Origin of the sequence: Pseudomonas sp. W22_MBD1_FP4 (genome assembly GCF_052113765.1) — a bacterium.
Lineage (GTDB): Bacteria > Pseudomonadota > Gammaproteobacteria > Pseudomonadales > Pseudomonadaceae > Aquipseudomonas > Aquipseudomonas sivasensis.
In genome coordinates this window covers 1-57,671 of sequence record NZ_JBGQOI010000020.1, presented here as the reverse complement: position 1 = coordinate 57,671, position 57,671 = coordinate 1, and the positions used below count along the sequence as shown (strand labels likewise).

The following is a 57,671-nucleotide window of genomic DNA, read 5'->3' as shown; positions in this document are numbered from 1 at the left end:
AGTTCGGCATCTGCCCGGACACCGGTCGTATGGTCGTGATCGAGATGAACCCGCGTGTTTCCCGTTCGTCGGCCCTTGCCTCTAAAGCTACCGGCTTCCCGATTGCGAAGGTCGCGGCCAAGCTGGCTGTGGGTTACACCCTGGACGAGTTGTCGAACGACATCACCGGCGGCAAGACCCCTGCGTCCTTTGAACCGTCCATCGACTACGTAGTGACCAAGCTTCCACGTTTTGCCTTTGAGAAATTCGCCAAGGCTGACGCGCGTCTGACCACTCAGATGAAGTCGGTCGGCGAAGTTATGGCCATCGGCCGTACGTTCCAGGAGTCCTTGCAGAAAGCTCTGCGTGGTCTGGAAGTGGGGGTTTGCGGCCTCGACGAGAAGCTCGACCTGAGCAACCCGGAAAGCATGAGCGTGCTCAAGCGTGAGCTGACTGTGCCGGGCGCCGAGCGTATCTGGTACGTCGCTGACGCCTTCCGTGCCGGTATGACTGTCGAAGACATCTTCGGCATGAACATGATCGACCCATGGTTCTTGGTACAGATCGAAGATCTGATCAAGGAAGAAGAGAAGGTCAAGACCCTGGGGCTGGCTAGCATCGACCGCGACATGATGTTCCGCCTCAAGCGCAAAGGCTTCTCCGATCAACGCCTGGCCAAACTGCTGGGTGTGACCGAGAAGAACCTGCGCACGCATCGCCATAAGTTGGACATCTTCCCGGTCTACAAGCGCGTTGATACCTGTGCGGCCGAGTTCTCCACCGATACCGCGTACCTTTACTCCACCTACGAGGAAGAGTGCGAGGCTGCGCCGTCGGGTCGTGACAAGATCATGATCCTGGGCGGTGGTCCTAACCGTATCGGCCAAGGCATCGAGTTCGACTACTGCTGTGTGCACGCCGCGCTCGCTCTGCGCGCCGACGGGTACGAGACCATCATGGTCAACTGCAACCCGGAAACTGTTTCCACCGACTACGACACCTCTGATCGCCTGTACTTCGAGCCAGTGACACTGGAAGACGTGCTGGAAATCGTGCGCGTTGAGAAGCCGAAAGGCGTGATCGTGCAGTATGGCGGCCAAACCCCGCTTAAACTGGCGCGTGCGCTTGAGGCTGCTGGAGTGCCGATTATCGGTACCAGCCCGGACGCTATCGACCGCGCTGAAGATCGTGAACGCTTCCAGCAAATGGTTGAGCGCCTTAACCTGCGTCAGCCGCCAAACGCTACCGTTCGCAGCGAAGATGAAGCCATCCGTGCAGCCAGCAAGATCGGCTATCCGCTGGTGGTGCGTCCTTCCTATGTGCTGGGCGGTCGGGCGATGGAAATCGTCTACGAAGAGGACGAGCTCAAGCGTTACTTGCGTGATGCGGTGAAAGTGTCCAATGACAGCCCGGTGCTGCTGGACCACTTCCTCAACTGCGCCATCGAAATGGACGTCGATGCGGTTTGCGACGGCACCGACGTGGTGATCGGCGCGATCATGCAGCACATCGAGCAGGCAGGCGTTCACTCCGGTGACTCCGCATGCTCGCTGCCGCCATATTCGTTGCCGCTGCACATCCAAGATGAGATGCGCGAGCAGGTCAAAAAAATGGCCCTTGAGTTGGGTGTTGTCGGCCTGATGAACGTTCAGTTGGCGCTGCAAGGCGAAGACATCTACGTCATTGAGGTTAACCCACGTGCTTCGCGTACCGTACCGTTTGTATCCAAGTGCATCGGTGTGTCCCTGGCCATGATCGCTGCCCGTGTGATGGCTGGTAAGACCCTGAAGGAAATCGGCTTCACCAAGGAAATCATTCCGAACTTCTACAGCGTGAAAGAGGCGGTGTTCCCATTCGCCAAATTCCCTGGTGTGGACCCAATCCTGGGCCCAGAGATGAAGTCCACCGGTGAAGTGATGGGCGTGGGCGATACCTTCGGTGAAGCATTTGCCAAAGCTCAGATGGGCGCCAGCGAAGTGCTACCGACCGGCGGAACTGCGTTTATCAGTGTGCGTGATGACGACAAACCACTAGTTGCGGGCGTTGCCCGTGATCTGATCAGCTTGGGCTTTGAAGTAGTTGCCACAGCAGGTACCGCCAAGCTGATCGAAGCGGCAGGCCTGAAGGTGCGACGCGTAAACAAGGTGACGGAAGGCCGTCCGCACGTGGTCGACATGATCAAGAATGACGAAGTTACTCTGATCATCAACACCACCGAAGGTCGTCAGTCGATCGCGGATTCCTACTCTATTCGCCGTAATGCCTTGCAGCACAAGATCTACTGCACCACCACCATTGCTGCTGGCGAAGCTATCTGTGAAGCGCTCAAGTTCGGTCCAGAAAAGACCGTGCGCCGCTTGCAGGATCTACACGCAGGATTGAAGGCATGATCAAATACCCAATGACCGTCCAGGGCGCAAAGGCCCTGGAAGAGGAGCACGCCCATCTGACCAAGGTCGTACGTCCTAAGTTGAGCCAGGACATCGGTACGGCCCGCGAGCTGGGTGACTTGAAGGAAAACGCTGAATACCACGCTGCTCGCGAGCAGCAAGGTATGGTCGAGGCGCGGATCCGTGACATCGAAGGGCGCATGCAGAATGCGGTCATCATCGATGTCACGACCATTCCGAAAACCGGCAAGGTGATTTTCGGCACGACCGTGGAAATCGCTAACGTCGAGACGGACGAAAGCGTGGTCTATCACATCGTTGGCGAAGACGAAGCTGACTTCAAACTCGGCAAGATCTCTGTCGGTTCGCCGCTCGCCCGCGCCTTGATTGCCAAGGAAGAGGGTGATGTGGTCGCTGTAAAAACACCTGGTGGCGTGATCGAGTACGAGATTGTTGAAGTTCGTCACGTCTGAAAGGCGGCGCCCGCTTCGTGCGGGCGCCATGCTTTGGCAGCTCTCCCAGATGCTTTGGGTGGGTGGCCTGTGGTTGCTGCACATTGGTGTACTCCCGGTGCTGGGCCTTATTGGCCTGGCTCCGCTGTTGATCGATGAGATCGATGGATTGCTGAGCGCGTTGCTGGTGGGGTTTGCAGCGGCGTGCGTGACCCTTCAGGCATTGGTGCTGGTCAAGGCTGAGGGTTTTGTGAGTTTGTGGCGGGATATTCGCGGCCAACTGCTGTTGATGGCGCTGTATGCGTGTGCAATGTATTGCATCGTGCATGTTTGGCTGCCGGAAGCGTTGCGCTGGCAGCTATTCAGCTATCTTGTGCTAGGGTTTTCCGGCTTGGTGTTGGTAGTACAGCCCGCGCCAGGATGGAGTGGCAGGGCGCGCAAAGCACGCCCGTGACCCTTGTGTCATTTGAAGCGATGAACGTTCGACAGTTGCTTGTTGACGCTGAAGTTCTTGCGATACAGCAGCGCCATCTTGCCGATGACCTGAACCAGGTCCGCTTTGCCAACCTTGCACAGTTCTGCAATGGCGGCCAGGCGCGCTTCGCGGTCAAGGATGTTGACCTTAATCTTGATCAGTTCGTGATCGCCCAATGCGCGTTCAAGTTCGGCTAACACACCCTCAGTCAAACCGTTGTCTGCCACAATCAGAACTGGTTTCAGATGGTGGCCAATGGATTTGTACTGTTTCTTCTGCTCTTGAGTGAGCGGCATAATCTGACCCCTGCGTCTGATCTTGTAAAAAGCGGCGGCCAGTTTACCCGAGCGAGTCCGGGACCGCCCAGTTAATCACGACCCGTTTTATTTTCGAGGTGGCCCGTGGCCCGTTCCAAAACTAGCCTTAAGTGGCTGCAAGAGCATTTCAACGATCCTTACGTCAAAAAGGCGCAGAAGGACGGCTACCGTTCGCGGGCCAGTTACAAGCTCCTGGAGATCCAAGACAAGGACAAATTGATTCGTCCGGGCATGAGCGTGATTGATCTTGGCGCGGCGCCGGGTGGCTGGTCTCAAGTGACCAGTCGTCTGATTGGTGGCCAGGGAAGATTGATCGCGTCCGACATCCTTGAGATGGACAGCATCCCGGATGTGACCTTTGTGCACGGCGACTTCACCCAGGACTCGGTATTGGCCGAGATTCTGGAGGCCGTGGGAAATTCGCAGGTAGACCTTGTGATTTCCGACATGGCCCCCAATATGAGTGGATTACCGGCCGTCGATATGCCGCGGGCCATGTTCCTCTGTGAATTGGCACTGGATTTGGCGGGCCGGGTGTTGCGTCCGGGCGGTGATTTCCTTGTGAAAGTCTTCCAGGGCGAAGGTTTTGACGAGTATCACAAGAACATTCGCAAGCTGTTCGACAAGGTGCAGACGCGAAAGCCGGACTCTTCCCGGGACCGGTCTCGCGAGCAATATCTGCTGTGCCGCGGGTTCCGCGGGGTTGAAGGCGCGGCGAGTGAAGAGCGTTTTTGATTTATTCGAGGAGGGCGATAGGTTTTTTTATGTCGCTTTCGTCACGAAGCTTTACGAATATTATGTAGTCAAAGTTTCACAAAGGGTTACAGACGGCGCCTGCCAGAGTTGTAGGTAATGTAGTAAGTTAGGCCGGTGAATATCATGCGAAGCGCGCGCCAGTAGCGGAGCTTGCTTCAGAGGGTAGTTAATTGAACGATATGGCAAAGAATCTGATCCTGTGGTTGATCATCGCGGCTGTCCTCGTGACGGTGATGAACAACTTCTCCAGTCCTAACGAGCCGCAGACCCTCAACTATTCCGACTTCATCCAGCAAGTTAAGGATGGCAAGGTCGAGCGCGTAGCGGTTGATGGCTACGTGATCACCGGCAAACGCAACGATGGCGATAGCTTTAAGACCATTCGTCCGGCAATCCAGGACAACGGTCTGATCGGTGACCTGGTGGATAACCACGTGGTTGTCGAAGGCAAGCAGCCTGAGCAGCAGAGCATTTGGACTCAACTCCTGGTGGCAAGCTTCCCGATCCTGGTGATCATTGCCGTGTTCATGTTCTTCATGCGCCAGATGCAGGGCGGTGCGGGGGGCAAGGGCGGGCCGATGAGCTTCGGCAAGAGCAAGGCGCGCCTGCTCTCTGAGGATCAGGTGAAGACCACACTGGCTGACGTAGCAGGTTGCGATGAGGCGAAGGAAGAAGTCGGCGAGTTGGTGGAGTTCTTGCGCGATCCAGGCAAATTTCAGCGCCTGGGTGGTCGTATTCCTCGCGGCGTGCTGATGGTCGGCCCTCCAGGTACCGGTAAAACCTTGCTGGCCAAGGCGATTGCTGGCGAAGCCAAGGTGCCGTTCTTCACGATTTCCGGTTCTGACTTCGTTGAAATGTTCGTTGGTGTCGGCGCCAGCCGCGTTCGCGATATGTTTGAACAGGCCAAGAAGCACGCGCCATGCATCATCTTTATCGATGAAATCGACGCCGTTGGTCGCCATCGTGGGGCCGGCATGGGTGGTGGCCACGATGAGCGTGAGCAGACTCTCAACCAGCTGCTGGTCGAGATGGATGGTTTTGAGATGAATGACGGCATCATCGTGATAGCCGCAACCAACCGTCCAGACGTGCTTGACCCTGCACTGCTTCGTCCGGGCCGCTTCGACCGTCAGGTTGTGGTTGGTCTGCCGGACATTCGTGGTCGTGAACAGATTCTGAAAGTGCACATGCGCAAAGTCCCAATGGGTGACGACGTAGCTCCGGCTGTGATTGCCCGTGGTACTCCAGGCTTCTCCGGTGCTGACTTGGCCAACCTGGTGAACGAGGCTTCGCTGTTTGCAGCCCGTACCGGCAAGCGCATTGTTGAAATGAAAGAGTTCGAACTGGCGAAAGATAAGATCATGATGGGCGCTGAGCGCAAATCCATGGTCATGTCCGAAAAAGAGAAGCAGAACACTGCTTATCACGAAGCGGGTCACGCCATTGTGGGGCGTGTCGTGCCTGAGCATGATCCAGTCTACAAAGTGTCGATCATTCCTCGTGGTCGCGCCTTGGGTGTCACCATGTTCCTGCCGGAAGAGGATCGTTACAGTCTCTCCAAGCGTGCGTTGATCAGTCAGATCTGCTCTCTGTACGGCGGTCGAATCGCTGAAGAGATGACATTGGGCTTCGACGGCGTGACCACTGGGGCTTCCAACGACATCATGCGCGCCAGTCAGATTGCGCGAAACATGGTGACCAAGTGGGGTTTGTCGGAAAAGCTCGGTCCTTTGATGTACGCCGAGGAAGAAGGTGAAGTATTCCTGGGTCGTGGCGGCGGTGGTCAAAACGCCAGTTTCTCCGGTGAGACAGCCAAGCTGATTGACTCCGAGGTGCGCAGTATCATTGACCAGTGCTATGGCACGGCCAAACAAATCCTGACCGATAATCGCGACAAGCTCGATGCAATGGCTGATGCATTGATGAAGTACGAGACCATCGATGCAGACCAGATCGACGACATTATGGCCGGTCGTGCACCTCGTGAGCCTCGTGATTGGGAAGGTGGTTCGGGTACTTCGGGCACCCCGCCTGTGGTTCAGAACGAGCGCCCTGAAACCCCAATCGGTGGCCCGGCAGCTGACCACTAAGGTTTGAAATGACTTTTGCTTCGTCCTCCCCCCGGTTGCCTTGCGGCAACCGGGTTCTTGATTTGGCCCATACACATGTTATGGGCATTCTTAATGTAACCCCTGACTCCTTTTCCGATGGTGGCCGCTTCAGCCAACTTGATGCTGCACTGCGTCACGCAGAAGCCATGGTGGCGGCCGGCGCGACCTTGATTGATGTCGGTGGTGAATCAACTCGGCCTGGTGCTCGCGTTGTTTCTCCTCTGGAAGAGTTGGAGCGCGTGGCGCCGATTGTCGAGCGCATCGCTCGAGAGTTGGATGTGATTATTTCGGTTGATACTTCCACCCCGGCCGTGATGCGTGAGACTGCGCGATTAGGTGCCGGCTTGATCAACGATGTGCGGTCCCTGCAGCGCGACGGCGCTCTGGATGCAGCTGCGGCTACCGGTTTGCCGGTGTGTTTGATGCATATGCTGGGTGAGCCCGGCAATATGCAGGACAGTCCGCACTATGATGACCTGGTTGGTGAGGTGAGTGGTTTTCTCTCAGAACGCGTTGCCCAATGCGCTGCGGTAGGTATTGCGCCTGAAAGGATCATCCTTGATCCGGGGTTTGGTTTCGCCAAGACCCTGCAACACAATTTAAGTTTGTTCAAACACATGGAGTCCTTGCATGCCCTTGGTCGGCCCCTGTTGGTCGGTGTATCGCGCAAAAGCATGATAGGGCTGGCATTGAGCCGTCCGGTGGGTGAGCGGTTGTATGGTGGCCTCGCACTGGCGGCACTTGCAGTGACCAAAGGCGCACGCATCTTGCGTGTGCATGACGTTGCAGAAACCGTGGATGTGGTGCGCATGATTGCCGCTGTAGAATCTGCCGAATAAGAATGATGGAGCACTTATGACAAAAAAATACTTTGGCACCGACGGGATCCGTGGTCGGGTCGGCGAGTTTCCGATTACTCCAGATTTCATGCTCAAGCTGGGTTGGGCGGCAGGCATGGCGTTCCGCAGCATGGGCGCATGCCGCATCCTGGTGGGCAAGGACACCCGGATTTCCGGGTACATGTTTGAGTCTGCGCTAGAGGCTGGCTTGTCCGCCGCAGGTGCTGATGTGATGTTGCTGGGCCCGATGCCGACTCCGGCGATCGCTTACCTGACGCGTACGTTTCACGCTGAAGCAGGTATTGTGATCAGCGCCTCGCACAACCCTCATGACGACAATGGCATCAAGTTTTTCTCGGGGCAGGGCACCAAATTGCCGGACGAGATTGAGTTGATGATCGAAGAGCTGTTGGATGCGCCGATGACCGTGGTCGAGTCCAGCAAGCTGGGCAAGGTGTCGCGGATCAATGACGCATCCGGTCGTTATATCGAGTTCTGCAAGAGCAGTGTGCCAACCAGTACCAACTTTGCCGGCCTGAAGGTTGTCGTCGACTGCGCCCATGGTGCGACCTACAAAGTCGCGCCAAGCGTATTTAAGGAGCTGGGCGCAGACGTGACTGTGCTGTCGGCTCAGCCCAACGGACTGAACATCAACGAGAACTGCGGCTCGACCCATATGGAGCAGCTGCAAGCTGCTGTCCTGGCCGAGCATGCCGACCTCGGTATTGCCTTCGACGGTGACGGCGACCGCGTGCTGATGGTTGACCACACGGGTGCCGTGGTCGATGGCGATGATCTGTTGTTTATCATTGCCCGCGACCTGCATGAGCGCAACAAGCTGCAAGGCGGTGTCGTCGGTACGCTGATGAGCAATCTTGGGCTTGAGCTTGCGTTGGCAGACCTGGGTATTCCTTTTGTTCGCGCCAATGTCGGTGACCGATATGTGATCGCCGAGCTGCTGGAGCGTAACTGGCAGGTAGGTGGTGAGAACTCCGGGCACGTGGTGTGCTTCCAGCACACCACCACCGGTGACGCGATTATTGCTGCGTTGCAGGTGCTATTGGCTTTGCGTCGCCGCGAAGAGAGCCTGGCTCAGGCTCGTCAGGCTTTGCGCAAATGCCCGCAAGTATTGCTTAACGTGCGTTTCGCAGGTGGAGAAAACCCGATCGACCACCCTGCTGTCAAAGAGGCTTGCGAGCGCGCGACCCTGGCAATGGCTGGTCGTGGACGGGTATTGCTACGTAAGTCCGGCACAGAGCCTTTGGTGCGCGTTATGGTCGAAGGTGACGATGAAATACAGGTTCGCGGCCACGCCGAAGACCTGGCAAAACTGGTAACTGAAGTTTGCGCCTGAATTCGGCTTGCCAGTGATGATGTGGTTGGGTAACATCTGCGCCCACTTTGACCGACGAGGTACAGCATGCGTCGCACTATGGTAGCTGGTAACTGGAAGATGCACGGTACCCGCGCCAGTGTCGCTGAGCTGATCAATGGCCTTCGTCACTTGGCCTTGCCTAGCGGTGTTGACATCGCGGTGTTCCCGCCTTACTTGCATATCACCCAAGTGGTTGATGGCTTGAAAGGTAAGTCGATTCAGGTCGGCTCGCAGAATTCTGCGGTGGAAGCCATGCAAGGTGCGTTGACCGGTGAGATTGCACCGAGTCAGCTGGTTGATGCGGGTTGTTCCTATGTGCTTGTTGGGCACTCCGAGCGCCGTCAGGTGATGGGCGAGCGTGATGGAACGCTCAATCGCAAGTTCGCAGCTGCACAGGCTTGTGGCTTGATTCCGGTGCTGTGTATTGGGGAGACCCTTGAGCAGCGTGAATCTGGCAAGACTCTTGAGGTTGTCTCGCGTCAGCTTGGCAGCATCATCGAGGAGCTGGGTGTTGGTGCTTTCGCAAAGGCGGTAATTGCTTACGAGCCGGTCTGGGCCATTGGCACCGGGCTGACTGCTACACCGCAACAGGCGCAGGATGTGCACGCAGCCATCCGTGCGCAGTTAGCGGCAGAGAATTCTGAAATCGCACAAGGTGTGCGGCTTCTATACGGCGGCAGCGTGAAGGCGGCCAATGCGGTCGAACTGTTCGGCATGCCGGATATCGATGGGGGGCTCATTGGTGGAGCTTCCCTGAATGCAGATGAGTTCGGTGCGATTTGTCGCGCCGCGGGAAACTGAAAAAATGCTGGAAACAGTCGTAGTCGTTTTTCATCTGTTGGCAGCCCTGGGCGTAGTTGCCCTGGTTTTGTTGCAACAGGGTAAAGGTGCGGATGCTGGTGCGTCTTTTGGTGCAGGTGCTTCAAATACTGTATTCGGAAGCCAAGGTTCCTCTACCTTTCTTAGTAAGTTTACTGCTATACTTGCCGCCGGTTTCTTCATAACCAGCTTAGGGTTAGGTTACTTTGCTAAAGAGAAAGCTCATGTGCTGACTCAAGTAGGTTTGCCAAACCCAGCAGTGTTGGAAGTACCAAAAGCAAAACCGGCTTCTGATGATGTCCCGGTGCTTCAAGAGCAAAAGTCGGCTACTCCAGCGACTGACGTACCTCCAGCTCAAGAGCAGAAGTAAGAAGGGTTGTAAGCGCTGTATTGCCGAGGTGGTGGAATTGGTAGACACGCAACCTTGAGGTGGTTGTGCCCATAGGGTGTAGGGGTTCGAGTCCCCTTCTCGGTACCAATTATCAGGAGAGCCCGCTGTTGCGGGCTTTCTTGTAGGTGGAAGGTTACATTGACCCTTTAAGGGATCGGTCGTATACTTCCGCCCCAGCTTTGTCGCGGGGTGGAGCAGTCTGGTAGCTCGTCGGGCTCATAACCCGAAGGTCGTCGGTTCAAATCCGGCCCCCGCAACCAGTTTTAGCGGAGCCCCTTTAAAGGGGCTTTTTGTTAGCTGGACACTTTCAACGCCGCTGTTCGACGGCGTTTCAAGGATGGGCGTTTCGCCCATTTTTTTATTTTGCACAGCATGCACATACATGCACGAGGGGGTTCAGGTGTCGAGCAAGCTAGAAGAGTTGCAGGCCTTGTTGGCCCCGGTGGTCGTGGCCCTAGGCTATGAATGCTGGGGTGTTGAGTTTTCGGCTCAAGGTCGCCACTCAATGTTGCGCGTTTATATCGATAAAGAGGGCGGTGTGCTGGTGGACGATTGTGCCATTGTCAGCCGTCAGATCAGCGGTGTGCTGGATGTTGAAGATCCAATTTCCGTTGAATACACCCTCGAAGTTTCCTCGCCAGGCATGGAACGCCCACTGTTCACTATTGATCAGTTTGCAAAATTTGCCGGTGAACAAGTGAAGATCAAGCTGCGATCTCCTTTTGAAGGACGACGCAACTTTCAGGGCCTTCTGCGCGGTGTAGAAGAACAGGATGTCGTGGTGCAGGTAGAAGACCATGAGTTCCTGTTGCCGATCGATATGATCGACAAGGCCAACATTATTCCCAGTTTTGACTGAGACGCGGATCCCGCGGATCCAATGGCTTGCGAAAGGCGAGGCGTACGATGAGCAAAGAAGTACTGCTGGTTGTTGAGTCGGTATCCAATGAAAAGGGCGTACCGGCAAACGTGATTTTTGAAGCGCTGGAGTTGGCTCTGGCCACTGCTACCAAAAAGCGTTTTGAAGACGAAGTTGATCTGCGTGTGGAAATTAACCGCCACACCGGTGCCTATGAGACTTTCCGTCGCTGGACGGTCGTCGAAGAAGCTGATCTTGATGATCCGGCCATCGAAACCTGGCCAAGCAAGGTTGCCGAAACGCACCCAGGCGCCCAGGTCGGTGATGTCGTCGAAGAAAAGATCGAGTCCATCGAGTTCGGCCGCATTGCTGCACAGACCGCCAAGCAGGTCATCGTGCAGAAGGTTCGTGAAGCCGAGCGCGCTCAAGTCGTTGACGCCTATCGCGAGCGGCTGGGAGAAATTATCTCCGGCACTGTGAAAAAAGTTACCCGCGACAATGTGATCGTCGATCTGGGCAACAACGCCGAAGCGTTGCTGGCCCGCGAAGACATCATCTCTCGCGAAACCTTCCGTGTCGGCGTGCGTTTGCGTGCGCTGCTCAAGGAAATCCGCACCGAGAACCGTGGCCCTCAGTTGATCCTGTCGCGTACCGCGCCGGAAATGCTGATCGAGCTGTTCCGTATCGAAGTGCCGGAAATCGCCGAAGGCCTGATCGAAGTCATGGCTGCGTCCCGCGACCCGGGTTCGCGCGCCAAGATCGCGGTCCGTTCCAAGGACAAACGCATCGACCCGCAAGGCGCTTGCATCGGTATGCGCGGTTCGCGCGTCCAGGCAGTGTCGGGCGAATTGGGCGGTGAGCGTGTGGACATCGTCCTGTGGGACGATAACCCGGCGCAGTTCGTGATCAACGCCATGTCGCCTGCTGAAGTGGCGGCAATTATCGTTGACGAAGATGCCCATGCAATGGACATCGCCGTTGGCGCAGACAATCTGGCTCAGGCCATTGGTCGTGGTGGTCAGAACGTGCGTCTGGCCAGCCAATTGACCGGCTGGACCCTGAACGTGATGACCGAATCGGACATCCAGGCTAAGCAGCAAGCTGAAACCGGTGACATCCTGCGCAACTTCATTGACGAGTTGGAAGTCGACGAAGACCTGGCACAGGTGCTGGTAGATGAAGGCTTCACCAGCCTGGAAGAGATTGCCTACGTACCGTTGGAAGAAATGCTCAACATCGACGGCTTTGACGAAGACACCGTCAACGAGCTTCGCGCTCGGGCCAAGGATCGTTTGTTGACTAAAGCCATCGCTACTGAGGAAAAGCTGGCAGACGCCCATCCGGCCGAAGACCTACTCTCGCTTGAGGGTATGGACAAGGATTTGGCGATGGAACTGGCGGTGCGCGGCGTAATTACCCGCGAAGACCTGGCCGAGCAGTCTATTGACGATCTGCTCGACATCGACGGCATTGACGATGATCGTGCCGGCAAGTTGATCATGGCCGCCCGAGCCCATTGGTTCGAGTAATTAGGCGCGGCCTGAGGAGAGAAGTGCATGACGCAAGTCACGGTGAAACAACTGGCCGATGAGGTCAAAACACCGGTAGAGCGCCTGTTGCAGCAGATGCGTGAGGCAGGTCTGCCGCACACCGCCGCCGATGAAGGTGTGAGCGATAGTGAGAAGCAGTCTTTGCTGACTCACTTGAAGAGCAGCCACAAGGCGAAAGTGGAAGAACCGCGCAAGATTACATTGCAGCGCAAAACCACCAGCACCCTGCGTGTTGCTGGTAGCAAGAGCATCAGCGTTGAAGTACGCAAGAAGAAAGTCTTCGTACAGCGCAGCCCGGAAGAAATTGAAGCCGAGCGCAAGCGTGAACTGGATGAACGTCGCGCAGTAGATAATGCTGCTCGTCAGAAGGCTGAAGAAGAATCCAAGCGTCGCGCCGAAGAAGAAGCGCGTCGCCAGCCTGCTGCTGCGCAAACTGCTTCGGCTGATGCGGTCGCCGCGCCTAGCGCTCCTGTGGAAGCTGTGCGCGAGGCCGCTCCGGTTGCCGCTGCACCAGCACCTGCTGCTGATGCCCGTAAGCGTGAGGAACCTCGTCGTCCGGACAAACCACGTGCCGACGATAACAATCGTCGCGGTGGTGGTGGCGATGGCGAGCGCAAAAACGCTCCGCATCGTGCTTCGGTCAAAGAGAAAGCGCCTGCTCCACGCGTTGCTCCACGTACTACCGACGAAGAAAGCGATGGCTTCCGTCGCGGTGGTCGCGGCAAGGCCAAGCTGAAGAAGCGCAACGCCCACGGTTTCCAGAGCCCAACCGGTCCTGTCGTGCGTGATGTGCAGATTGGCGAGACCATCACTGTTGGCGATCTTGCCAATCAGATGTCGGTCAAGGCTGCTGAAATCATCAAGTTCATGTTCAAACTGGGTACTCCAGCGACCATCAACCAGGTGCTTGATCAGGAAACTGCTCAACTGGTAGCCGAAGAACTGGGCCACAAAGTGACCCTGGTCAGCGACACCGCCTTGGAAGATTCCCTGGCAGAATCCCTGAAGTTTGAAGGTGAGACGTTCTCCCGTGCGCCAGTCGTGACCGTAATGGGTCACGTTGACCATGGTAAGACTTCGCTACTCGACTACATTCGTCGTGCCAAGGTAGCTGCTGGCGAAGCCGGTGGTATCACTCAGCACATCGGTGCGTACCACGTTGAAACCGAGCGCGGCATGGTCACCTTCCTCGACACCCCAGGTCACGCCGCGTTTACCGCAATGCGTGCCCGTGGTGCTAAGGCGACTGACATCGTGATCCTGGTTGTTGCAGCGGACGACGGCGTGATGCCGCAGACCATTGAAGCTGTCCAGCACGCAAAAGCCGCTGGTGTTCCTCTGGTTGTTGCCGTGAACAAGATCGACAAGCCGGGCGCCGATCTCGATCGCATCCGCAGCGAACTGTCGGTTCACGGCGTGACCTCTGAAGAGTGGGGCGGTGATACGCCATTCGTTTCGGTTTCGGCGAAAGTCGGTACTGGCGTGGACGAACTGCTCGAAGCGGTCCTGCTGCAAGCTGAAGTACTCGAACTGAAAGCAACTCCATCGGCCCCAGGTCGTGGCGTTGTGGTTGAATCGCGTCTCGACAAAGGTCGTGGCCCGGTTGCGACCGTGCTGGTTCAAGACGGTACCCTGCGCCAAGGCGATATGGTGCTGGTCGGTTCGAACTATGGCCGTGTACGTGCCATGCTCGACGAGAACGGCAAGCCAATCAAAGAAGCGGGTCCTTCCATCCCTGTCGAGATCCTCGGCCTGGATGGTACCCCGGACGCTGGCGACGAGATGAGCGTGCTGTCCGACGAGAAGAAAGCCCGTGAAGTGGCTCTGTTCCGTCAAGGCAAGTTCCGTGAAGTCAAACTGGCTCGCGCTCACGCTGGCAAGCTGGAAAACATCTTCGAGAACATGGGCCAGGCAGAGAAGAAGACGCTTAATATTGTCCTTAAATCTGACGTTCGTGGTTCTCTCGAAGCGTTGAACGGCGCCTTGAATGGCCTGGGTAACGATGAAGTGCAAGTGCGTGTTGTCGGTGGCGGTGTCGGTGGTATCACCGAATCCGACGCCAACCTGGCACTGGCTTCCAACGCTGTACTGTTCGGTTTCAACGTGCGTGCTGATGCTGGCGCACGGAAGATCGTCGAGCAGGAAGGCCTGGACATGCGTTACTACAACGTCATCTACGACATCATCGAAGACGTCAAGAAAGCCCTTACCGGCATGCTTGGCAGTGACGTTCGGGAGAATATCCTGGGTATCGCCGAGGTACGTGACGTGTTCCGTTCGCCGAAATTCGGCGCGATCGCCGGTTGCATGGTTGTCGAAGGCACTGTGTACCGTAACCGTCCAATCCGTGTACTGCGTGAAGACATCGTTATCTTCGAAGGCGAGCTGGAATCCCTGCGCCGCTTCAAGGATGACGCTTCTGAAGTACGTGCCGGCATGGAATGCGGTATTGGCGTCAAGAGCTACAACGACGTCAAGGCTGGCGACAAGATCGAAGTCTACGAGAAGGTTCAGGTTGCTCGCAGCCTCTAACTCGCGCACTTCCGGAGCCACGCCGCGTGTGGGCATGCAAATGCCTCGCGCAGCGTACGGACTCTAAACGCAACGCCCGGTCTGGCTTTTGTCAGGCCGGGCGTTTGCCGCTTTCAGACCCCATGGGTTTCACCGTGTGGCAGTAACAGGTAACAAGACATGGCAAAAGAATACAGCCGTACCCAACGTATCGGCGATCAAATGCAGCGCGAGCTGGCCCAACTGATCCGTCGCGAAGTCAAAGACCCACGCGTTGGCCTGGTCACCATCACCGCTGTTGAAGTGAGCCGTGACGTGGGTCACGCCAAGATTTTCATCACCGTGATGGGCCAGGACACCAGCGAAGAAATCGCACAAAGCATCAAAGTGCTCAACTCGGCTGCCGGCTTCCTGCGCATGCAGTTGGCCCGCGAAATGAAGCTGCGCAGTGTTCCGCAGTTGCACTTCCACTACGACGAAAGCGTCGTGCGTGGCGCGCACTTGTCTGCATTGATCGAGCGCGCCGTGGCTGAAGACCGCCAGCATCCGTCCACACCTGAAGACGCCAAGGAGTAAGCGGTGGCTCAGGTCAAACGTATCCGTCGCAACGTCAGCGGCATCATTCTGCTTGATAAGCCCATTGGCTTTACGTCCAATGCGGCGTTGCAGAAGGTCCGCTGGCTGCTCAATGCCGAGAAGGCCGGGCATACCGGTAGCCTCGACCCACTGGCCACCGGCGTACTGCCGCTGTGCTTTGGCGAAGCGACCAAGTTCTCGCAATACCTGCTTGATTCCGATAAGGGTTACGAAACCCTGATGCAACTGGGCAAGACCACCACCACGGCGGATGCTGAAGGTGATGTTTTACAGGTTCGCGACGTGACCGTTGGTCGTGCTGATATCGAAGCCGCTTTGCCCGCTTTTCGTGGGCAAATCAGTCAGATACCGCCGATGTACTCGGCTCTCAAGCGTGACGGGCAGCCACTTTACAAGCTGGCACGTGCCGGCGAAGTAGTGGAGCGTGAACCGCGTTCTGTTACTATTGCGCGCTTGGAATTGCTCGCTTGTGAGGGTGAAACCGCACGACTGGCCGTGGACTGCAGCAAAGGCACCTATATCCGTACCCTGGTGGAAGATATTGGTGAACAGCTCGGTTGCGGCGCGTACGTAGCAGAACTGCGACGCACTCAGGCCGGACCTTTCAGCCTGGCCCAGACGGTTACGCTGGAAGAGTTGGAAGCGGTACACGCCGAAGGCGGCAATGAAGCGGTTGATCGCTTCCTGATGCCATCGGACAGTGGTTTGCTGGATTGGCCATTGCTGCACTTCTCGGAGCACAGCGCGTTCTACTGGCTTAACGGCCAGCCGGTACGTGCCCCGGATGCCCCTAAGTTCGGCATGGTGCGAGTACAGGATCATAACGGTCGCTTTATCGGTATCGGTGAAGTGAGCGAAGACGGGCGCATCGCGCCACGTAGACTGATTCGGTCAGAATGACCGAACGAGTGTGGCTGTTAACAGGCACGGTCAACACTCATTTTTAGATACAGGGATTTGTCCCTGGCCTGTTGAGACTGCCCTTTGGGTGGTTTCCTGAAAAAAGGATTGCCTCATGGCTCTCGACGTTCAAGAAAAAGCACAAATCGTTGCTGACTATCAGCAAGCTGTTGGTGACACTGGTTCGCCAGAAGTGCAAGTTGCACTGCTGACCCACAACATCAACAAGCTGCAAGGTCACTTCAAGGCCAACGGTAAAGATCACCACTCCCGTCGTGGTCTGATCCGCATGGTAAACCAGCGTCGTAAGCTGCTGGATTACCTGAAAGGCAAGGATCTGGGTCGTTATCAGACTCTGATCGGTCGCCTGGGTCTGCGTCGCTAATAAGCGATTGCGCTAGAGGTTGGTTGTCTGCCGTGTGTCAGTGGGATTCCCGCTGGCCCATGGTAGGCTCCCAGCCTCAAGTTTTATCTGGATACACGTTTTACCCCCTGGACAAGGGTTGGGCCGATTCCCGACATTGCCCAAGAATTTCGTAAGAAAACAAGTTCCCCAAGAGCCACAAAGAAGGTAGGACACCGTGAACCCGGTTATCAAAAAATTCCAGTTCGGTCAGTCGACCGTTACCCTTGAGACAGGCCGTATCGCCCGTCAAGCCTCCGGCGCAGTGCTGGTTACCGTTGATGACGACGTCACCGTATTGGTGACCGTTGTTGGCGCCAAGACCGCTGACCCGAGCAAAGGCTTCTTCCCTCTTTCTGTTCACTACCAGGAAAAGACTTACGCTGCCGGTAAGATCCCTGGCGGTTTCTTCAAGCGTGAAGGCCGTCCTTCCGAGAAAGAAACCCTGACTTCCCGACTGATCGACCGTCCGATCCGTCCGCTGTTCCCAGAAGGCTTCATGAACGAAGTGCAGGTTGTCTGCACCGTCGTTTCCACCAGCAAGAAAACCGATCCGGACGTCGCTGCGATGATCGGTACTTCGGCTGCCCTGGCTATCTCCGGCATTCCTTTCGATGGCCCTATCGGCGCTGCCCGCGTTGCTTTCCACGAGAGCACCGGCTACCTGCTCAACCCAACTTACGAGCAACTGAAAGCATCGAGCCTGGACATGGTCGTTGCCGGTACTTCGGAAGCCGTATTGATGGTTGAATCGGAAGCTAAAGAGCTGACCGAAGACCAGATGCTGGGTGCTGTACTGTTTGCTCACGACGAATTCCAGGTTGTGATCAACGCCGTTAAAGAACTGGCTGCTGAAGCCGCCAAGCCTACTTGGGCCTGGGCTCCGCAAGCCGAAGCCACCGAACTGCTGGGCGCTATCCGCTCCGAGTTCGGCGCTGCCATTTCCGACGCCTACACCATCACCGTCAAGGCCGACCGTTACGCTCGCCTGGGCGAGCTGAAGGACCAGGTTGTTGCCAAGCTTTCGGGCGAAGAAGGTCAGCCATCTTCCAGCGAAGTCAAAGCTGCATTCGGTGAAATCGAATACCGCACCGTTCGCGAGAACATCGTTAACGGCAAGCCACGTATCGACGGTCGCGACACTCGCACTGTGCGCCCGCTGAATATCGAAGTTGGTGTTCTGCCGAAAACTCACGGTTCGGCACTGTTCACCCGTGGTGAAACTCAGGCTCTGGTAGTCGCGACCCTGGGTACTGCCCGTGACGCACAACTGCTGGACACCCTGGAAGGCGAGAAAAAAGACCCGTTCATGCTGCACTACAACTTCCCTCCGTTCTCGGTGGGCGAGTGTGGTCGTATGGGCGGCGCTGGTCGTCGCGAAATCGGTCACGGCCGTTTGGCGCGTCGTTCGGTTCAGGCCATGCTGCCTGCTGCTGACGTGTTCCCTTACACCATCCGTGTTGTGTCGGAAATCACCGAGTCCAACGGTTCCAGCTCCATGGCTTCCGTTTGTGGTGCTTCCCTGGCACTGATGGACGCTGGTGTGCCGATGAAGGCACCGGTTGCCGGTATCGCCATGGGTCTGGTTAAAGAAGGCGAGAAGTTCGCCATCCTGACCGACATCCTGGGTGACGAAGACCACCTGGGCGACATGGACTTCAAAGTAGCCGGTACCGCTAAAGGTGTTACCGCGCTGCAGATGGACATCAAGATCAAAGGCATCACCGAAGAAATCATGGAGATCGCTCTGGGCCAAGCCCTGGAAGCGCGCCTGAACATCCTCGGCCAGATGAACCAGATCATTGGTCAGTCTCGCACCGAGCTGTCGGAAAATGCTCCGACCATGATCGCGATGAAAATCGACACCGACAAAATCCGTGATGTTATCGGTAAAGGTGGCGCGACCATCCGTGCGATCTGCGAAGAAACCAAGGCTTCGATCGATATCGAAGACGACGGTTCGATCAAGATCTTCGGCGAAACCAAGGAAGCGGCTGAGGCAGCACGTCAGCGCGTTCTGGGTATCACAGCTGAGGCCGAGATCGGCAAGATCTACGTCGGTAAGGTTGAGCGCATCGTCGACTTCGGCGCATTCGTCAACATCCTGCCGGGCAAAGACGGTCTGGTTCACATCTCCATGTTGAGCGACGCTCGTGTTGAGAAAGTGACCGACATTCTGAAAGAAGGTCAGGAAGTGGAAGTGCTGGTGCTGGACGTGGACAACCGCGGCCGCATCAAGCTGTCCATCAAGGACGTAGCAGCAGCCAAGGCTTCGGGCGTTTAATTACCCCTGGCTTATGCTGAAAGAAAGGACCCTTCGGGGTCCTTTTTTTATGGGCGAGGGAAAGTGAAGTGAAATCAGCCGTTTAGCCCACTGCAAAAGCCGCAACTTGCATGCAGGCATGATGGGCTTCATGCAAGTTGCACGATTCCGGAAATTAGCATTATTGTTAAGTTGTTGTTTTATAAGGATTTAATTTATGGCTTCGACTTGGCACACTGCCTGCAATATCCCTGTTAACGCTGCAGCATCAAGGTTTACGTACTGCAGACTTTTAATAAAACAGGAGTTACTCGTATGAAGAAGTTCGCTCTCGCTACTGCTACCGCTCTGACTCTGGCCATGGGTGCTAACGTAGCCTTTGCTCAGACTTCCCAAGCCCCTATGACGTTGGCGGCTGGCGAAGCTACCAAGGCTAAGGAAAGCGTTTCGGATACTTGGATCACCACCAAAGTTAAATCCGACCTGCTGACCGAGAAGGGCATTCCTGGTTCGGACATCAAGGTTGAAACCAACAAAGGCGTGGTTTCCCTGTCCTCGACAGTCGCTATCTCTGACGCACAGAAAGCTACTGCTGTCTCGATCACCAAAAAGATCAAAGGCGTGACCGCTGTTTCCGCTGATGGCCTGATGGCTGGCGGTGCTACCAAAGCAGACGGTATCGATAAAACCAAAGGCGCCGCTCATGACGCCAAAGAAACCACCAGCGACACTTGGATCACCACCAAGGTAAAAGCTGACCTGGTTACCGAGAAAGGTATTCCTGGCACCGACATCAAAGTCGAAACCAACAAAGGCGTTGTTTCCCTGTCGTCGACTGTAGCTGTTACCGACGCACAGAAAGCCACCGCCGTAGCAATCACCAAGAAAATCAAAGGCGTTAAAGCTGTATCGGCCGATGGCCTGAAAGCAGAGTAACGCTCGACAGTTCGTTTGAATTAAGCGGCGGCCACGAGTGAGTTAGATATCCACTCAAATGCACCTCTAAGGTTCATGCGACTGACCATATGGATGTGGTCATTACAGGCCCCGGCACTTGTGTCGGGGCCTGTTCTATTTCTGGTGCCGGTGGTTATTCAGCATCCAGATGCATAGGCGTTACAACGCGACCATCTTTCTCCGCCTGTCCCAGGTGGGCATCAATGAAGTACACGCGGTCGTCTTCCAACTGGCCCTTATCCACCAAGTAGTCCTTGATGGTGCTTGCGCGGTCCTGACCGAGTTGGCGCAGTAGCACGTCGCTGTTGCTCCAGAACTTGATCACGCCGTCACGCAGCTTGGCCGTGCGGTCATCGCGGCTCAGGTCTTTCCACTCCGCCGGTGGCTGTTGTTTCACGCGGATGCGGTAGATGCCTTCGAGCAATGGCGCTTTTTCGCTTTCCGGGACTTCCAGCAAGGACGCCTGGGCCGGAACCTTGTCGCCACGGCGCTGCAGGATTTTGTAATAGTTGTACTGGTATTCACGTTCCAGACGTTGCGCTGCGAGGAAGGGGCCATCGCTGCTGGCAGCGGCCGTGCCTTCAATTTCCAGGCGTAGGGCAGGGCGTTCCTTCAGCGCTTTAGCCAGGGTGTTTAGCGCGCTTTCGGCGTCTTTGTTCAACTCACTTGAGCCGGCAGCGAAGGACACGTTGCTCAGATCTTCCGCTCCGCCGCCGGTGACCAGCCCGCCGATGAACTTGAACGGTGCGGTCGCTGCACGCACCACCAGGTTACGCAGGGTCTGCCAAACAATCGGCATCACGCTGAATTGCGGGTTATTCAGGTCACCGGTCACCGGCAGTTCGATGGAGATCTTGCCGTCAGTGTCTTTAAGCAGGGCGATTGCCAAGCGAATCGGCAAGTCCACGGCATCGGCGCTGTCGACTTTCTCACCCAGTTGCAGTTGCTCGACCACCACTTTGTTCTCGGCCTTCAGCTGGCCCTTGGTGATCACATAGTGCAGGTCGAGGTTGAGGCGTCCCTTGCGGATACGGAAACCCGCGAACTTGCCTGAGTAGGGCGTCAGGGTCGTCAGCTCGACACGCTTGAAGCTGGTGGCGATATCCAGCGCCGCCATCGGATCGAACGGGTTCACGCTGCCTTTGATTGTCACTGGCGCGTAACGGTCCACCTTGCCCTTGATGTCGACGCTGGCTGGTTTGGCCTGACGGCTGTCAATCGTGCCGATCTGGCCGTTGAGCTGTTGGATGGCAGTGGCGAAGTTGGGTGTCAGGCTGAAGTCGGCAAAGTTGGCCGAGCCATCGTTGATCGCAATCTGCCCGATACGAATGCCCAGGGGTTTATCTTTGCTCGCCGCAGGCTTGGGGGCCGACTTGGCGCCACTGTCGGCCGGCTGCGGGATCAGCAGGTCATCGACGTTGGTGGTGCGGTCATCGTTGATCATGAACCGCGCATATGGCTGCAGCAGGTTGACCTTGTCGATCGACAGGCTGTCGCCGTGCTGGTAGTTCAGGCCCTCGACGACCAGACGCTGCCATTTCAGGAAGTCACGTGTCTTGAGGGTGTCCAGGGTATGCAACTGGTCGACCTGCGCTCGGCCGGTAATCTGCAGCGCCAGGGGCTCGGTGCTCTTCAGGTTCACGTCGAGGTCACTGCCGAGCATGCCGCTACGCAGCTCCAAACGGATAAATGGGCTGATATAGGACTGGGCAACCCGTAGGTCAATATCTTTGGTGGTGACCTTCAGCTTGGCGCTGACTGGGTTGAGGTTGACCACGCCCGTTGCCTGAATCTTGCCTTGCTTGCCCAAGCCGCTGTCGACCTTGAGGTTAAAGGGGCTCTGGTTGAGGCTGTCGAAATTCTGTACATCCACATTCAACGGGCCCAGCTCCAGCGCTACCGCAGGTTTGGCCTGACGGTCGGCCAGATGTACTTGATAGTTGCGCAGTTGCACGTCTTTGAGCAGCACTTGCCAAGGCTTGCTTGGCGCAGTCGGGGCAGGCTTTGGAGAGTCGGCTGTAGCTGGCGCAGTGGCAGGCTCCGGCGCCTTGGCTGGTTTGCTCGGTTGGCTGGCGAACAGTTTCTGCCAGTCCAATTGCCCATCGGCCTCACGAGCAGCCCAGGTCTCCAGCTTATTACTGCGGATCTTGCCGACCACCACTTGCTGCTTGGCGAGGTCCACCGTGGTCTCGCTGACGTCCAGGCGTTCCAGGCGCACCAGCGGGCGGCCATCCGGTGCCTTTAGAGCGAACGGCGCGATGCTGGCGGCGGTGTTGGTCAAGTTCAGTTCGGTTTCTTTGGCTAGGCTGAATTTGTAGTCGGTGCTGAAGTTGAGCACACCGTCTTCGAGTACCAGGGGGAGCGCGTCACGCACATATGGCCACCAGGCTTTCATCTTGCCGTCAGTGACCTTTAGCGTACCTTCGGACGTGATCGGCACCAGGCTGAAGTTGCCTTTCCAATCAATTTGACCACCTTCAGGGCCTGCCGCGACCAGAGTCATATCGGCGTTGTCTTCAGGCAAGGTGCTGAGGTTTTTCAGCTCGAAGTCGAGTTTGTTGTAGAGAAATTCGATAGGTTCGCTGGGGCGCAGATCTTGAAAGTGCACATAGCCGCCTGCCAGCTTGATGCTGTCGATACGCAGTGGGAACGGCTTGGCATTGGGGTCGGCAGGGGAGGGTTCGCTTGCAGGGAGCTTGAACAACTGCGCCAGGTTCAATTGGCCAGACTTGTCGAACAGCAGCTCCGTCTTGGGCTGATCCATTTGCACATCGGCCAAATGCAGTGCCCGGGTCCACAGGCTGTCAATCTGCAGATTGGCGTAAAGGCGCTCGAAACCCACCTGTTCCTTGCCGGGTTCGCCAATCTTCAAGCCCCATGCGGTGACTTCCAGGCTGAAGGGATTGAGTTCAATGCGCTCAAGCCGCGCCGGCACCGTGGCGTAATGGGCCAATTGTTGGTTGGCAACGCGAAGGGCGATGCCCGGCAGAATCAAAAAGCCCAGCAAACTGTACAGGGCAAGGGCGGTCAACAAGGCGCCAGTGGCGCGAATCAATCCTTTGGGCATGGGGCGGCGCCATCTATATCGAACAGGAGTGCCTTGGAGTATGGCACGGGTTTTCGGTTCCGAAGAGCCGGGGCGTTGGGACGCTTCCTACAGCTGGAGTATCAGCGTTTTCAAGGGGGGCTGCTGATCCTGTGAGGGAAAATCCGCACCCGGCGTCATGATTTGCCAGTCGCGCACTGGGCGACCGGCTTTCTCCGCGCATCGCAGGACCTGCTCGCGCCAATCCTCCATGCTGACCTTTGCCAGGTTGTTGCAGCAGATCAGCACACCGTTGTCGGCAGTCGCGAGAAGTGCGGGCTTGAGCAGGCTCTGGTAGTCGCGCAACAGGTCGACGGTGCCGAACGCGCTCTTGGCCCAGGCCGGAGGATCGAGCAGCACCAAGTCATATTGGCGCTGTTCAAGACGCGGGTAGCTCGGCAGTTTCTGCCCGCGCCGCTGGGTGATCGGCAGGCCGGCCAGTTGGCGAATCGCCGGAAAGTAGTCCGACTGCACGAACTCCATGCTCGGCAACTGTGGGTTGAGCTGGCCGTTTTCACGCCCGACCGCCAGGTTGCCTTCCGCGAAGTCCAAATTGCACACCTCACGCGCGCCGCCAGCGGCGGCGCTCAGGCCCACGCCGCAGGTGTAGGCAAACAGGTTCAGTACGCTTTTACCGGCGCTGTGATCTTTGACCCAGCCGCGGGTATTGCGCAGATCGAGGAACAGCAACGGATCCTGCCCGGCATGGCGCCCGCGAACACGGTAATTGAGGCCCCATTCGTGCCCGACCATGTCTTCCAGTGCTGCGGGTTCGGCTCGGTATACCGTGTCTTCGCGGTCGATCCGCGAGTTGCCGCGGGAGCGGTCGTTGTACACGAGCAGCAACTCCAGGCCCAGGTACTGGTTGATCAGTTGATGCAGGTCCAGCAGGTCTGTGGTTTCCAGCGACTGGTGGAAGCTTTGCACCAGCAACTGTGGGCCATAACGGTCAATGGTCAGGCCGCCGGCGCCCTCCTGGCTGCCGTGGAACAGGCGATAGCAATCGGTGCCCTGGGCATGCAGCTCGTTGATCAGGTCTTGGCGATGATCGAGGGCGGCGCGCAGCGCCTGATTCAAGGGAGACATGGAGCGCGCCTGGCTGTAAATGAGGGCGCGAAGTTTAACAGCTATGGCGCCTTGCCTACACCAACCCCATCCGCCTGTGTGCCCGTTGCACCGAGCCATTGCGCATCGCCCAGCGCAATAACGGCGCGCTACGCTTGACCCCTGCACGGATCATCTGGCGTTGCAGCGGGTTCTGATGCTGATCGAGCATGGTGCTGGCCCAGTCTGGCAGCAGATCGATCCCGGCCTGCATCATCAAGACGCCAAACGGCTTGGCTAAAGTACTGGGCGAGGGGGCGTTCAGCAGCAGGCGCAGTACTTCGCGGCTGCGTTCGTCACACAGCAATTGCGGACGGATACGCTCCAGATAATCGGAAATTTCCTGCCGCGAGCGCGGTACATGCCGCGCCCCCAAGCGCTCCGCCACCAGAGCGATTTCGCTGTAGTAACGATCTTGATCGCGGCTCGACAGAGTCGGGTTGCGATAGCGCAAGTGAGCGGCCATAAAGTTGCTCACCTCGGCTACATGCACCCAAGTCAGTAGTTCGGGGTCGCTCGCCGAATAAGGCCGTCCATCCGGCGCATGCCCGACCACCTGCAGGTGGATGGTGCGCACTTTTTCGATCAGCCAGTCGGCGTCTTTGCGCGAACCAAAGGTAGTACCTGAAATGAACTGCGAGGTACGCCGCAGGCGCCCGAGCATGTCCTGGCGAAAGTTCGAATGGTCCCAAACGCCGGCCAGGGCCAGTGGGTGCAAGGCTTGCAGCATCAATGCGCTGATGCCGCCGATCAGCATGCTGCTGAAGTCACCATGGACTTGCCAACTGACCGAGTCTGGCCCGAACAGGCCGGGATCGCCCTTGGGGTTTTCCAGGTCCAGTTGCCCCAGTGACAAGCCGGTGAGGCTCATCAGCTGGGTTTCGATACGGCTGCGGATAAATTCCATGGCGGCTCAGGTTTTCCTAGCGGTTCAGGCGTTTGTCGATCAGGCCGTCCACGACGCTGGGGTCGGCCAGGGTCGAGGTATCACCAAGACTGTCGAGTTCGTTGCAGGCGATCTTGCGCAAGATCCGGCGCATGATCTTGCCTGAGCGGGTTTTCGGCAGGGCCGGTGCCCATTGGATCAGTTCCGGCTTGGCAAAGCTGCCGATTTCCTTGCTGACCAGCTCAAGCAGGTGTTTTTTCAGCGCATCGCTGGGTTCCACACCGTTCATGGGCGTGACGAAGGCGTAGATGCCCTGGCCCTTGACGTCGTGGGGGTAGCCCACCACAGCGGCCTCGGCCACTTGGTCATGCAACACCAGCGCACTTTCCACCTCGGCGGTACCGATACGGTGGCCGGACACGTTGATCACATCGTCGATACGCCCGGTGATCCAGTAGTCGCCGTCTTCATCGCGGCGCGCGCCATCTCCGGTGAAGTAGTAACCGGGGTAGGGTTTGAAATAGGTGTCAATCATGCGCTGCGGGTCGCCGTACACGCTGCGGATCTGTCCCGGCCAGCTTGATTTAATGGCGAGTACGCCGCTGCCGGCACCGGTGATGACCTTGCCTTGCTCATCCAGCAACACCGGTTGCACACCAAACATCGGTTGGGTCGCGCAGCCCGGCTTGATCCGCTGGGAGCTGACTAACGGGCTGAGCATGATGCCGCCGGTCTCGGTCTGCCACCAGGTATCCACAATCGGGCAGCGTTGTTCGCCCACGGCGTTGAAGTACCAGTCCCAGGCTTCCGGATTGATCGGCTCGCCCACGCTGCCCAATAAACGCAGGCTGGCGCGGGAGGTGCTTTCCAGTGGTCCGTGGCCCTCACGCATCAACGCGCGCAGGGCTGTCGGCGCGGTGTAGAAAATATTCACCTGGTGTTTATCGATCACCTGCCAGAACCGCGAGCTGTCCGGGTAGCTCGGCACGCCCTCGAACATCAGTGAGGTCGCGCCATTGGCCAGCGGGCCATACACGATATAACTATGGCCGGTGACCCAGCCCACATCGGCGGTGCACCAGAACACCTCGCCGTCACGGTAGTCGAGTACGTACTTGAAGGTCATCGCTGCCTGCAGCAGATAACCGCCGGTGGTGTGCAACACGCCCTTGGGTTTACCGGTGCTACCGGAGGTGTAGAGGATGAACAGCGGGTCTTCGGCGTCCATCGGCTCTGGCGGGCAATCGTCGATCGCAGCGTCAACGGCCTGCTGGTATTTGAGGTCGCGGCCTTCGCTCCAGTTCACGTCGGCACCGGTGCGTTGCACCACCAAGACGGTGCTGACATTCGGGCAACTGGCCAGGGCCTTGTCGACATTCTGTTTCAAAGCGACGGGCTTGCCGCCGCGCACGCCCTCATCGGCGGTGATCACGGTACGGCAGTCGGCGTCGAGAATGCGGTCGCGCATGGCGTCCGGCGAAAAACCACCAAACACGACCGAGTGCACCGCGCCAATCCGCGTGCAGGCCAGCATGGCGTAGGCCGCTTCCGGGATCATCGGCATGTAGATGCACACCCGGTCACCTTTCTTCACGCCACGGCTTTTCAGCACGTTGGCCAGGCGGCAGACGTTTTGATGGAGTTGGCGGTAAGTGATGTTGGAAGACTTTGTCGGATCATCGCCCTCCCAGATGAAGGCCGGCTGATCGGCGCGTTGCACCAGGTGACGATCAATGCAGTTGTAGCTGACGTTCAGTTGGCCACCGGCAAACCATTGGGCGGCGCCAGTGTTGATGTCCGAGTGTTGAACGGTGTGCCATGGGGTCATCCAGTCGAGAAAGCTCTTGGCCTGTTCAGCCCAGAAGGTGTCCGGCTGTTCGATGGATTGGCGATAGAGGCGGTGATAGTCCTCTTGACTGAGTTGCGCAGCCCGGCGGACGGCATCGGCGATGGGAAACGTGCTGATATCGAACATGAGCGATCCTTATTCTTGTTTTTGCGACAAGTCATAAAGATGCACCCTGTGTGGAGAGGGTTCAAGGCCAACGTCCAAAAGGACGTTGGCCTTGCTATACCTGCATCAGCCGCGGTGACGGCCGCGGAAGTAGTTGATCAGACCCTGGGTCGAAGCGTCCTCAGCCAAGGTTTCTTCGGCACCGGTCAGACGGTTGTAGACGCCTTTGCCGAGCTCTTTACCCAGTTCAACGCCCCATTGGTCGAACGCGTTGATGCCCCAGATCACGCTTTGTACGAACACTTTGTGCTCATACATGGCAACCAGCGCGCCGAGGCGACGCGGGCTGATGCGCTCCACCACCAGGGTGTTGCTCGGACGGTTGCCCGGGATCACCTTGTGCGGGGCCAGCTTCTGCACTTCGTCTTCCGGGATGCCCTTGTCGCGCAGCTCGGATTCAGCTTCGCTGCGGGTCTTGCCGAGCATCAGTGCCTGGCTTTGGGACAGGCAGTTGGCGTACAGCCACTGATGGTGGTCGGACACCGGGTTGAAGCTGACGATCGGCACGATGAAGTCGGCCGGGATCAGTTGGGTGCCTTGGTGCAGCAACTGGTGGTAAGCATGCTGACCGTTGCAACCGACGCCACCCCAGATCACTGGGCCGGTGTCGGTGGACACCGGTTTGCCGTCCTGGCGCACGCTCTTGCCGTTGGATTCCATGTCCAGCTGTTGCAAGTGCTTGGTGATGTTACGCAGATAGTGGTCGTACGGCAGGATCGCATGGCTCTGCGCACCCCAGAAGTTGCCGTACCACACGCCCAGCAGGCCAAGCAGCACTGGCATGTTTTGTTCGAATGGCGCGTTCTGGAAATGCTGGTCCATGGTGTAGGCACCGGACAGCAGTTCCTTGAAGTTGGACATGCCGATGGCCAGTGCGATTGGCAAGCCGATGGCAGACCACAACGAGTAACGGCCGCCGACCCAGTCCCACATCGGGAAGATGTTTTCTTCGCGAATACCGAAGGCCACGGCTGCCGCGTTGTTGCTCGACACGGCGATGAAGTGGCGATACAGCTCAGCTTCCGAGCCACCTTGGGCCAAGTACCAGGCACGAGCGGCCTGGGCGTTTTTCAGGGTTTCGAGGGTGTTGAAGGACTTCGACGAAACGATGAATAGCGTGGTTTCGGCGCGCAGCTTCATGGTCAGCTCGTGGAACTCGCTGCCATCGATGTTCGCCAGGTAATGGCAGCGCACGCCTTTGTGGGCGTAGGACAACAGCGCTTCGGAGACCAGCTCCGGGCCGAGGAACGAGCCACCGATGCCGATGTTCACCACGTCGGTGATCGGCTTTTCGGTGTAGCCGCGCCACAGGCCGTCGTGGATGCGGCCGACCAGGTCGGTGATCTGGTTCAGCACCTTGTGCACGTCCGGCATGATGTTCACGCCATTGACCGACAGCTTGTCACCCACTGGGCGGCGCAAGGCGGTGTGCAGGGCCGGGCGGCCTTCTGACGAGTTGACCGGTTCGCCAGCGTAGAGCGAGTTGATCGCGTCCTTGAGGCCGACTTCCTCCGCCAGCCCTACCAGCAGGTCGCGGGTTTCGCTGGTGATCAGGTTTTTCGAGTAATCGAGGAAAAGTCCGCAGCTGCTCAAGGTGAATTGGGAAAAACGCTGAGGATCGGCATTGAACGCTTCACGCATGCTGAAATCCTGCATGGCTTGGCGATGTTGATTGAGCGCTTGCCAGGCGGGCAGAGCGGTAACGTCATGAGGGGTGCGGTAGTACGCCATCGCTGCGGGTTTCCTTTTATTACGGGGACTGCCTTTAGGACACTTCATAGCCCGGAACATCCAGTCTTATCTCAAGCATTGGGTTCCAGACAGCGCTAACTATAGCGCCGGGCGATTACATTAAACCTAGCGTGTCGATATGTCTTGGCTTTGTCTGCGCTGTGGCCGGTACTTTTTTATACCGGCACAGCGAGCAGGGCAACAGGCGGGGTGTTCAGCGAGGTTTAATTGAGGCTCAGATGCAGGTTGTCGATCAACCGAGTCGTGCCCAGGAAGGCTGCCACCAGGATCACGATGTCCTTGTCCTCAGGGGTTGCCGGGCGCAGATGCACGCCCTGGCGCACTTCGAGGTAATCCACGCGCAGCCCGGCAGCTTCGATCTGCTTGACCTGTTCGGCGCGCAGCGTGGCGAAGTCGTGGTCACCGTCCTTGATGGCTGCGGCAATCTGGCTGAGGCTGCGATACAGCACCGGCGCGATCCCGCGTTCCTCTTCGCTGAGAAAACCGTTGCGCGACGACAGCGCCAGGCCATCTTCGGCGCGTACGGTGGGCTCACCGATGATCTGAATCGGCATGTTCAGGTCATGGACCATGGCGCGAATCACGGCCAGTTGCTGGTAATCCTTTTGACCGAACACGGCCATGTCCGGCTGGACCATGTTGAACAGCTTGCTGACCACGGTCGCCACGCCTTCGAAATGCCCGGGACGGCTGGTGCCGCACAAGCCTTCGGACAGTTGCGGGACGCTGACGCGGGTCTGGCCGGTCATGCCGCCGGGGTACATTTCCTCGACGGTCGGTGCGAACAGCAGGTTGCAGCCGGCTTGCAGTAGCTTTTCCTGGTCGGCGGCGAGGGTGCGGGGATACTTGTCCAGGTCTTCACCCGCGCCAAATTGCAGCGGGTTGACGAAGATACTCGCGACGACAAAGTCCGCTTGCTGAACAGCCTTCGTCACCAGGGTTGCATGGCCGCTGTGCAGGTTGCCCATGGTGGGTACGAAGCCAATGCGTTTACCCGCCTTGCGGGCGTGTGCGACGGCGGCGCGTAGTTCGCGTACGGTTCTTACGGTGTTCATGCAGAGAATCCGTGTTCGGCGCCTGGGAAGGTCACGCCTTTGACTTCGGTAACGTACGCGCTCAATGCCGCGTGGATGCTGTCCTGGCCGGTCATGAAGTTCTTCACGAACTTCGGTACGCGACCCGTGATCGACAGGCCGAGCATGTCGTGCAGCACCAGCACCTGGCCATCAGTGGCCGAGCCCGCGCCAATGCCGATTACCGGCACTTTTACGGCTTGGGTGATTTCTGCGGCGAGTTCGCTGGGCACGCACTCAAGCAGGATCATTGCAACGCCGGCCTGTTCCAGGGCGATGGCATCGGCACGCATCTGGCGTGCCTGGGCTTCGTTGCGACCTTGTACCTTGTAGCCGCCGAGAAGGTTTACCGACTGTGGCGTCAGGCCCATATGTGCGCACACCGGCACGCCGCGTTCAGCCAGCAAGCGAATCGACTCGGCGAGCCACAGTGCGCCCTCCACTTTGACCATGTGTGCGCCGGCGCGCATCAGTTTGCCTGCGTTGAGGAAGGTCTGCTCAGTGGTGGCGTAATCCATGAACGGCAGGTCGGCGATGATGAAGGCGCCGTCGTTACCGCGCTTGACGCTGGCAGTGTGGTAAGCCAGTTCATCGGTGGTAACGGGCAGGGTGCTGTCATTCCCTTGAAGAACCATGCCCAGGGAGTCGCCTACCAGCAACACTTCAACCCCGGCTTGGCAGCTGGCGTGGGCGAAGGTGGCGTCATAGCAGGTCAGCATGGTGATTTTTTCACCTTTGAGCTTGAGGCTCTGCAAGGTGGTCAGGGTAATGTCTGGCATGAAAAGGGTCCTCGTTCAGGCGCTTGGAAACAGCGAGTTACGCGCGTGAGTCTTCGTTTATACAGGCGCACTGTCTTGAGAGCAGTGCTTATAAGGCCTGGATTGCGCCCTTTAGCGCCGGGTTGGCGGCAGCGGGACGCCTATAGTCGTGAGGAGGACACGGGAAGTCAATTGGATGTGTTACCGCATTGTTACGCGTGGGGTGTTACCGCTGTTACTGACGCGTTTCAGCTGTGTGAGCTGGCTTAAACAATGCGTTCCAGGCCGACGAATGGGCAGGCTTCGAGCAAATCGCGCAGTGCCCTGCCATCGGGTAGCTGCAGGGCCTCAGGTGCCAATTCGGACAAGGGGTAGAGCACAAATGCGCGCAGGTGCATCTGGTAGTGCGGCACCTTCAACCGCGGCTCGTCGATCAGGCGATCGCCAAACAGCAAGATATCCAGGTCAAGCGTACGCGGACCCCACCGTTCAAGGCGTTCGCGGCCCTGGTCATTCTCGATGGCTTGCAGCGCATCCAGCAGGTCCAGGGGCGCCAGGCTGCTGTCCAGGGCGGCGACCGCATTGGTGTAGCGCGGTTGGCCCGGGAGCAGGGAGTCACTTTGATAGAAGGCAGAGACGCCGAAGACGGTGGTGTCTGGCAAACGCGCGAGCGCTTCGACAGCGCTGCGCAATTGTTGCTCCGGGGCAGCGAGGTTGCTGCCCATGCCTATGTAGATACGTTCCACGTTTATTCGCCAGCGGCGCCCGAGGCATCGGCGCTGCGTTTGCGCTTGCTGCCGCTGCGACGACGCTTTTTGGGCCCTTCGCTGGCTCCATCACCTTTGCTGCCGAGGTCGCGGATCATGTCGCGGCGCTGGCTGTCGTTGGCGTCCTGGTAGTCGGTCCACCATTCGCCCAGGCCGTCAGTCTGCTCGCCGGCACTCTCGCGCAGCAGCAGGAAGTCATAGCCTGCACGGAAACGCGGGTTGTCCAGCAGCAGGTCGGCGCGTTTGCCGCTGCGGCGGGGCAGGCGTTCCTGCATGTCCCAGATTTCGCGGATCGGCATGGTGAAGCGCTTCGGAATAGCGATGCGCTGGCACTGTTCGGTGATCAGTTCGTGCGCGGCTTCCTGCATTGCCGGAATCGGCGGCATGCCACGGTCCTGCAGGCGCAGTACGCGTTTTGGCAGGGCTGGCCACAACAGGGCGGCAAACAGGAACGCCGGGGTGACTGGTTTGTTCTGCTTGATGCGCAGGTCGGTGTTGATCAACGCTTCGCTGATCAGCGTGTGCGTATAGGTAGGGTTGTACTCCAGTGCTTCGGCGCTGGCCGGGAACAGTGGGTCGAACAGCTCCAAGTCCACGAGCATCTCGAAGGTGTCGGCGGCGTAGCCCGAGAGGAACAGCTTGAGCACTTCTTCGAACAGACGTGCCGAAGGGATTTCCCGCAGCATTGGTGCCAGTTCCCGAATCGGCGCGGCGGTGTGTTTTTCGATGCCAAAGTTGAGCTTGGCGGCAAAACGCACGGCCCGCAGCATGCGCACCGGGTCTTCCTGATAGCGCTGTGTTGGGTCGCCGATGAGGCGAATCAGGTTGTTGCGGATGTCGTGTACGCCGTTGGCGTAATCGAGGATGCGCTCGCTGACCGGGTCGTAATAGAGGGCATTGATGGTGAAGTCGCGGCGTTGCGCGTCTTCTTCAAGAGTGCCATAGACGTTGTCGCGCAGAATGCGCCCGCTCTCGTTGCGGGAAGACTGATTGGTATCTTCCTCTTCATCGTTTTGCGGATGACCGGCGCGGAATGTCGCGACTTCAATGATTTCGCGACCAAAGTGGATGTGCACCAACTTGAAACGCCGACCGATGATGCGCGCATTGCGAAACTCGGCGCGGACCTGCTCGGGCGTGGCGCTGGTGGCGACGTCGAAGTCCTTGGGCGTGATATTGAGCAGCATGTCGCGTACGCACCCACCCACCAGATAAGCCTGGTAGCCGGCGTTCTGCAAACGTTCGACGATGTTCACCGCATAACGGCTGAACTGAGCGCGCTGCAATGAATGCTGATTGCTGTTAAGCACTTCAGGCGTGCTGCGAATGTGTTGCGTACGACGCAAGGGAGAACGGAATGACTGGAACAACTTCTTCAGCATGGGATGCACTGTTTGAAGGAATGTTCGGCCATAACGAAGAATGACCGCATGATGGGTCGGGATTCTAGCATTTAGTCAGGGGATGGTGTAGGAACAAGCTACAGGCATTGCGCCACAAGCCTTTGAGCACCAAATCCCAGAAACTACAAGGGGAGCCGAAGCTCCCCCAGAAGTAGTTGCGTGCTCTATTTTTATTATTGGTTGCGGGCTTCTTGTTTTTGTTGATCGCCCTCGCCACGAAGCTTCACCTTCATGACACTCCCAATCGGGAGTCAAGAGCAAACGGATTGCTTTGGTCGCTGTGTTGCTGATCTATGATCCAACCAGTTCAGGCTCTGCCTTAGGGCAGTTTTTGTTGTTCTCGGCCTGGTTGCGGGGCAAGCCCCAAATGCAACGCCTCTCCAAAAGAATCAGTTAGCTGCGCCTCCGCCGTGTTGTTTTTATTATGCGTGAGTCGATTCGTCTTATTTTTATTGTCTTGTACAAAGCTTGTTATTGTTTTTGTACTAAGCATATAGCAGGGTGCGTGCCAACTTTTGCAGTGCCTAGTAAAACCGGGGGGTTGAGGGGTTTTCGGGTTTTTGACGGACCAAAAAAAGCCGGGGCTTCGTTACCGTAAGCCCCGGCTTTTGTTACGCAAAAAATCAGCGGTAACAGTTTTTTCACATCATTGGGTGTTACCTAAGGGGGCGCACCCTCAGCTTTCGCTGGCCACACCGGTCTTGCGTCGTGGAATACCCAGGCGCTGGCGCCGTTCCCACAGGCATTTACGGCTCACGCCCAGTTTGCGTGCCAGTTCGGTCTCGGTCATGTGGTCCTGATGCTCAAGGACGAAATGCTGGAAGTAGTCTTCCAGTGACAAATCTTCCGTCGGCTCATGGCTGGTATTGCTACCGCCGCCCGGTGTCGGGGCGAGGCCGATGAAGTCGTCATCCTCCAAGTCACTGAGTTCAATATCGATACCCAGCAGCTCGGCGGAAATTTCTGGGCTCTCCGACAGGATCACCGCGCGCTCCACCGCATTCTCCAGCTCCCGCACGTTACCCGGCCACGAGTAATGCCGAATCGCTTGCTCGGCGTCCGGCGCGAACTTCAGGTCGGTACGGTTGATGCGCGCACTCTGGCGCAGCAGGAACGCACTGGCTATCTCATTGACGTCGGCGCCGCGCTCACGCAGGGCCGGCAATTTGAGCGCGATCACATGCAGGCGATAGTACAAGTCTTCACGAAACTGACCGATCTTGGCCAGGCTCTTCAGGTCTCGGTGCGTGGCCGCGATCAGACGCACATCGACCTTCTGCGATTGCACCGAACCTACCCGGCGAATCTCGCCTTCCTGCAACACGCGCAGTAATCGCGCTTGTGCTTCCAGCGGCAGTTCGCCGATCTCATCGAGGAACAGCGTGCCACCATCCGCCGCTTCCACCAGGCCCGCGCGTCCGGCGCTGGCGCCTGTGAACGCGCCTTTTTCGTGGCCGAACAGTTCGGATTCGATCAGGGATTCGGGGATCGCCGCACAGTTCACCGAGATCATCGGTGCTTTGGCGCGCTTGGAGAGGTTGTGCAGGGCGCGGGCCACCAGCTCCTTACCGGTGCCTGACTCGCCCTGGATCAATACATTGGAATCTGTAGGTGCCACTTTGCGAATCTTGCTGTACAGGTCCTGCATCGGTGGGCAGGAGCCGATGATGCCGATTTCCCCATTGCTGTTGTCGACGCCCGGTTTGTCGGCGGCTTTGCTGGCGGGGCGCTGCTCGGCCGGCGCGCTGCTGGCCGACTGACGGTCACGCAGGATGCGCGCGACGGCCTGGAGCATTTCATCGTGGTCGAAGGGTTTGGCGATGTAGTCCACCGCGCCCATCTTCATGGAGTCCACCGCAGAGCGCAGGCTCGCGTAGCTGGTCATGATCAGCACTGGGGTGCCCTGGCCAAGCTTGATCAGCTCGGTGCCCGGTGCGCCAGGCAGGCGCAGGTCACTGACAATCAGGTCGAACGTGGGAATGCTGAAACGCTCTTGTGCTTCCTGCACCGAGCCGGCTTCGCTGACTTGGTACTGGTTACGTTCAAGCAGGCGACGCAAGGCAGAGCGGATAATGGTTTCGTCTTCGACGATCAAAATGTGCGGCATTGATTCAATTCTCTCGACGGTCTCAGTTCACAGCGGACGTCGCTTCGACATGACGCGGCAAGGTCACCCGAATACGGGTGCCGCGTTGGCTTTCGGTGTCAGCCGGGCTGTCGATGGTGATTTGTCCATAATGCTCTTCAACGATGGAATAGACCAGTGCAAGGCCCAGACCTGTACCTTCACCTGGATCCTTGGTGGTGAAGAAGGGTTCGAACAATCTATCCATGATGTTCTGTGGAATACCGCTACCTTCATCTTCGACGATCAGATCGACCGTATGTTCGAAAGCCTCGGTCTTGACGCGTACCGCACCACCGGCCGGCGTCGCGTCGCGGGAATTGGACAGCAAGTTGATCAGTACTTGGGCCAGGCGTTGTGAGTCACCATCGACCCAATGGTCGGGGTCGCACAGATTGAAAAACTGCACTTCGAAATTGCGCCGGTTCAAGGCGAGCAACCCAATGGCGTCCTGCGCCACTTCGGCCAGGCAGACCGCTTCGTCCTGATTCTGATGGGCGCCCGCATGGGCAAAGCTCATCAATGACTGCACGATTCGCGATACGCGCTTGGTCTGTTCGAGAATTTGCCCGCTGATCTCGGTAATTTCCCCGTCCTCTTCACGCTCTTCCCGCAGGTTTTGCGCAAGACAGGCGATACCGGTGATCGGGTTGCCAATTTCGTGGGCCACCCCCGCCGCTAGACGCCCGATACTGGCCAGGCGCTCGGAGTGCACCAGCTTGTCTTCGAGCATCTGGGTTTCGGTCAGGTCTTCCACCAACAGCACCAAGCCGCTGTTACCGGGGGCCAGTGGCTCATCGATGGCCGCTTTGTGCAGGTTGAGCCAACGTGTCTGACCGTCGAGGGCCAGGTGCTGCTTGTGCAAGTGTTCGTCGGGCAGGTTAATAAAACCCTGCAGCAATTCTTTCCACGGATCGCCGAGTGTGTTGAGGCGCGAACCCACCACGCGTTGCGCGGCGATACCGGTGAGTTCTTCCATGGCTTTGTTCCACATCAGGATCTCCTGATCCTTGGCCAGGGAGCACACGCCCATGGGCAACTCTTGCAGCGTCTGGCGATGGTAGCGGCGCAGGGCATCAAGCTCGGCGGCAAGGCCGGTGAGGCGGGAGTGGTAATCCTCCAGCCGGCTCTCGATGAAATGGATGTCTTCGGTGACGTAATTTTCGCCACCGGCTTTATAGGGCAAAAACGTCTCTACCATGTCCTGGGACACGCTGGGGCCCATCAGGCCAGACAGGTTCGCCTCAATGCGGTCACGCAGACGGCGTAGCGCATACGGTCGGCGCTCGTCGAACGGCAGGTAGAGGTCGCGCAGCGCCTGCTCGACTTCCTTTTGCGCGGCCTTGGCACCCAGGGGCTTGGCCAGTTGGGTGGCGAACTCCTGGGGCGAGGCCGCGTGCAGTTCGCGGCGTTGCGGGCGACGTACGTTATCCACCGCACAAGCCTCGGCGGCGCTGGTTTCTTCTGGGCTGACATTGGTGAACAGTGAGATCAGGGTGAACATCAGGACGTTGGCGGCCAAAGAAGCAATCGCGGCCATGTGCCAACTGGTGTCGTCCAACACGTAAATCATGTTTAGCAGCGGGATGTAGAAGCCCTGCAGGTTGCCGACCAGCGGTAACAGCATGGTGACGATCCACACCAGGATCCCGGCGAGCAGACCCGCGATAAAACCTCGGCGATTGGCCGTCGGCCAGTACAGCACCGACAGTACCCCCGGCAGGAACTGCAAGGTGGCGACAAACGCGACGATACCCAGGTTGGCCAGGTCTTGCCCGGCGCCGAGCAGCAGGTAGAAACAGTAACCGGCCATGATGATTGCGACGATCAGCGCGCGGCGGGTCCACTTCAGCCAGCGGTAGATATTGCCTTCGGCCGGTGGCTGGTACAGCGGCAGCACCAGGTGATTGAGGGCCATGCCCGATAGAGCCAGCGTCGTGACGATAATCAGCCCGCTGGCAGCAGACAAACCGCCGACGTAAGCCAGCAGCGCCAACGCCGGGCTATTGGCGGCGATACCGATACCCAGGGTGAAATACTCGGGGTTGGTGGTGGCCCCCAGTTTCAGGCCGGCCCACAGGATCAGCGGCACCGCGAGGCTCATCAACAGCAGGAACAGCGGCAAGCCCCAGCTGGCGCTTACCAGCGAGCGCGGGTTGAGGTTCTCGGTAAAGGTCATGTGATACATGTGCGGCATCACAATCGCCGAGGCGAAAAACACCAGCAGCAGCGTTCGCCATGGACCTTCCTGCAACGGAGTGTGCAGGGCGGCGAGGGCGGTCTGGTTTTGAAGCAACCACAGTTCCAGCTGTTGCGGACCGTCGAACACACCATACAGCGCATAGAGGCCGACGCCGCCGATGGCGATCAACTTGATCACCGACTCGAAAGCAATCGCAAACACCAAGCCTTCGTGTTTCTCGCGGGTGGCGATATGGCGTGAGCCGAAAAAGATGGTGAACAGGGAGATCAGTGCACAGAACGCCAGAGCCACCCGATGCTGTACCGGCTCACGGGTGAGGATACTGATGGAGTCGGCCACCGCCTGGATTTGCAGAGCCAGCAGAGGCAGCACGCCGATCAACATGAATACCGTGGTCAATGCCCCGGCCCATGTGCTGCGGAAGCGGAAGGCGAACAGGTCGGCCAGGGACGACAGCTGATAGGTGCGGGTAATTTTGAGGATCGGGTACAGCAATACCGGCGCCAGCAGAAACGCGCCGGATACCCCCAGGTAGCTGGAGAGAAAGCCGTAACCGTACTGATAAGCCAGGCCCACGGTGCCATAGAACGCCCAGGCGCTGGCGTATACGCCCAGGGACAAGGTGTAGGTCAACGGATGGCGAATGATCGCCCGCGGAATCATTCCGCGCTCACTGATCCAGGCAACCCCGAACAGCGCGGCCAGGTAGGCGGCGCTGATCAGCAGCATCTGAGTGAGGCTAAAGCTCATCGGCATCTTTTTGGCTCTGCAGGATGAAGGTCACGACGATCAGGATCAGCCACAGCAGATAAGGGCGATACCAAGCGCCCGTGGCATCGATCCACCAATCCATGATGGCGGGAGAAAACAGGTAGATCCCGACGACCAACAGCAGGACCAATCGATAGATGTACATGTTGGCCTCTGATTAGAAAACTGCGGCGATGGTAACGGATGCTTGGCAAGCTGCAAGCGCCGTCAGTTCAATTGCGCTTCGGCCAGGGTGAGTGTGCGCGGGATCTGTGTGGCATCCCAGTGCCGAATGCCCCAATCCAGCAGTTCCCTAGGGCTGGCGTGAAGCAATTCGCTGCCGGGTTGTTGGCCAAGGGCGCGTAGTGCTCTCAATAGCAAAGGCGTGGCCTGGTCGGGCGTCAACGGCGGCGAACGGTAAGACTTACCCAGTTTGTTACCGTCCGGCTGGATGATCAGGGGCACGTGCAGGTAGCGCGGTTGGCGTAGGCCCAGCAGTTCTTGCAGATACAGTTGGCGCGGGGTGGAGTCGAGCAAATCGGCACCCCGCACGATATCGGTAACACCTTGCCAGGCGTCATCCAGGACCACGGCCAGTTGATAGGCATAAAGGCCGTCGCGGCGTCGGATGACGAAATCGCCTGCTTCGCGCCCCAGGTGTTGTCGGAACTCACCCTGCACACGGTCAGTAAAGTGGTACGAAAGCTCAGGTACACGTAAGCGGATGGCTGCATCTTGCTGCTCGTGACCGGCGTTGCGGCACAAGCCTGGGTAAATCCCATTGTAGGGTTCCAGTTGCTTGCGTGAGCAGGTGCAGGCGTAGGCCAGGCCGTGGTTGAACATGTCGTTCAGCACTTTGGCGTAGGCCTCGTGCCGCTCGCTTTGTCGGACCAGTTCGCCGTCCCACTCAAAGCCATAGCTTTCCAGGGCATGCAGGATCGCCGCCTGTGCACCGGGCTCTTCGCGGGGTGGGTCGAGGTCTTCCATGCGCATCAGCCAGCGGCCGTGGTTGGCGCGGGCATCAAGGTAGGAGGCGAGGGCGGCGACCAGGGAGCCGAAGTGCAAATGGCCGCTGGGCGTGGGGGCGAATCGCCCGATATAGGTAGAGGCTGTCATGGGCCGGATACTACTGGAAAATCGGTAAACGCCAGAAACAAAAATGGAGCGTTTACACGCTCCATTCGTTCAGCTCGACAGGATTACTTGCCGACCTGTTTTTCCTTGATTTCAGCCAAGGTCTTGCAGTCTACGCACAGGTCCGCGGTTGGGCGGGCTTCCAGGCGGCGAATACCGATCTCGACCCCGCAGTTTTCGCACCAGCCGTACTCTTCGTCTTTGATCAGTTGCAGTGTCTTGTCGATCTTCTTGATCAGCTTGCGCTCGCGATCACGGGCGCGCAGTTCAAGGGCGAACTCTTCTTCCTGGCTGGCACGGTCGGCCGGGTCAGGGAAGTTGGCTGCTTCGTCCTTCATGTGGTCAACGGTACGGTCGACCTCCTGCATCAAGTCCTGTTTCCACTTGCTCAGGATCTTGGTGAAGTGCTCGCGCATGGGCTCGCCCATGTACTCCTCACCTTTCTTCTCTACGTAAGGTTCGAAGCCATTGAGGCCTTGAGTCTGCTGTTGCTTTGCTTGGGTGGACATGAATAGACCGCCTCTCACTCTTCTAATCCATTGCGCAGGATTGCAACGTCACCGACACCTGCCGGCCCTGCGGCTGCAAGCGGGCGAACTTACCAGATAGATTCGGGGTGCGCCACTCCCGGTTGTCGAGCCTGTCGCGTCGGGGTTGCAAACTGCAGAGGCCCGTCGTGGCTGGGTATGTTTCGGCTCGAATGTTGATTTTAGTCGTTTTGCGCGCGCTTGCCCGCACCGCACAGGTGGCCGGGCAGGCAATAGAACATGTTTTACCGCGCGGGTTCGGTAGAATCCCGATTTTATCCTCACCGTTAAGGAAGGCTAATGGCTCAGCCCTACAGTGCGCGCAGTCGCGCCATCGAACCTTTTCATGTCATGGCGTTGCTGGCGCGGGCCAATGAGCTACAGGCCGCCGGCAATGACGTGATTCACCTGGAAATTGGCGAGCCCGATTTCACAACGGCGGAGCCGATCATCCAGGCCGGTCAGGCGGCGCTTGCCAATGGCAAGACTCGCTATACCGCAGCCCGAGGCCTGCCTGAATTGCGTGAAGCCATCAGCGGTTTCTACCAGCAGCGCTACGGGTTGAATGTAGATCCCGAGCGTATTCTGATCACTCCAGGAGGTTCTGGCGCGTTGCTGCTGGCCAGCAGCCTGCTGGTGGACCCAGGCAAGCATTGGCTGCTGGCAGACCCGGGTTATCCCTGTAACCGACACTTCCTGCGCTTGGTGGAAGGCGCCGCGCAACTGGTGCCGGTAGGCCCTGAAGTGCGTTATCAACTGACCGCTGACCTAGTGGCCAGATACTGGGATCAACACAGCGTGGGCGCGTTGGTTGCCTCCCCTGCAAATCCCACCGGCACGATCCTCTCGCGCGATGAATTAGCCGGGCTTTCCGAAGCAATCAAGGCGCGTAACGGCCATTTGGTGGTGGATGAGATCTATCACGGCCTAACCTACGGCACTGATGCCGCCAGCGTGCTGGAGGTCGATGATGACGCCTTCGTCCTGAATAGTTTTTCGAAGTATTTCGGCATGACCGGCTGGCGGCTGGGTTGGCTCGTGGCGCCGCCGGCTGCAGTGAGTGAATTGGAGAAGCTGGCGCAAAACCTTTATATCAGTGCGCCGAGCATGGCCCAATATGCGGCGCTCGCCTGTTTTACCCCGCAAACACTGAGCATTCTGGAGGAGCGTCGTGCCGAGTTTGGCCGTCGTCGCGACTTCCTGCTGCCCGCCTTACGCGAATTGGGCTTTGGCATTGCCGTAGAGCCGGAAGGGGCGTTCTATTTGTACGCCGATATCAGCGCATTCGGCGGTGATGCCTTCGCGTTTTGCCGGCACTTTCTCGAAACCGAGCATGTTGCGTTTACGCCCGGCTTGGATTTTGGTCGCTATCAAGCGGGCCATCATGTGCGTTTTGCCTACACGCAAAACCTCGATCGGTTACAGGAAGCGGTGGAACGCATCGCCCGTGGCTTGCGGAGCTGGCAAGGCTGATGCGCTTTTATCCTCCCCTCGAAGAAGGTCGACTGATTCGCCGATACAAGCGTTTTCTCACCGATATCGAAACTGTTACCGGCGAGTTGTTGACTATTCACTGCCCAAACACCGGTTCCATGCTCAATTGCATGGTGGAAGGCGGGCAAGTTTGGTTCAGTCGCTCCAACGACCCCAAGCGTAAGTTGCCCGGCACCTGGGAGATTGCCGAAACGCCTCAGGGCCGTTTGGCGTGCGTGAACACGGCGCGCGCCAATCAGTTGGTCGAAGAGGCGTTACTGGCTGGTGTGATCACGGAGCTCAATGGCTTTACCGCACTGAAGCGCGAAGTGCCTTACGGTCAGGAGAAAAGCCGTATCGACTTTCGGCTGGAGTATCCAGAGGGTGCGGCCTATGTCGAAGTCAAAAGCGTCACCCTAGGCTTTGATAACACCCGGGTTGCCGCCTTCCCCGACGCAGTGACCCAGCGTGGCGCCAAGCATCTGCGGGAGCTGGCCCACTTGGCGCGCGAAGGTGTGCGAGCGGTGCAGTTGTACTGCGTCAACCTCTCCGGGATTGACGCCGTGCGCCCAGCTTTGGAAATCGATGCCGTCTATGGCGCTGCCTTGCGTGAGGCTAAAGCTGCTGGAGTGGAAGTATTGGCGTACGGCGTGCGCGTGACGTCCGAGGAAATTTGCGTGGATCGCCGGTTGGACGTGCTGCTCGATTAGAGCTCTACCCACAGGCCCTGTTCGTCTTCGCGACCGCGCAGGGCTTGGAGGCTTTTACCGGAGCACGGCCCGGCAATGCACTCACCGCTTTCGATCAGGAACAGAGCGCCGTGGGTGGCGCATTGGATCAGGCTGGCGCTCTCGTCTAGGAACTTATCGGGTTGCCATTCAAGCGGTATGCCGCGATGAGGGCAGCGGTTGATATAGAAGTAGGCAATGCCGTCCCGGCGTACCGCGAATAATTTGCAACCATCGATTTCAAAACCGAGGCTGCTGTCTGGCGCGAGGCTAGAGGAGGGGCAGAGAAACTTCATTTCAATCCTTGCCTTGACGTTCAAATGCAAACAATTATCAAATGCCTGCTCGCCCGTTAGCTGACTGGGTGCTCAGTTCGATGCATGGCAGGGGGTAACTGTCACATCAATGAGTGCCCGAAAGGCCCCGCCTTAGGAAGGAAACCCTGTTATGCGCCTGAGTGCCAGCGCTATTGCGCTTGTTGTCGGATTGCTGGTCAACCCTGGGGCGCACGCCTCTGAACTGCCACAGCGTTGGGTGAGTGCCGGTGGGGCGCTGTCGGAGTGGGTGGCGGCTCTGGGCGGTGAGCCGAAGTTGGTCGGCGTGGATACCACGAGCCAGCATCCAGAGTCTCTAAAAACGTTGCCAAGTATTGGCTATCAGCGGCAGTTGTCGTCCGAAGGCATTCTCAGCCTGCGCCCGCAGGTGCTGGTAGGCACTGAAGAGATGGGCCCGCCGCCGGTACTTGCGCAGATTCGCAGCGCGGGGGTTCGGGTTGAAATGTTCTCGGCGCAGCCGGATTTACCGACCTTGAAAGGCAACCTTCAGCACTTGGGCAAGTTGCTGGGTGATGAGGCTAAAGCCGACGAATTGTTTACCCGGTACGAGAATGCCCTCAGTCAGCAGAAAAGTTGGGTCGCGAAGGCCCAGGCTTCTCAAAAGACCCCTGGTGTCTTGCTACTGATCGGTCACGCCGGCGGCAAGCCGCTGATCGCTGGCAAGGACACGGCCGGAGATTGGATGGTGCAGCAGGCGGGCGGTAAAAACCTGGCCACGCACACCGGTTACAAGCCGTTTTCGGTGGAGTCGTTGGCAGGGTTGAGCCCGGATGTACTGGTATTCGCTGACCGTGCCCTCACAGGTGATGCGGCCCGTGCGGCGCTGTTCAAAGAGAATCCTATCCTGGCGTCGACGCCAGCCGCCAAGAGTGGACGTGTATTTGAGCTGGACCCGACATTGTTGGTGGGAGGGCTCGGGCCGCGCCTGCCGCAAAGCCTGGTGAAGTTGTCCGCCGGGTTATATCCGGCCCAGGCTAAACCAGCCCTATGATTACGCTGGTTAAGCCAAAAACGCTGTTTATCGGGCTGACGCTGTTGTGTGTGTTGGCGATCTGGCTTTCGTTGGCGTTGGGGCCGGTGAGCCTGCCGTTACTCGACACGCTTAAGGCGGCCTTGCGTTTGGTCGGCGTGCCAATTGAAGCGCAGGGCTTGGAGCAGGCCGAGCTTATTCTTGGGCAGATTCGTTTGCCGCGTACCTTGCTGGGCCTGGCGGTGGGCGGCGTATTGGCATTGTCGGGCGTCGCCATGCAAGGGCTGTTTCGCAACCCGTTGGCCGATCCGGGACTGGTGGGGGTGTCGAGTGGTGCGGCGCTCGGGGCCGCCGTCGCCATCGTCGGTGGTGCGTTTTTTGGTGGTTTGCCGGATGCATTCGGGCCGTATCTCCTGTCGCTGTGCGCATTTCTTGGCGGGTTGGGCGTTACCGCGCTGGTCTATCGACTGGGGCGGCGTAATGGCCAGACCAATGTGGCGACGATGCTGCTCGCCGGTATTGCCCTCACTGCGCTGGCCGGCTCGGCGGTGGGCCTTTTTACTTATTTGGCTGACGACGCCACCCTGCGCACCCTGGCGTTCTGGAACCTGGGCAGCCTCAACGGCGCGAGCTATTCCCGCCTGTGGCCGTTGTTGATGGTCAGCGCGGGTGTGGCGCTGTGGTTACCGCGCCGGGCGAAGGCACTGAATGCGCTGCTGCTCGGTGAGTCCGAGGCCAGTCACCTGGGTATTGATGTCGAAGCACTCAAGCGCGAGTTGGTGTTCTGCACCGCATTAGGTGTCGGCGCGGCGGTGGCGGCAGCCGGAATGATTGGTTTTGTGGGGCTGGTGGTGCCGCATCTGGTCAGATTGCTCGCTGGGCCTGATCACCGCGTGTTACTTCCGGCTTCAATTTTGGCGGGCGCGAGTCTGCTGCTGTTAGCTGACTTGGTCGCACGGCTGGCTTTGGCGCCCGCGGAGTTGCCGATTGGGATTGTGACGGCGTTCATTGGTGCGCCGTTTTTTCTTTACCTGTTGTTACGGGGGCGTGCCTGATGCTGCGTGTTGAAAACCTGCATATCAGCCGCGGTCGAAAAACCGTGTTGGCGGATGTCACTTTGGACTTGCTGCCAGGCGAAGTGCTCGGCGTGCTGGGGCCCAATGGCGCCGGCAAAAGCACGTTGCTGGGGGCGTTGTGCGGTGAGTTGCATCCCGATCACGGCAAGGTCTGGCTGGGGCAGCAGGCGCTGAGAGACTGGAGCGGATCGCAGCGCGCCCAGCGACTGGCGGTGTTGCCACAAACCTCGACCCTGGACTTTGCATTCCGCGTAGAGGAGGTCGTCGGGATGGGGCGTCTGCCCTATCAGACCGGACGCATGCGGGATGACGAAATCATCGATGCAGCCTTGCAAGCAGCAGATGTTGCGCACTTGAGCGGTCGCAGCTACCTGGCGTTATCCGGTGGCGAGCGCCAGCGCGTGCACTTGGCGCGGGTGCTGGCGCAGCTATGGCCGGGGGAGGAGGGGCAGACGTTGCTGCTGGATGAGCCTACGTCAATGTTGGATCCCCTGCACCAGCACACGACTTTGCAAACTATTCGGACTTTCGCAGATCGGGGCGCGGCGGTGCTGGTGATCCTCCATGATCTGAATCTGGCGGCGCGCTACTGTGATCGTATTCTGCTGCTTGACGGGGGGCGCCCCCACGCTCTGGATACGCCCGTGCGGGTGCTGCGTCCAGAACCGCTTAAAGCCGTGTTTGGTTTGGATGTGCTGGTACAGCCACACCCGGAGCGCGGGCATCCGCTGATCATTGCGCGTTAAAGTCTGCTTTCTTACAGACAAAAAAAGACCCGGCAAGAGCCGGGTCAAATAACCGTGATTAGCCTGATGAGGAGATAATCTGAGAGTCCGAACCAATGGTCTTTCAGTTATCGGCTGATCTCGCGACCAGTTGTGATAATCATAACGATTCTCATTTGAGAGTCAACAATTGTTTTTACGTGACCATCCGCTTTCCTTAAACAGATGTTCGAAACCTACGTAAATATTGAGTGTTTTGGTCGATCTAATTCTTCTGGCGCGTTGAGATTGCATCCAGTTGCCGGTTCAACGCTTCCTTACGCTCAACGGGGATGTCGTTCCAGTGCACATCCATCAGCGCCCCTTCGATGGCATACAGCAAAACTTTCGATGCGCGGAAGCCGCGAGTCCTTACAGCTCGATACGCATCGACCGCGCCCAAGCGCCGCAAGTCGGACGCGCTGTGGATGCCCACCGCATGCAGCCACTGCGCTGACGTCTTGCCAAGGTTTTTCAGGTGTTGCAGCTCATCGTTCATCAAGCCTCCTTGCGACGGCCGAATGGTGCGGTGGGTATTCGTGACCAGGCAAGCCTGAACAGGAGTGTAGCGTTCAGTAGGAAAGGCGTGGTTCTTTGGTCCGAAACGGCCAAAAAGCTTATAAGAATGGCGCGGGGATTTTGACGGTGAGCAGGCGTGAGCCGCCCGCTACACGTTGCACGTAGCGGGCTTGAGGCGTGTGTTACTTGGTACGGTAGCGCAGACGCGTGCCGAAATTGACCGACATGAGAATTTCGTCGGCGGTCAACTCAGGCGGAAAGTAAGTGCCCGAAATCTGCGCATGGGCCAGGCTGGCGCCCTCCAGCGAGCAGTCGCGCAAATCCAACCCGCGCAAGTCGGTGGAGCGGAAATACGCGTCGGTAAAATCTACGCCGGTGACATTCAACTCGCGTAAGTCCAGCCCACGGAAGTCGCCTCCGCGCATGTCGATAGCGCCGTCTTTCGGACGCTCCTGGTTGAAACCGCGAACATCGTCTTTATGCAGGAGCGAGTAGAGCGGGGTATCAAGAAGCTTGGGCTGACTCATGACAACGAACTCCTGTTGGATTTATGGCGCCATTATAGTGCCACTATTGCTCGGCCGTGCGCCCAAGTAGACGACACGACCAAGAATTTTTTCTTACAGGCCTGGCAAGCGCTGGCGAATTTGCGCGACCACCGCGTCGAGAGTCCCGCTTTGATTGGTCTCGACGCGTTTGCTCAGCAACAGTTCTTCAGCTGTGAGGGGGTCACGGTTGGCCTGCTGTGCTTCGATAACGGCCAGAGTAGCGTCGGACGGATCGTTTTTGTCTGCCTGACGTTGTGCCAGCCAACTGCTGATAACGGCCTGTGGTGCGTTGCAGTCCAGAATAAGGAAGGGCGCACCGGTGGCTTCGGCAACCTTGGCGGCGGCTTCACGTTGTTCGCGTTTCAGGAAGGTGGCATCCAGTACCACCGGGAAGCCGGCGCGCAGCACGGTATCTGCGAGGTCGTTCAAACGAGCGTAGGTTGCTGTGCTGGCGTCGGCTGCATAGATACCGGCCTGCAGCGTGTTTTCCACTTGCTGCTCGCCGAACAGGCGTTTGCGTTCCACGTCCGACCGCAGGCGCACGGCACCGAGCGCTTCCACGAGGCGCATGGATACGTGGCTTTTACCCACAGCCGAGACGCCGTGGGTAATCGCCAGGAAGCGTGAAGGAATAGTGCTGTAGCTTTCTGCCAGGTTCGCGTAGTTGCGGTACTGGCGCAGAGTGGTGGCGCGTTGTACCGGGCTTGCTTCGCTCGGCATGCTGAACAACGACACCTTGGCGCGTACCAGGGCGCGGTAGGCTTTATAGAAGTTCAGCACTTCAAGGCCCTGATAGTCGCCGGTCAGTTCCAGGTATTGGCTGATGAAGCGGCGGGCCAGGGACTTGAGTCCGCGGTCTTCCAGGTCCATTGCCAGGAAGCCGGTGTCGGCATACACGTCGGTGAAGCGAAACGGTTCGTTAAACTCGATGCAGTCGAAAATCACCACTTGGCCGTCGATCAAGGTGGCGTTACCGAGGTGGATATCACCGTGGCATTCGCGGGTGAAACCGTAGAGCTTGCGCTGTGCCAGCAGTGGCTTGAGGCGTTCGAAGCTGCTTTCGGCCCAGGCTTGCAAGGCTTCGAGTTGAACCAGGTCTGCCTTATCGCTTAGGAACGGACGGATCTGGTCGAAGTTCTGCCGTACCGGTGCCATCACTTCGTCAGGAGTGCCTGCCGGATGCGTTTGCGGGACTTTCGGTGCCGTGAGATGGAAGTGTGCAATTTGCTTGGCCATTTCATCAATGTGCGCTGCAGTCAGTTCGCCATTGGCTTGCAGGGTGCTGAGCAGTTGGCTTTGCGGGAACTGGCGCATCTTTAGTGCGTATTCGATCACCGGGCCGTCGCCGCCCAATTGAGGCGCTTCGGCAGTGCCGGTAATCGGCAACACGTCCAGATACAAATCGTTCGTCAGACGCTGGTTCAGACGCAGTTCTTCGTTGCAGAAGTGTTTGCGCTTTTCCAGGTCGGTGAAGTCCAGAAACCCGAAATTCATCGGCTTTTTCAGTTTATAGGCGTAAGGGCCGGTCAATACGACCCATGAAATATGGGTCTCGATGACTTGGAACGCTTCAACCGGATGAGGGTACAAAGCCGGGTTTTGCAGGGCGGCGATCAGTGACTGGCTCACGGGCGATCCTTCAGAGTCTGGGGGAAATCATGGCGCGCATTATGGCTGCTACGGACGGTCGTGCAAACCGCTGTCCGGCTCATGTTGATCATCAATAAAGTGCGTATAATCCGCCGCCATGACTCGAACCCGATCTCCCCGTTCCCGTAAAAAACCTCCTTCCCGCGGCCTGCGCCCTTGGCTTGGCTGGGCGCTCAAGCTCGGCCTCGTAGGCCTTGTGGTACTCGCCGGCTTCGCCGTGTACCTCGACGCTGTGGTCCAGGAGAAGTTCTCCGGCAAGCGCTGGACCATTCCTGCAAAGGTGTACGCGCGCCCGCTGGAATTGTTCAGCGGCCAGAAGCTGAGCAAGGATGACTTCCTTACCGAGCTCGATGCCCTCGGCTACCGCCGCGAACCCGTGAGCAACGGCCCGGGTGCGGCCGCTGTCAGCGGAAACACTGTCGACCTGAATACCCGTGGCTTCCGGTTCTATGAAGGCCTGGAAAAAGCCCAGCCGGTCCGCGTGCGCTTTTCCGGTGATTACGTCGCCGAGTTGTCCTCCCTCAACGGCTCGAAATTGCCGGTGGTACGTCTTGAACCGTTGATGATCGGCGGGATTTACCCGAAAAACCTTGAAGATCGCATCCTGATCAAGCTTGATCAGGTGCCTCCGTACCTGCTGGAAACTCTGGTTGCGGTAGAGGATCGCGATTTTTATAGCCACTGGGGTGTTTCGCCGAAGTCGATTGCCCGTGCGGTTTGGGTGAACACGTCCGGCGGCAAGATGACCCAGGGCGGCAGTACGCTGACTCAGCAGTTGGTGAAGAACTTCTACCTCACCAACGAGCGCAGTCTGACCCGAAAGCTCACCGAAGCGATGATGGCTATGCTGCTTGAGCTTCACTACAGCAAGCAGGAAATCCTTGAGGCATACCTCAACGAGGTCTTCGTCGGGCAGGATGGCCAGCGCGCGGTACATGGCTTCGGTCTGGCCAGCCAGTTCTTCTTCGGTCAGCCGCTGTCTGAGTTGAAGCTGCATCAAGTGGCCTTGTTGGTGGGGATGGTCAAGGGGCCTTCCTACTACAACCCGCGTCGCAATCCTGAGCGTGCGCTTGAGCGCCGTAACTTGGTGCTGGATGTGCTTGAGCAGCAAGGCGTGGCCACGGCTGAACAGGTGGCCGCAGCGAAGAAAATGCCGCTGGGTGTGACAACTCGCGGCAAGTTGGCGGACAGTTCATTCCCAGGCTTTATCGATCTGGTTAAACGTCAACTGCGTGAAGACTACCGCGACGAGGACTTGACCGAAGAAGGTTTGCGAATTTTCACCAGTTTTGACCCGATTTTGCAGATGAAGGCCGAAGCGTCAGTCAGCGATACCTTCAAGCGTCTGACGGGTCGTAAGGGCTCCGACGAAGTAGAAGCCGCAATGGTGGTCACCAATCCGGAAACCGGTGAAGTCCAAGCCATGATCGGCAGTCGCCAGGCGAGTTTTGCCGGATTCAATCGTGCTTTGGATGCGGTGCGGCCGATTGGTTCGCTGGTCAAGCCTGCGGTCTACCTCACTGCGTTGGAAAAACCGAGCAAGTACACCCTGACGAGCTGGCTGTCGGATGATCCGCTGTCGGTCAAAGGCGGGGACGGCCAGGTGTGGACCCCACAGAACTTCGATCGCCGTTCCCACGGCACGGTGTTCCTGTATCAAGGCTTGGCGCACTCCTACAACATCTCTACATCTCGGCTTGGCCTGGAAGTCGGCGTGCCGAATGTCCTCAAGACGCTGGCTCGACTGGGCATCACCCGCGAATTCCCGTCGTTCCCATCGATCCTGTTGGGCGCCGGCGCCATGACGCCGATGGAAGTCGCGACCATGTACCAGACCCTCGCCAACGGTGGCTTCAACACTCCGATGCGCGGGATCCGCAGTGTACTGACGGCTGAGGGTGAGCCGCTCAAGCGCTACCCGTTCCAGATCCAGCAGCGCTTTGACGCTGGCTCTATCTACCTGATCCAGAACGCCATGCAGCGCGTGATGCGTGAAGGTACCGGTAGCTCGGTCTATAAGGTGCTTCCGTCCAACCTGACGCTGGCGGGCAAGACCGGTACCAGTAACGATTCGCGCGATAGCTGGTTTGCAGGTTTCGGTCAGGATGTACTGGCCGTGGTGTGGCTCGGTCGAGACGACAACGGTAAGACGCCTTTTACCGGTGCTACCGGTGCGTTGCAGGTCTGGACCAGTTTTATGCGCAAGGCCGACCCGATGCCATTGAATATGCCGCAGCCGGATAACATTGTGCAGGCCTGGATTGATCCGCATACCGGCCAGGGTTCCGACGCTAACTGTCCGGGCGCAGTACAGATGCCGTATATTCGCGGCAGCGAGCCACCACCCGGTGCTGCGTGCGGCGGCGGTGCCCCTGCGGACGCGGAATCGGTGATGGATTGGGTCAAGGGCTGGATGAATTAAGCAAAGAGGGTTTCAAGTGAACAAGTGGTGTATTCCAGCGATTACAGCTCTGGCTTTGCTCAGCGGTTGCTCCAGCGTGCAGCGCGGCTCCATTCCCGTGGTGGATTCGAGCACTGCCGTCTCCAATAGCGACCGGATCTCGGCCAATGGCGGTTTCCGCCAGACCGTGACCAACCGTCCGGCGCAGGCCAAGCCTCAGGCCGTGCCGCAAGATTCGGGCGTGGTGGTGATGGTGCCGGGCGGCAGCGCCGCTACGTCCGCACCGATCAGTGCCGAGCCATGGACTCCAGGGCCAAGCACCTCCGGACCGATTGAGTCCGCGCCGATTCAGACCGCGCCGATCAATCAGGGCACTTACAACATGCCGTCGACGCCGAGTGGCATTCCATCTTCCTCCAGTGGCGGCGGCCTTTCGGCTGACGAGCAACTGGACGGTCCGGTGCTGGCCTTGCTGACTACGGCGCAGCAACAACAGGCCGGTGGCGACCTGAACGGCGCTTCATCGAGCCTTGAGCGGGCGCAGCGAGTTGCACCTCGTGAACCGCAAGTACTGTATCGCCTGGCACAGGTACGCATGGCCCAAGGCGATGCGCCTCAGGCCGAACAGTTCGCCCGTCGTGGCCTCACGCTGGCCAACGGTCGTCCCGATCTGCAGGCCAGTCTCTGGGCGTTAATCGGAGATGCGCGCGCCGCACAAGGTGATGCCGCTGGCGCTGCTCAGGCCCGGCAGAAAGCCAAGGTCAGCCTCTGATGGATGTACGGTTTCCCGCGATTGCCGAACAGTTATTGCTGATTGAGCGCGAACTGCGCATACAAGGCTGGTGGGATGAGGTGTCACCCAGCATCGAGGCGCTCAGCAGTGTTGAGCCGTTTTCGGTGGATACCCTGGACTTTCACCAGTGGCTGCAATGGATTTTCCTGACGCGCATGAAGCAGATCCTCGAACAGGACCTGCCACTGCCCAATGCGTCAGGGATTCTGGAGATGGCCGAGATGGTGTACGCCGATCGGCCGCGCGAGAGCCTCGGTTTACGCAATGCGCTGAAAAAGTTCGATCAATTGATCGTCGACGCTCGTTAATTGCCTGACTGCCGGTTTTTTCGGCAGTCTTGCGCATATTTCTACCGCTTGACGACATTCAGGCGAGTTTTATCCCTCCTCAAAGCCCTTTCTTCTACGTTCTCATGCGCTTAGTTGGAAAAAAGCGCAATTATTGCTTGACTTGAACGGCCTGAAACAGAAGAATCCAAAGTCCGCTGTATCGGGACTGCCAGAAGCAGGCCCGCTCAGCAGATCATGAGGCGCACATCCGCGCCGACCTGTTACACCCGCAACGCGTTACCTCGCGCTGGGTGGGAAAAGCCCGCAACACTTGGGACGATCCCAATACTTGCTCAGTCAGTGCTGACGTAGTCGGCGACCACCGTCGCTCATGCTCTGTTGAGAAGTAAACCTATTAAGACCCGTCGGTTTTCAACGGACGGTATTCTGGCGTTTTAGAGGTGAACAACGTGGAGCTTTTATCTGGCGGTGAGATGCTCGTCCGCTTTTTGCGTGACGAAGGCGTCGACTATATCTACGGGTACCCAGGTGGTGCTCTGTTGCATGTTTACGACGCACTGTTCAAGGAGCCGGCTGTTACCCACATCCTGGTTCGCCACGAACAAGCCGCGACCCATATGGCTGACGGTTACGCCCGTGCCACCGGTAAAGCCGGCGTGGTGCTGGTTACGTCCGGCCCAGGCGCAACGAATGCCATTACCGGCATTGCGACTGCTTATATGGACTCCATCCCGATGGTGATCATTTCTGGCCAGGTGCCAAGCACCATGGTCGGTACCGATGCATTCCAGGAAACCGACATGATCGGTATCTCCCGGCCGATCGTGAAACACAGCTTCATGATCAAGCATGCGTCGGAAATCCCGGAAGTCATGAAAAAGGCGTTCTACCTCGCGCAGTCCGGTCGCCCGGGCCCTGTCGTGGTCGATATCCCGAAAGACATGACCAACCCGGCTGAGAAATTCGAATACGTCTTCCCTAAGAAAGCCAAGCTGCGCTCCTACAGTCCGGCCGTTCGTGGGCACTCGGGGCAAATTCGCAAGGCGGCAGAAATGCTCCTGGCAGCCAAGCGCCCTGTGTTGTACTCGGGTGGCGGTGTGATCCTCGGCGGGGGCTCCGCCCCATTGACCGAGTTGGCCAAGCTGCTCAACCTGCCGGTCACCAACACCCTGATGGGCCTCGGCGCCTTTCCGGGTACGGACCGTCAGTTCGTCGGCATGCTCGGCATGCACGGCAGCTACACCGCCAACCTGACCATGCACCACGCCGACGTGATCCTGGCTGTGGGTGCGCGTTTTGATGATCGTGTGATCAACGGCGCGAGCAAATTCTGCCCGAACGCGAAGATCATCCACATCGATATCGATCCAGCGTCCATCTCCAAGACCATTAAGGCCGACGTGCCAATTGTAGGTCCTGTGGAAAGTGTGCTGACCGAAATGGTCGCTGCGCTTAAGGACATCGGTGAGACGCCGAACAAGGAATCCGTCGCCAGCTGGTGGAAGCAGATCGACGAATGGCGCGGTGACCGCGGCCTGTTCCCTTACGACAAGGGCGACGGCAGCATCATCAAGCCTCAAACCGTGATCGAGACCCTGTGCGAAGTGACCAAGGGCGACGCCTTTGTGACCTCCGACGTGGGTCAGCACCAGATGTTCGCCGCGCAATACTACAAGTTCGACAAGCCTAACCGCTGGATCAACTCCGGTGGTCTGGGCACGATGGGCTTTGGTTTTCCTGCGGCCATGGGTGTGAAGCTGAGCTTCCCGGACAGCGACGTCGCGTGCGTTACCGGTGAAGGCAGCATCCAGATGAACATTCAGGAACTGTCGACGTGCCTGCAGTACGGTCTTCCGGTGAAGATCGTCTGCCTGAACAACGGCGTGCTGGGTATGGTTCGTCAATGGCAGGACATGAGCTACGGCAGCCGTCACTCTCATTCCTATATGGAATCGCTTCCGGATTTCATCAAGTTGGTTGAAGCCTATGGCCACGTCGGCATTCGCATCACCGATCTGAAAGATCTGAAGCCGAAGATGGAAGAGGCGTTCGCCATGAAGGACCGCCTGGTGTTCCTCGATATTCAAGTGGATACCAGCGAGCACGTTTATCCGATGCAGATCAAAGACGGCTCTATGCGCGACATGTGGCTGAACAAGACGGAGCGTACTTAATCATGCGGCACATTATCTCCCTGCTTCTGGAGAACGAACCCGGCGCTCTGTCTCGTGTTGTCGGCCTGTTTTCGCAACGCAACTACAACATCGAAAGCCTGACCGTGGCTCCGACCGAAGACCCGACTCTGTCGCGCCTGACGTTGACCACCGTGGGCCACGATGAGGTGATCGAGCAGATCACCAAGAACCTCAACAAGCTGATCGAAGTGGTCAAGCTGGTCGACCTGTCGGAAAGTGCCCACATCGAGCGCGAGCTTATGCTGGTAAAGGTCAAGGCTACGGGTGCCCAACGTGCCGAAATCAAGCGGACTACCGACATCTATCGCGGGCAGATCGTCGATGTGAGCGCCAGCGTTTATACCGTGCAACTGACCGGTACAAGCGACAAGTTGGACAGCTTCATCCAGTCGATCGGGACGGCCTCGATTCTGGAAACGGTACGCAGTGGTGTCACCGGGATTGCCCGTGGCGACAAAGTACTCAGCATCTAACCCAAATTAGTGAATGGCCTTACGGCCTGGATATATAGAGGAACCTCATGAAAGTTTATTACGATAAAGATTGTGACCTGTCGATCATCCAGGGCAAGAAAGTCGCCATCATCGGCTACGGCTCCCAGGGTCACGCGCAAGCTTGCAACCTGAAAGACTCCGGCGTTGACGTGACTGTTGGCCTGCGTAAAGGCTCGGCCACCGTTGCCAAGGCGGAAGCTCATGGCCTGAAAGTGACTGACGTTGCTTCCGCTGTTGCTGCTGCTGACCTGGTCATGATCCTGACCCCGGACGAGTTCCAGTCCTCGTTGTACAAAAACGAAATCGAGCCGAACATCAAGAAAGGCGCCACCCTGGCCTTCTCCCACGGCTTTGCGATTCACTACAACCAGGTTGTGCCACGCGCAGACCTGGACGTGATCATGATCGCGCCAAAAGCGCCAGGTCACACCGTACGCTCCGAGTTCGTCAAAGGCGGTGGTATCCCTGACCTGATCGCGATCTATCAGGACGCATCCGGCAATGCCAAAAACGTTGCACTGTCCTACGCTGCTGGCGTCGGTGGTGGTCGTACCGGCATCATCGAAACCACCTTCAAGGACGAGACCGAAACCGACCTGTTCGGCGAGCAAGCCGTTCTGTGCGGCGGTACCGTTGAGCTGGTTAAAGCCGGTTTCGAAACCTTGGTTGAAGCTGGCTACGCGCCGGAAATGGCCTACTTCGAATGCCTGCACGAACTGAAGCTGATCGTTGACCTCATGTACGAAGGCGGTATCGCCAACATGAACTACTCGATCTCCAACAACGCCGAATACGGCGAGTACGTGACTGGCCCAGAGGTGATCAACGCCGAGTCCCGCCAGGCTATGCGCAACGCCCTGAAACGTATTCAGGACGGCGAATACGCCAAAATGTTCATCAGTGAAGGCGCTACCGGCTACCCTTCGATGACCGCCAAGCGTCGTAACAACGCTGCTCACGGTATCGAAGTCATCGGCGAGCAACTGCGTTCCATGATGCCGTGGATCGGTGCCAACAAGATCGTCGACAAAGCTAAAAACTAAGTCGTACGCATCAAGAGAAAACGCGGCTTAGGCCGCGTTTTTTCGTTTGGGGGCGGGTTCTGGTATAAAGCTGCATCGTTTGCGAGCGAACACTCGCCGCAAGTATTGGTCGAATTTTTTCACACCGTTGCAAGGTAAAGTCCATGAGCGAACGTCCCGAAGAGCCTAACCAGGCTCCTGACGCCGAAAGCCTGCTACCGATCGATGAACATGTCGAAGAAGGGCATGACGCTGAAGGCCGCAAGGTCCGGCATCGTGGCATCTATTTGCTGCCCAATCTGTTCACTACGGCAAACTTGTTTGCCGGTTTCTATTCCATTATCAACTCCATGAGTGCCCAAAGTGCGCTGGCGGCGGGTGATGCGGCGAGTGCCAGCAAGTACTTCGGTTTTGCGGCCATTGCCATTTTTGTGGCCATGGTACTCGACGGTTTGGATGGTCGTGTTGCACGTATGACCAATACCCAAAGTGCTTTCGGTGCCGAGTACGATTCGCTGTCTGACATGGTTGCATTTGGGGTCGCGCCGGCGCTGTTGGCATTTGCTTGGGCGTTGGGTGACATGGGGAAGGTTGGCTGGATGGTTGCCTTCATCTATGTCGCGGGCGCCGCTTTGCGTCTGGCGCGCTTCAACACTCAGGTGGGTACTGCTGATAAACGTTACTTCATCGGGTTGGCCAGTCCGGCAGCGGCGGGTGTCGTGGCGGGTATCGTCTGGGCATTCAGTGATTACGGCATCCAGGGCTCGAAAATGTCTTTCCTGGTGGCGTTAATGGTTGCCGCTGCCGGAATGCTGATGGTCAGCAACATCAAGTACAACAGCTTCAAGGAGCTTGATCTCAAAGGGCGAGTACCTTTCGTGGCAATCCTGGCAGTGGTGCTGGTGTTTGCGGTGGTCTTCAGTGATCCGCCTCGGATTCTGCTATTGGCCTTCTTGGTCTACGCCGCTTCTGGGCCAGTTCAGTACTTGCTACATATGCGCCGGGACAAAACGTTGCCTTAATGTAATTTCCCCCATACTCCGCAGTCTATTGGTGCATCAGTCCTCCAATGCTGCGGAGTTGCCATGTTAATCAAATTGCCTAAAGCGTCCGATTGCCATGAATCGGATGTCACTCCTGAATCCTTCTATTTTTCTCGCCGTAGCTTTATCGGTGGTGCGCTTGCGGGCATTGCTGCCAGCAGCCTGCCGCGTTGGGCCAGTGCGGATGACGCTGCGCGATATGCCGATGTTGAGCCGGGGAAGGCGCCGAGCTGGTTTACTGGCAAGCTGCCTGCTACTAAATGGCAGGCTGTGACGGTTGAAGGTGAGGCTATCACCCCGTTCAAGGACGCAACCCACTACAACAACTTCTATGAATTCGGCACTGACAAAGGGGATCCGGCGAACAACGCGGGTTCACTCAAGACCGAACCTTGGAGTGTCGTGATTGATGGTGAGGTTGCCAAGCCGGGGCGTTATGCCTTGGAGGACTTCATGAAGCCCTATCAGTTGGAAGAGCGGATCTACCGGTTGCGCTGCGTCGAGGCTTGGTCGATGGTCATTCCATGGATGGGCTTTCCGATCTCCGCGTTGCTCCAGCAGGTTGAGCCAACTTCCAAGGCCAAATACATCCGCTTTGAAACACTCCAGGATTCCAAGAGTATGCCGGGGCAGCGTTCGAGTTTTGGCTTGATCGATTGGCCTTATGTTGAAGGTTTGCGCCTGGATGAGGCGATGAATCCTTTAGCGATTCTTGCCGTCGGGATGTATGGGCGCGAGTTGCCCAATCAGAACGGCGCGCCGTTACGTCTCGTCGTACCTTGGAAGTACGGTTTCAAGAGTGTGAAGTCGATCGTGCGGATCAGCCTTGTGAGTGAGCAGCCGAAAACCACGTGGCAGAGTATTGCGGCGGATGAATATGGGTTCTATGCCAATGTGAACCCTACAGTGGACCATCCGCGTTGGACTCAGGCGCGTGAGCGTCGTCTGCCAAGTGGTTTGTTCAGTCCGAATGTACGTGAAACGCAGATGTTCAATGGTTACTCGGATGAGGTTGCTTCTTTATATGCCGGTCTCGACCTGCGGAAGAACTACTAATGCGCTACCCCATCTGGCGCATCGGCGTTTTTATAGTCGCGGCAGTGTGGCCTTTGTTATGGCTATATGAGGCGTGGAGTTTTGTTCTTGGACCAGATCCAGGAAAGGTGCTGGTTGATCGACTGGGGTTGGGCACTTTGATCCTGCTGTTGATCACGCTGGGGATGACCCCGCTGCAAAAGTTGAGCGGCTGGGCGGGGTGGATAGCGGTGCGCCGACAGCTAGGGTTGTGGTGCTTTGCTTATGTGGTACTGCATCTGGCGGCCTATTGTGTGTTTGTTCTGGGGCTGGATTGGTCTCAGCTTGGGGTCGAGCTACGTAAGCGGCCTTATATTATTGTGGGTACGTTAGGGTTCTTGTCGTTGCTGGTGTTGGCGGTGACGTCTAATCGCTATAGCCAGCGTCGACTGGGCAGTCGTTGGAAGAAGCTGCATCGCCTGGTATATGTGATTCTTGGGCTTGGACTGCTGCATATGTTGTGGGTCGTGCGAGCTGATCTAAAGGAGTGGGTAATCTATGCATCTTTAGGTGCGCTGCTGCTGGTGTTGCGTGTACCGCCGGTGATGCGCCGAATCCCCCGGCTTATTGCGAAAAAACCACCTTCTGCAACAAAAGCGTAATTAACGCTTGACCGCAGATTCTGGGAGCCTATAATTCGCCCCACTTCCGGCGCAGTCTAAACGGAAAACTCCTTGGTAAACAATGAGTTACTCAGTTTTCGGCAGTAAGTTGCTTCAGTTCATCGAAGCCAAAAGGAAGTTGAAAAAGAGGTGTTGACAGCAGCGTGTA

Annotated in this window: 50 protein-coding genes and 2 tRNA genes (1 of these 52 running past the window's edge); 33 read left to right on the top strand and 19 right to left on the bottom strand. The window is 57.9% G+C overall.

Going from position 1 to position 57,671, the window contains the following annotated elements; genetic code table 11:
- The 3 genes in view from carB to ACEN2T_RS22830 are tightly spaced (at most 28 nt apart) and all read left to right on the top strand, a layout consistent with a single transcriptional unit that may run on beyond the window.
- On the top strand, positions 1–2,369 hold the 3' portion of the coding sequence (carB, locus tag ACEN2T_RS22840) for a carbamoyl-phosphate synthase large subunit (RefSeq protein ID WP_032884713.1). Its footprint begins 853 nt before the window's first position; only the last 2,369 of its 3,222 coding nucleotides appear in the window; its start codon lies off the left edge, out of view; it ends in the stop codon at positions 2,367–2,369.
- Complete coding sequence (gene greA / locus ACEN2T_RS22835; RefSeq protein ID WP_032884714.1) at positions 2,366–2,842, top strand: transcription elongation factor GreA; 477 nt, start codon at positions 2,366–2,368, stop codon at positions 2,840–2,842. The genes carB and greA overlap by 4 nt, the downstream gene beginning before the upstream one ends.
- A gap of 28 nt (positions 2,843–2,870) precedes the next feature.
- Positions 2,871–3,275, top strand: coding sequence for a hypothetical protein (locus ACEN2T_RS22830; protein WP_032884715.1), 405 nt, complete (start codon positions 2,871–2,873; stop codon positions 3,273–3,275).
- Between the two features lie 8 nt (positions 3,276–3,283).
- Here ACEN2T_RS22830 and ACEN2T_RS22825 read toward each other — a convergent pair whose 3' ends face one another.
- Positions 3,284–3,592, bottom strand: a complete 309-nt coding sequence (locus tag ACEN2T_RS22825; protein WP_017139256.1) for a YhbY family RNA-binding protein — start codon at positions 3,590–3,592, stop codon at positions 3,284–3,286.
- A 105-nt stretch (positions 3,593–3,697) separates the two neighbouring features.
- On the opposite strand from ACEN2T_RS22825, the gene rlmE reads away from it, so the two are divergent.
- From rlmE to ACEN2T_RS22745, 16 genes are all read left to right on the top strand, one after another.
- Positions 3,698–4,348: a 23S rRNA (uridine(2552)-2'-O)-methyltransferase RlmE gene (gene rlmE / locus ACEN2T_RS22820; RefSeq protein ID WP_003235041.1), complete on the top strand. Its 651-nt coding sequence runs from the start codon at positions 3,698–3,700 to the stop codon at positions 4,346–4,348.
- A 200-nt stretch (positions 4,349–4,548) separates the two neighbouring features.
- Positions 4,549–6,459, top strand: coding sequence for an ATP-dependent zinc metalloprotease FtsH (gene ftsH, locus ACEN2T_RS22815; RefSeq protein ID WP_027605365.1), 1,911 nt, complete (start codon positions 4,549–4,551; stop codon positions 6,457–6,459).
- 8 nt (positions 6,460–6,467) lie between these two features.
- Complete coding sequence (folP, locus tag ACEN2T_RS22810; RefSeq protein ID WP_032884716.1) at positions 6,468–7,319, top strand: dihydropteroate synthase; 852 nt, start codon at positions 6,468–6,470, stop codon at positions 7,317–7,319.
- A 16-nt stretch (positions 7,320–7,335) separates the two neighbouring features.
- Entirely contained in the window at positions 7,336–8,673 is a 1,338-nt protein-coding gene (gene glmM, locus ACEN2T_RS22805; RefSeq protein WP_032884717.1) for a phosphoglucosamine mutase, read from the top strand.
- Between the two features lie 66 nt (positions 8,674–8,739).
- Complete coding sequence (gene tpiA / locus ACEN2T_RS22800; protein WP_442117585.1) at positions 8,740–9,495, top strand: triose-phosphate isomerase; 756 nt, start codon at positions 8,740–8,742, stop codon at positions 9,493–9,495.
- Between the two features lie 4 nt (positions 9,496–9,499).
- Positions 9,500–9,883 (top strand): preprotein translocase subunit SecG, encoded by a 384-nt coding sequence (gene secG, locus ACEN2T_RS22795; RefSeq protein ID WP_010206600.1) that lies wholly within the window; start codon positions 9,500–9,502, stop codon positions 9,881–9,883.
- Between the two features lie 22 nt (positions 9,884–9,905).
- A tRNA-Leu gene (locus tag ACEN2T_RS22790) sits at positions 9,906–9,991 on the top strand.
- A 96-nt stretch (positions 9,992–10,087) separates the two neighbouring features.
- A tRNA-Met gene (locus ACEN2T_RS22785) sits at positions 10,088–10,164 on the top strand.
- A 140-nt stretch (positions 10,165–10,304) separates the two neighbouring features.
- Positions 10,305–10,763, top strand: a complete 459-nt coding sequence (gene rimP, locus ACEN2T_RS22780; protein WP_032884784.1) for a ribosome maturation factor RimP — start codon at positions 10,305–10,307, stop codon at positions 10,761–10,763.
- Positions 10,764–10,810: 47 nt separating this feature from the next.
- Positions 10,811–12,292, top strand: a complete 1,482-nt coding sequence (nusA, locus tag ACEN2T_RS22775) for a transcription termination factor NusA (protein ID WP_003212187.1) — start codon at positions 10,811–10,813, stop codon at positions 12,290–12,292.
- 27 nt (positions 12,293–12,319) lie between these two features.
- Positions 12,320–14,845 carry a translation initiation factor IF-2 gene (infB, locus tag ACEN2T_RS22770; RefSeq protein WP_032884720.1) on the top strand — a complete coding sequence of 842 codons (2,526 nt, stop codon included), beginning with the start codon at positions 12,320–12,322 and terminating at the stop codon, positions 14,843–14,845.
- A gap of 159 nt (positions 14,846–15,004) precedes the next feature.
- A complete protein-coding gene (gene rbfA / locus ACEN2T_RS22765) occupies positions 15,005–15,400 on the top strand; it encodes a 30S ribosome-binding factor RbfA (RefSeq protein ID WP_442117584.1) in 396 nt (131 codons plus the stop codon).
- Between the two features lie 3 nt (positions 15,401–15,403).
- Positions 15,404–16,321 carry a tRNA pseudouridine(55) synthase TruB gene (gene truB, locus ACEN2T_RS22760; protein ID WP_032884721.1) on the top strand — a complete coding sequence of 306 codons (918 nt, stop codon included), beginning with the start codon at positions 15,404–15,406 and terminating at the stop codon, positions 16,319–16,321.
- Positions 16,322–16,436: 115 nt separating this feature from the next.
- Positions 16,437–16,706 carry a 30S ribosomal protein S15 gene (rpsO, locus tag ACEN2T_RS22755; RefSeq protein ID WP_003177875.1) on the top strand — a complete coding sequence of 90 codons (270 nt, stop codon included), beginning with the start codon at positions 16,437–16,439 and terminating at the stop codon, positions 16,704–16,706.
- Between the two features lie 196 nt (positions 16,707–16,902).
- Positions 16,903–19,008, top strand: a complete 2,106-nt coding sequence (gene pnp / locus ACEN2T_RS22750) for a polyribonucleotide nucleotidyltransferase (RefSeq protein ID WP_032884722.1) — start codon at positions 16,903–16,905, stop codon at positions 19,006–19,008.
- A gap of 294 nt (positions 19,009–19,302) precedes the next feature.
- A complete protein-coding gene (locus ACEN2T_RS22745) occupies positions 19,303–19,923 on the top strand; it encodes a BON domain-containing protein (RefSeq protein WP_032884723.1) in 621 nt (206 codons plus the stop codon).
- Positions 19,924–20,077: 154 nt separating this feature from the next.
- On the opposite strand, the gene ACEN2T_RS22740 is transcribed toward ACEN2T_RS22745, so the two are convergent.
- From ACEN2T_RS22740 to dksA, 14 genes are all read right to left on the bottom strand, one after another.
- Entirely contained in the window at positions 20,078–23,011 is a 2,934-nt protein-coding gene (locus ACEN2T_RS22740; protein WP_095186252.1) for a DUF748 domain-containing protein, read from the bottom strand.
- Between the two features lie 87 nt (positions 23,012–23,098).
- Positions 23,099–24,115 (bottom strand): class I SAM-dependent rRNA methyltransferase, encoded by a 1,017-nt coding sequence (locus tag ACEN2T_RS22735; RefSeq protein WP_032884726.1) that lies wholly within the window; start codon positions 24,113–24,115, stop codon positions 23,099–23,101.
- Positions 24,116–24,170: 55 nt separating this feature from the next.
- Positions 24,171–25,040 carry an oxygenase MpaB family protein gene (locus ACEN2T_RS22730; RefSeq protein ID WP_032884728.1) on the bottom strand — a complete coding sequence of 290 codons (870 nt, stop codon included), beginning with the start codon at positions 25,038–25,040 and terminating at the stop codon, positions 24,171–24,173.
- A gap of 16 nt (positions 25,041–25,056) precedes the next feature.
- Positions 25,057–26,994, bottom strand: coding sequence for an acetate--CoA ligase (gene acs / locus ACEN2T_RS22725; protein ID WP_442117583.1), 1,938 nt, complete (start codon positions 26,992–26,994; stop codon positions 25,057–25,059).
- A 105-nt stretch (positions 26,995–27,099) separates the two neighbouring features.
- Positions 27,100–28,764: a glucose-6-phosphate isomerase gene (pgi, locus tag ACEN2T_RS22720; protein ID WP_095186254.1), complete on the bottom strand. Its 1,665-nt coding sequence runs from the start codon at positions 28,762–28,764 to the stop codon at positions 27,100–27,102.
- 224 nt (positions 28,765–28,988) lie between these two features.
- Entirely contained in the window at positions 28,989–29,840 is an 852-nt protein-coding gene (gene panC, locus ACEN2T_RS22715; RefSeq protein ID WP_442117582.1) for a pantoate--beta-alanine ligase, read from the bottom strand.
- The gene (panB, locus tag ACEN2T_RS22710; RefSeq protein WP_122755953.1) at positions 29,837–30,637 is read right to left on the bottom strand and encodes a 3-methyl-2-oxobutanoate hydroxymethyltransferase; all 801 of its coding nucleotides are present in this window, start codon (positions 30,635–30,637) and stop codon (positions 29,837–29,839) included. The genes panC and panB overlap by 4 nt, the downstream gene beginning before the upstream one ends.
- Before the next feature lie 245 nt (positions 30,638–30,882).
- Entirely contained in the window at positions 30,883–31,362 is a 480-nt protein-coding gene (folK, locus tag ACEN2T_RS22705) for a 2-amino-4-hydroxy-6-hydroxymethyldihydropteridine diphosphokinase (protein ID WP_099603199.1), read from the bottom strand.
- A gap of 2 nt (positions 31,363–31,364) precedes the next feature.
- The gene (locus ACEN2T_RS22700; RefSeq protein WP_032884738.1) at positions 31,365–32,765 is read right to left on the bottom strand and encodes a polynucleotide adenylyltransferase PcnB; all 1,401 of its coding nucleotides are present in this window, start codon (positions 32,763–32,765) and stop codon (positions 31,365–31,367) included.
- 697 nt (positions 32,766–33,462) lie between these two features.
- Entirely contained in the window at positions 33,463–34,893 is a 1,431-nt protein-coding gene (locus ACEN2T_RS22695; RefSeq protein ID WP_032884739.1) for a sigma-54-dependent transcriptional regulator, read from the bottom strand.
- Positions 34,894–34,915: 22 nt separating this feature from the next.
- A complete protein-coding gene (locus ACEN2T_RS22690; protein WP_163033263.1) occupies positions 34,916–37,870 on the bottom strand; it encodes a sensor histidine kinase in 2,955 nt (984 codons plus the stop codon).
- Positions 37,854–38,030, bottom strand: coding sequence for a hypothetical protein (locus ACEN2T_RS22685; protein ID WP_003176118.1), 177 nt, complete (start codon positions 38,028–38,030; stop codon positions 37,854–37,856). The genes ACEN2T_RS22690 and ACEN2T_RS22685 overlap by 17 nt, the downstream gene beginning before the upstream one ends.
- Before the next feature lie 62 nt (positions 38,031–38,092).
- Complete coding sequence (gluQRS, locus tag ACEN2T_RS22680; protein ID WP_032884742.1) at positions 38,093–38,980, bottom strand: tRNA glutamyl-Q(34) synthetase GluQRS; 888 nt, start codon at positions 38,978–38,980, stop codon at positions 38,093–38,095.
- 83 nt (positions 38,981–39,063) lie between these two features.
- Positions 39,064–39,507, bottom strand: a complete 444-nt coding sequence (gene dksA / locus ACEN2T_RS22675; protein ID WP_032884743.1) for an RNA polymerase-binding protein DksA — start codon at positions 39,505–39,507, stop codon at positions 39,064–39,066.
- Positions 39,508–39,825: 318 nt separating this feature from the next.
- Here dksA and ACEN2T_RS22670 point away from each other — a divergent pair, with 318 nt between their 5' ends.
- Together ACEN2T_RS22670 and sfsA are read left to right on the top strand one after the other, a co-directional pair.
- Positions 39,826–40,998, top strand: coding sequence for a pyridoxal phosphate-dependent aminotransferase (locus tag ACEN2T_RS22670; protein WP_442117581.1), 1,173 nt, complete (start codon positions 39,826–39,828; stop codon positions 40,996–40,998).
- The gene (sfsA, locus tag ACEN2T_RS22665; RefSeq protein ID WP_095186258.1) at positions 40,998–41,708 is read left to right on the top strand and encodes a DNA/RNA nuclease SfsA; all 711 of its coding nucleotides are present in this window, start codon (positions 40,998–41,000) and stop codon (positions 41,706–41,708) included. The genes ACEN2T_RS22670 and sfsA overlap by 1 nt, the downstream gene beginning before the upstream one ends.
- Here sfsA and ACEN2T_RS22660 read toward each other — a convergent pair.
- Positions 41,705–42,022, bottom strand: a complete 318-nt coding sequence (locus tag ACEN2T_RS22660) for a Rieske (2Fe-2S) protein (protein ID WP_032884749.1) — start codon at positions 42,020–42,022, stop codon at positions 41,705–41,707. The two genes, sfsA and ACEN2T_RS22660, sit on opposite strands and share 4 nt — an antisense overlap.
- A gap of 151 nt (positions 42,023–42,173) precedes the next feature.
- On the opposite strand from ACEN2T_RS22660, the gene ACEN2T_RS22655 reads away from it, so the two are divergent.
- Genes ACEN2T_RS22655 through ACEN2T_RS22645 form a run of 3 tightly spaced genes read left to right on the top strand, consistent with a single transcriptional unit; the run spans position 42,174 to position 44,853 of the window.
- The gene (locus ACEN2T_RS22655; protein ID WP_122755950.1) at positions 42,174–43,052 is read left to right on the top strand and encodes a heme/hemin ABC transporter substrate-binding protein; all 879 of its coding nucleotides are present in this window, start codon (positions 42,174–42,176) and stop codon (positions 43,050–43,052) included.
- 50 nt (positions 43,053–43,102) lie between these two features.
- A complete protein-coding gene (locus ACEN2T_RS22650; protein ID WP_163034915.1) occupies positions 43,103–44,086 on the top strand; it encodes a FecCD family ABC transporter permease in 984 nt (327 codons plus the stop codon).
- Positions 44,086–44,853 (top strand): heme ABC transporter ATP-binding protein, encoded by a 768-nt coding sequence (locus tag ACEN2T_RS22645; RefSeq protein WP_179179868.1) that lies wholly within the window; start codon positions 44,086–44,088, stop codon positions 44,851–44,853. The genes ACEN2T_RS22650 and ACEN2T_RS22645 overlap by 1 nt, the downstream gene beginning before the upstream one ends.
- A 244-nt stretch (positions 44,854–45,097) precedes the next feature.
- On the opposite strand, the gene ACEN2T_RS22640 is transcribed toward ACEN2T_RS22645, so the two are convergent.
- The 3 genes from ACEN2T_RS22640 to ACEN2T_RS22630 form a co-directional block, all read right to left on the bottom strand.
- Positions 45,098–45,370, bottom strand: coding sequence for a TfoX/Sxy family protein (locus ACEN2T_RS22640; RefSeq protein ID WP_032884753.1), 273 nt, complete (start codon positions 45,368–45,370; stop codon positions 45,098–45,100).
- Positions 45,371–45,572: 202 nt separating this feature from the next.
- A complete protein-coding gene (locus ACEN2T_RS22635) occupies positions 45,573–45,917 on the bottom strand; it encodes a pentapeptide repeat-containing protein (protein WP_032884754.1) in 345 nt (114 codons plus the stop codon).
- A gap of 93 nt (positions 45,918–46,010) precedes the next feature.
- Positions 46,011–47,567: an AAA family ATPase gene (locus ACEN2T_RS22630; RefSeq protein ID WP_442117580.1), complete on the bottom strand. Its 1,557-nt coding sequence runs from the start codon at positions 47,565–47,567 to the stop codon at positions 46,011–46,013.
- 118 nt (positions 47,568–47,685) lie between these two features.
- Here ACEN2T_RS22630 and mrcB point away from each other — a divergent pair, with 118 nt between their 5' ends.
- From mrcB to msrQ, 9 genes are all read left to right on the top strand, one after another.
- Positions 47,686–50,010, top strand: coding sequence for a penicillin-binding protein 1B (mrcB, locus tag ACEN2T_RS22625; protein WP_442117579.1), 2,325 nt, complete (start codon positions 47,686–47,688; stop codon positions 50,008–50,010).
- A 16-nt stretch (positions 50,011–50,026) separates the two neighbouring features.
- A complete protein-coding gene (locus ACEN2T_RS22620; protein ID WP_442117578.1) occupies positions 50,027–50,761 on the top strand; it encodes a tetratricopeptide repeat protein in 735 nt (244 codons plus the stop codon).
- On the top strand, positions 50,761–51,090 hold the full coding sequence (locus ACEN2T_RS22615; protein WP_032884758.1) for a YqcC family protein: 330 nt from the start codon (positions 50,761–50,763) through the stop codon (positions 51,088–51,090). The genes ACEN2T_RS22620 and ACEN2T_RS22615 overlap by 1 nt, the downstream gene beginning before the upstream one ends.
- A 431-nt stretch (positions 51,091–51,521) precedes the next feature.
- Entirely contained in the window at positions 51,522–53,246 is a 1,725-nt protein-coding gene (locus ACEN2T_RS22610; protein ID WP_095186270.1) for an acetolactate synthase 3 large subunit, read from the top strand.
- Positions 53,247–53,248: 2 nt separating this feature from the next.
- The gene (gene ilvN, locus ACEN2T_RS22605; RefSeq protein WP_003176102.1) at positions 53,249–53,740 is read left to right on the top strand and encodes an acetolactate synthase small subunit; all 492 of its coding nucleotides are present in this window, start codon (positions 53,249–53,251) and stop codon (positions 53,738–53,740) included.
- Positions 53,741–53,787: 47 nt separating this feature from the next.
- Positions 53,788–54,804, top strand: coding sequence for a ketol-acid reductoisomerase (gene ilvC, locus ACEN2T_RS22600; protein WP_003194132.1), 1,017 nt, complete (start codon positions 53,788–53,790; stop codon positions 54,802–54,804).
- 143 nt (positions 54,805–54,947) lie between these two features.
- Positions 54,948–55,805, top strand: a complete 858-nt coding sequence (gene pssA, locus ACEN2T_RS22595) for a CDP-diacylglycerol--serine O-phosphatidyltransferase (protein ID WP_032884759.1) — start codon at positions 54,948–54,950, stop codon at positions 55,803–55,805.
- A 63-nt stretch (positions 55,806–55,868) separates the two neighbouring features.
- A complete protein-coding gene (gene msrP / locus ACEN2T_RS22590) occupies positions 55,869–56,882 on the top strand; it encodes a protein-methionine-sulfoxide reductase catalytic subunit MsrP (protein ID WP_286819928.1) in 1,014 nt (337 codons plus the stop codon).
- Positions 56,882–57,502 (top strand): protein-methionine-sulfoxide reductase heme-binding subunit MsrQ, encoded by a 621-nt coding sequence (gene msrQ, locus ACEN2T_RS22585; protein ID WP_286819929.1) that lies wholly within the window; start codon positions 56,882–56,884, stop codon positions 57,500–57,502. The genes msrP and msrQ overlap by 1 nt, the downstream gene beginning before the upstream one ends.
- Positions 57,503–57,671 lie beyond the last annotated feature (169 nt).

Excerpts from the sequence above, each read along its gene's own strand:
- greA (WP_032884714.1), top strand. The coding sequence starts at position 2,366 with ATGATCAAATACCCAATGACCGTCCAGGGCGCAAAGGCCCTGGAAGAG.
- ACEN2T_RS22830 (WP_032884715.1), top strand. The coding sequence starts at position 2,871 with ATGCTTTGGCAGCTCTCCCAGATGCTTTGGGTGGGTGGCCTGTGGTTG.
- ACEN2T_RS22825 (WP_017139256.1), bottom strand. The coding sequence starts at position 3,592 with ATGCCGCTCACTCAAGAGCAGAAGAAACAGTACAAATCCATTGGCCAC.
- ftsH (WP_027605365.1), top strand. The coding sequence starts at position 4,549 with ATGGCAAAGAATCTGATCCTGTGGTTGATCATCGCGGCTGTCCTCGTG.
- folP (WP_032884716.1), top strand. The coding sequence starts at position 6,468 with ATGACTTTTGCTTCGTCCTCCCCCCGGTTGCCTTGCGGCAACCGGGTT.
- glmM (WP_032884717.1), top strand. The coding sequence starts at position 7,336 with ATGACAAAAAAATACTTTGGCACCGACGGGATCCGTGGTCGGGTCGGC.
- tpiA (WP_442117585.1), top strand. The coding sequence starts at position 8,740 with ATGCGTCGCACTATGGTAGCTGGTAACTGGAAGATGCACGGTACCCGC.
- secG (WP_010206600.1), top strand. The coding sequence starts at position 9,500 with ATGCTGGAAACAGTCGTAGTCGTTTTTCATCTGTTGGCAGCCCTGGGC.
- nusA (WP_003212187.1), top strand. The coding sequence starts at position 10,811 with ATGAGCAAAGAAGTACTGCTGGTTGTTGAGTCGGTATCCAATGAAAAG.
- infB (WP_032884720.1), top strand. The coding sequence starts at position 12,320 with ATGACGCAAGTCACGGTGAAACAACTGGCCGATGAGGTCAAAACACCG.
- rbfA (WP_442117584.1), top strand. The coding sequence starts at position 15,005 with ATGGCAAAAGAATACAGCCGTACCCAACGTATCGGCGATCAAATGCAG.
- rpsO (WP_003177875.1), top strand. The coding sequence starts at position 16,437 with ATGGCTCTCGACGTTCAAGAAAAAGCACAAATCGTTGCTGACTATCAG.
- ACEN2T_RS22745 (WP_032884723.1), top strand. The coding sequence starts at position 19,303 with ATGAAGAAGTTCGCTCTCGCTACTGCTACCGCTCTGACTCTGGCCATG.
- ACEN2T_RS22740 (WP_095186252.1), bottom strand. The coding sequence starts at position 23,011 with ATGCCCAAAGGATTGATTCGCGCCACTGGCGCCTTGTTGACCGCCCTT.
- ACEN2T_RS22735 (WP_032884726.1), bottom strand. The coding sequence starts at position 24,115 with ATGTCTCCCTTGAATCAGGCGCTGCGCGCCGCCCTCGATCATCGCCAA.
- ACEN2T_RS22730 (WP_032884728.1), bottom strand. The coding sequence starts at position 25,040 with ATGGAATTTATCCGCAGCCGTATCGAAACCCAGCTGATGAGCCTCACC.
- acs (WP_442117583.1), bottom strand. The coding sequence starts at position 26,994 with ATGTTCGATATCAGCACGTTTCCCATCGCCGATGCCGTCCGCCGGGCT.
- pgi (WP_095186254.1), bottom strand. The coding sequence starts at position 28,764 with ATGGCGTACTACCGCACCCCTCATGACGTTACCGCTCTGCCCGCCTGG.
- panC (WP_442117582.1), bottom strand. The coding sequence starts at position 29,840 with ATGAACACCGTAAGAACCGTACGCGAACTACGCGCCGCCGTCGCACAC.
- panB (WP_122755953.1), bottom strand. The coding sequence starts at position 30,637 with ATGCCAGACATTACCCTGACCACCTTGCAGAGCCTCAAGCTCAAAGGT.
- ACEN2T_RS22700 (WP_032884738.1), bottom strand. The coding sequence starts at position 32,765 with ATGCTGAAGAAGTTGTTCCAGTCATTCCGTTCTCCCTTGCGTCGTACG.
- ACEN2T_RS22695 (WP_032884739.1), bottom strand. The coding sequence starts at position 34,893 with ATGCCGCACATTTTGATCGTCGAAGACGAAACCATTATCCGCTCTGCC.
- ACEN2T_RS22690 (WP_163033263.1), bottom strand. The coding sequence starts at position 37,870 with ATGCCGATGAGCTTTAGCCTCACTCAGATGCTGCTGATCAGCGCCGCC.
- ACEN2T_RS22685 (WP_003176118.1), bottom strand. The coding sequence starts at position 38,030 with ATGTACATCTATCGATTGGTCCTGCTGTTGGTCGTCGGGATCTACCTG.
- gluQRS (WP_032884742.1), bottom strand. The coding sequence starts at position 38,980 with ATGACAGCCTCTACCTATATCGGGCGATTCGCCCCCACGCCCAGCGGC.
- dksA (WP_032884743.1), bottom strand. The coding sequence starts at position 39,507 with ATGTCCACCCAAGCAAAGCAACAGCAGACTCAAGGCCTCAATGGCTTC.
- ACEN2T_RS22670 (WP_442117581.1), top strand. The coding sequence starts at position 39,826 with ATGGCTCAGCCCTACAGTGCGCGCAGTCGCGCCATCGAACCTTTTCAT.
- sfsA (WP_095186258.1), top strand. The coding sequence starts at position 40,998 with ATGCGCTTTTATCCTCCCCTCGAAGAAGGTCGACTGATTCGCCGATAC.
- ACEN2T_RS22660 (WP_032884749.1), bottom strand. The coding sequence starts at position 42,022 with ATGAAGTTTCTCTGCCCCTCCTCTAGCCTCGCGCCAGACAGCAGCCTC.
- ACEN2T_RS22655 (WP_122755950.1), top strand. The coding sequence starts at position 42,174 with ATGCGCCTGAGTGCCAGCGCTATTGCGCTTGTTGTCGGATTGCTGGTC.
- ACEN2T_RS22645 (WP_179179868.1), top strand. The coding sequence starts at position 44,086 with ATGCTGCGTGTTGAAAACCTGCATATCAGCCGCGGTCGAAAAACCGTG.
- ACEN2T_RS22640 (WP_032884753.1), bottom strand. The coding sequence starts at position 45,370 with ATGAACGATGAGCTGCAACACCTGAAAAACCTTGGCAAGACGTCAGCG.
- ACEN2T_RS22635 (WP_032884754.1), bottom strand. The coding sequence starts at position 45,917 with ATGAGTCAGCCCAAGCTTCTTGATACCCCGCTCTACTCGCTCCTGCAT.
- mrcB (WP_442117579.1), top strand. The coding sequence starts at position 47,686 with ATGACTCGAACCCGATCTCCCCGTTCCCGTAAAAAACCTCCTTCCCGC.
- ACEN2T_RS22615 (WP_032884758.1), top strand. The coding sequence starts at position 50,761 with ATGGATGTACGGTTTCCCGCGATTGCCGAACAGTTATTGCTGATTGAG.
- ilvN (WP_003176102.1), top strand. The coding sequence starts at position 53,249 with ATGCGGCACATTATCTCCCTGCTTCTGGAGAACGAACCCGGCGCTCTG.
- ilvC (WP_003194132.1), top strand. The coding sequence starts at position 53,788 with ATGAAAGTTTATTACGATAAAGATTGTGACCTGTCGATCATCCAGGGC.
- pssA (WP_032884759.1), top strand. The coding sequence starts at position 54,948 with ATGAGCGAACGTCCCGAAGAGCCTAACCAGGCTCCTGACGCCGAAAGC.
- msrP (WP_286819928.1), top strand. The coding sequence starts at position 55,869 with ATGTTAATCAAATTGCCTAAAGCGTCCGATTGCCATGAATCGGATGTC.
- msrQ (WP_286819929.1), top strand. The coding sequence starts at position 56,882 with ATGCGCTACCCCATCTGGCGCATCGGCGTTTTTATAGTCGCGGCAGTG.